Source organism: Psychrobacillus lasiicapitis, from assembly GCF_006861795.1.
In the GTDB taxonomy this organism is placed as follows: Bacteria; Bacillota; Bacilli; order Bacillales_A; family Planococcaceae; genus Psychrobacillus; species Psychrobacillus lasiicapitis.
This window is the reverse complement of sequence record NZ_VDGH01000003.1, coordinates 349,806-407,476: the sequence shown is the minus strand read 5'-3', so window position 1 is coordinate 407,476 and position 57,671 is coordinate 349,806. Positions and strand designations below refer to the sequence as shown.

The following is a 57,671-nucleotide window of genomic DNA, read 5'->3' as shown; positions in this document are numbered from 1 at the left end:
TTAGGAGCTAGGATATAACGTTTTTCTCCATCCACATAGTTAATCAATGCGATATTCGCAGTGCGGTTTGGATCATATTCAATAGTAGCTACACGGCCTTCAATACCATCTTTGTTTCGTTTGAAATCAATGATACGGTATTGGCGTTTGTGTCCACCACCATGATGACGAACAGTAATTTTACCTTGATTGTTACGGCCGCCTTTACGTGTCACAGGAGCAAGAAGTGATTTCTCAGGTTTGTCTGTTGTGATCTCAGCGTAATCTAACGATGTCATGTTACGACGTCCGTTTGTCGTTGGTTTATACTTTCTAATCGCCATTGTATTCCCTCCTTCTTGAGTATTGATTTGTTTTTATAAGATTTAGATCTCGAATAATTCGATTTCTTTGCTATCTAGAGTTAATGTAACAATCGCTTTACGACGTTTGTTTGTGTAACCACCAAATTTACCTACGCGTTTGAATTTTCCTTTGTAGTTCATGATGTTTACTTTTTCAACATCTACGCCAAAGATTTCTTCAACTGCATATTTAACTTGAGTTTTGTTAGCGCGAGTGTCCACTTCAAAAGTGTACTTTTTATCCGCCATAATTTCAGAAGAACGCTCGGTAATGACCGGACGTTTAATAATATCACGTGCTTCCATTATCCAAGCACCTCCTCAACTTTTTCTACTGCAGATTTAGTTAAGACTAATTTATCGTGTCCTACTAAATCTAATACGTTAATGCCTGTCGCAGACACAACTGTGATTCCAGGGATGTTACGTGCAGCTAATGCTACGTTTTCATCTAAATCAGCAGTTACGAATAACGCTTTTTTATCGATAGAAAGGTTAGATAACACTTTCACGAATTCTTTTGTTTTTGGTGCATCAAAAGCTAAACCTTCTAGTACTACGATGCTTTCTTCACGCACTTTAGATGAAAGAGCTGAAAGAAGAGCTAAGCGACGTACTTTTTTAGGTAATTTATAGCTATAGCTACGTGGAGTTGGACCAAATACAACACCACCGCCACGCCATTGTGGAGAGCGAATCGACCCTTGACGAGCACGACCTGTTCCTTTTTGACGCCATGGTTTACGACCACCACCAGCTACTTCAGAACGGTTTTTCACTTTGTGATTACCTTGACGAAGTGATGCACGTTGAGCAATGATAGCTTCAAACAGAACTGCTTCGTTTGGTTCAATACCGAAAACTTTGTCGTTTAACTCGATTTCACCAACAGAAGATCCTGCTTGATTCAATAAAGATACTTTTGCCATTCCTGTTTCCTCCTTTCTTTAAGAGATTATTTCGATTTAATAGCAGCTTTAACAACTACTAATGATTTACGAGAACCAGGAACATTACCTTTTACAAGTAGTAGGTTACGTTCAGCGTCCACTCTTACGATATGTAAGTTTTGGATCGTCACTACATGCCCACCCATTTGACCAGGTAATTTCTTTTGTTTAAATACACGGTTCGGAGCAACTGGCCCCATTGAACCTGGACGACGGTGGTAACGAGATCCGTGAGCCATTGGTCCACGAGATTGTCCGTGGCGTTTAATAACACCTTGGAAACCTTTACCTTTAGTAACACCTGTTACATCAATTACATCGCCTTCTGCAAAACTTTCTACGTTGACTTCTTGACCAACTTCGTAATTAGCTGTATCCAAGCCGCGGAATTCGCGGATGAAGCGCTTAGGAGCAGTGCTTGCTTTTGCTACGTGCCCTTTAGCAGGTTTGTTAGAAAGCTTTTCGCGCTTATCTTCAAATCCTAACTGAATAGCTTCGTAACCGTCTGTTTCAACCGTTTTCTTTTGAAGTACTACGTTTGGAGTAGCTTCAATTACAGTTACAGGGATTAAGTCACCGTTCTCAGCAAATACTTGCGTCATACCGATTTTTCTACCTAAGATTCCTTTGGTCATCCGTCACACCTCCTATAATAATTTGTTGTTTTATTTTTTTACCATTAAAGTTTGATTTCAATATCAACGCCAGATGGTAAATCAAGCTTCATTAACGCATCAACAGTTTGTGGTGTTGGGTTAACGATATCGATCAGACGTTTATGCGTACGCATTTCGAATTGTTCACGAGAATCTTTGTACTTGTGAACAGCACGAAGAATTGTGTACGTCGACTTCTCAGTTGGAAGTGGAATCGGACCTGATACACTTGCACCTGAACGTTTAGCAGTTTCCACAATTTTCTCAGCAGATTGATCAAGGATTCTGTGATCATACGCTTTCAAACGGATACGAATTTTTTGTTTTGCCATTATTTTCCCTCCTTCTCGCCTATTTTCTAGACATTCTCCACGAAAATTTTCCGATCACTCGCCATGGCAAAGCGGCCGGGTGTGTCGGTAACCTCTCGCTTCATCGCAGTCAAAGACCAACTACAACATTATAAACAATAAAAAAAGATTTCGCAAGTGTTTTAGCGAAATTCTTTTAAATTGTTTTAACAGCACTACTTTTCTATTTTACATTTGTTTTCGAAGCCGATGTCTAGTATATAAAATTCTACTGAGAATGGCAACTGATAAGGCTAAAGAAATTTTTGGAATATGTCCTTCCCTCTAATACATAAAAGGACATCTCTTCTATAGAGACGCCCTTCCAATAATTATTATAGAACAAATACAATCGCTATCCATCCAAAGAGGACGAGGGGAATGTTGTAACATAGAAATGTCGGGACACAGGTATCCCAAATATGATTATGCTGACCGTCTACATTTAACCCTGCGGTGGGTCCGAGTGTCGAGTCGGAAGCTGGTGAACCAGCATCACCTAAAGCACCCGCAGTACCTATTAAAGCAATTGTCGCTAGAGGACTTAGTCCAAGTTCCATTGCAAGGGGTACAAAGATAGCAGCGATAATTGGAATGGTTGCAAAAGATGATCCTATTCCCATCGTCACAACTAAACCAATAACTAGCATGATTAATACTGCTATACTCACATTACCCGCCAACAGTTTTGAAGAAGCTTCCACCAAGCTCTCGACGTGTCCTGTTTCATTGATAACTGACGCAAAGCCATTTGCTGTAATCATCACGAATCCCACAAAAGCCATCATACGCATACCTTCCGTTAATAGGACATCTGCTTCTTTCCTTCTTAGTGTCCCACTAATATAAAGAACCACGATACCAGCAAGTGCACCAGCAATCATAGAGTCTGTATTCACTTGAACAAACAGTGCCGCTAATAAAGAGATAACGGTAAAGATAATACTACTCCTTTTAACTTCTACTTCTAATTCACTTACTTCTATTTCCTCTTGTTTATAGTTCCTAGCCTTACGGAATAAAACAAAGGCGGATATCAATCCAAATACCATTCCCAGTGCAGGAAAAGCCATAGCTTTGGGAATATCACTTAATGATACCTCCAGACCAGAAAGCCCTATCTGAGTAGCAACGATATCTTGATAAATCGCACCAAACCCATATGGAAGGAACATATATGGGGTTATTAAACCAAACGCAAGTATACAGGCAATCAATCTTCGGTCCACCCTTAACATGTTCAATACTTTTAAGATAGGCGGAACTAACAAAGGTATAAATGCAATATGAATTGGGATTAAGTTTTGTGAAAATACAGCCATCAATAATAGCAATAAGAAGACTAGCACTTTTACAAAACCTGTTTTATTTGATTCTCCCTTGCTTTTAACTAGCTTTAAAATTGCTATTACCAATAAGTCCGGTATCCCCGTTTTAGAGATAGCAACTGCAAACCCTCCTAGCAATCCATAACTTAAAGCTATAGTTGCTCCAGCACCTAACCCACCTGTAAATGCCTCAATCGTTTCTGGCAAGGTTAACCCTGCTGTAAGCCCTCCTACCAAGGCACCTATTATTAAAGAGAATACAACATTTATGCGTAGTAAACTCAAAACTAACATCACTATTACTGCAATTAAGACAGCATTCATAAAAACACTCACTTTCGCGTACTAGATTACTAATAAGTGAAAGTTTAATTCTTCTTCGCCTAAATGTCAATGGAAAATGCCCCCTTGCTTTCAAAACAAAGGGGCATTTTCTTCAATTGATCATTATAGTGATTCATTCACTACTTTTCGATAGTATCCAATAGAGAGAAATGCAAAGATCGAATACAAAATTACATAAACCCCCATCGTAATTAGCAAGGGTGCTACCAGTTCCGTGCCAAATAGCATCCATCCCGATTTGACCGCAAAATAGCTATGTGCTAAACCAATAACTAGAGGAACACCGAAGTTAAACAATTGCTTTTTATAAATTCCTTTCATCAACTCATTCGTCGTGAAACCAATTTTTCTAAGCACTGTGTAGGAAGCCTTCTCTTCTTCCGCTTCCGTCATTTGTTTAAAGTAAAGAATACTACCAGTAGTCATTAAAAATGCTAAACCTAAGAACCCTGTTACAAAGATCACTAATCCAAACATATCTAGCATAGACAATCTATATGCTTCTTGCGTATCCATGTTCACACTGTCAATCGTGCCGTCATCTTTAGTCACTTCAAAATGCCCATTATTCGTTGTTTCTTCGTATATCGCTTGTACTTCTTTTAACTGCGCACTCTCCGCTAAATCAATACCAATTTGTTTGCTCCATATAGTTTGCTCGCTGATCATAGCGTCTGCTTTCAGTTTATCAAATTGTTCATCCGTTACGACTATCGACATGCCAGCACCTGTCACATAATAGACGAGCAATGAATCGGATCTTATTTCTTTAATGGTAATAGATTCTTCTCCATTCGATGTTGTTAGCTCTACTGGTTTATTTTCTTCCAGTTTCACTATTTCTGACATCATACTACTATATCCTGTGATATACCCTTCTCCTTCTTTTAAGGAGAGCCCTGGCATTTCTTTTTGCATATCACTTAGCTTTGTAATAATCATGGGACCTTTAGTTACCATATTTAATCCCGCAGGCATATCATTCGCATATATAGCCGACGTATCGACTTCTACATTTAACAATTCGATATCTGTTTGTGTGTATTCTATTTTCTTCTCGTTTAACAGCTCTATAAAACCTTCGCCTTGGTCATTCATGATAATATAATCAAACGGTATGTTTAGTTTTGCCGTGGAACCTGCTGAATAATAGGAGATATACGACAAACAAAGAATACCTAAAGCGGTTGCGGAGATAACCGTAATGGTTGTTAACGACATAGCATTTGATTTCATTCGATGCATAATTGGCGTTAAAGACAATACATCCTGTATAGACAAATGCCCTCTTTTCTGTTTTCGAATTAAATTTAATATAAATGCTACTGAAAAACGAAATACAAAAAATGTTCCTCCAATTGTTGAAACTAAAATTGCGATCATTTTATAAAAAAGCACATTTGGATTGTCACTTTCTAGTTCGAACAAGGTAGTAGATAAATAATACCCATAACCAATTAATAATAGACCGATGAAGCCAAGAAACATTTGAAGTCCACTAAATCGCTTCACTTTTACATCTGCTGTTGCATTTGCCGTAAACAATGCAAGTAATGACACTCGTCGAATACCAATTGCAGTCTGGATCAATACTACGATCAATAACACTAGAAATACGAAAATCGTCATTTGCAGTGCTTCAACTGAAAATATTAACTGAACCAATACATCTTTTTCTAAAATACGCAGTAAAACCATTCCAAAAACTCTAGAAGTTAAAAAACCAAGTCCGACACCTATCGCCAGTGCACTAACCCAAAGAATTGTATTCTCAAGCACTAATAACCTTGTAACAAGCCCTTTAGACATTCCTATTAGCTGATAGAGCCCAATTTCCTTACTTCTTCTTTTCATAAACAACAGATTCGCATACAGAACAAAAAATACTACTACAAATAACAATATATACGATGCGGCCTTTAAACCAGCAGCAACCTTTACCCCTTGCGATACATCTACTACACTAGGATTGTATTGCAAAGTAACAAAAGAAAAGTAAAGCGTTACACTGAATATAAGGGCAAAGAAATATAAATAGTAATGCTTAATATTTTTCTTCATACTCCGAAGAACTAATTGACTAAGCGTCATAGCCATCACCACCAAGCACACTTTGTGTACTCATAATCTCTTGATAAAAACGCAGCCGATCTTTCTCGCCTTTATACAGTTCCGTATATAATTGCCCATCCTTTAGAAATAACACACGCGAACAAAAGCTTGCGGCAACGGCATCATGCGTAACCATCATAATTGTGACTTTTTTATCTCTATTTATTTTCTCTAAATTGCTGAGTAAGGCAGTAGCTGCCTTAGAATCTAGAGCCCCTGTTGGTTCATCGGCAAACACGACGGAAGGATTACTGATCAATGCACGTGCAGCCGATGTTCTTTGTTTTTGTCCTCCCGATACTTCGTTTGGATATTTATTTGCGAGATCATCAATCCCTAATGTTTTAGTAATTTCTTTGAAACGGGCTTCCGCTTCTTTTTTGGATATATTACTAATAGAAAGTGGTAACAGTATATTTTCCTTCACCGTTAATGTATCTAAGAGATTGTAGTCTTGGAAGATGAAACCTAATTGTTCCCGACGGAAATTGGATAACTCTCGTTCTTTCATCGTCCGTAGATCGTGACCGCTGATTTCGATGACACCCTCAGTCGCTTTATCAATCGAAGCAAGAACATTTAATAACGTTGTCTTTCCGGAACCGGATGGTCCCATTATGCCAACAAATTCTCCTTCTTGTACTTCCATATCTATACCTTTCAACACTTCTTGCGCAGTTGATTTTTTTCCATAAACTTTTCTTATTTTACGTCCACTCAAAATAGTCATGTATGTACCTCCTACATAGTATTAACTCTATTGTAAGACTTTTTATACGTTTAATCGTTCGATTTACATGACAAACAAACAAAGTAGATGACAATTTTGTCACCTACTCGTTATTTTGCTTATTTCATTTTTTAAAGGAAATTGTAATGAAAATGAAGAGCCTTCATCGATTTTAGAGTTTACTATTATTCGTATTCCCAATTTATCAGCGACTTTTTTCGTTAAATACAGTCCCATTCCAGTTGAAGCAGCGGTATTTCTACCCGTTGTACCGGTAAATGACTTTTCAAATATACGTGGCAGATCTGCCTTCGTTATCCCACTTCCAAAGTCTTTTACAGTTAAAATGGTATGACCTGCTTCGTCTTTTTTAGAAAAAACGTGAATTTCTTTATCTGAATCACTATACTTCACTGCATTTGTCAACAACTGACGAAGGATAAATGCTAACCATTTTTGATCGGTCAGGACTTCCTCTTGTAGTAGTTCAATTTCAAAACCAATTCCCTTTTGCATGCACCATGCTTGTAGTTCAATGATTTCTTTATGTAATAATTTTTGAAGTGGAACAGATTCTACTAAATAGTCCTTTTCCAAAGAAGGTAGTCTTGTATGGTGAAGCTGCTGATCTAATAACAAATGAATTCTTAACCACTCGACCTCCAGTTTCTCCTGTAATGGTTGTTCTTGTACCGCATCCATTAGGAGCTTCATCCCAGTCAATGGAGTTTTAACTTCATGAATCCAAGATAAAATACGATCATTCTCTTCTAGATGCACTACCTTTAATTGATTCAATTCCTCGTTATTTACTAATATTAATTCTTCCATAATACTTGTAATTTTCTTTTCAAAACTAGACTCACCTTTCGGGAGAGAATCAAACGTTGCACTTTCTTCCAATTCTTTATAATAAGCAGTCTCTTTCCTATACCTCCACCAAATAAAAAGTAGGAAAGCTATCATGTACACTAGGTTAATATAAAGAATTGCAACTTCTTGGAAAGCGATATCTAAAGTTAAAAGGATGTTCAACCAAATTTGCAAACCAATAAAAAAGAGAATCCATGCTTTTCTTTCTTTCATGTACATTATGAACAAATAACTTTACCCCTCTTTCGTAATTGCCATGTAGCCTAACCCTTTTTTTGTTAGAATAACTTCTTGTAAACCAATTTCCTCTAATTTTAACCGCAATCTATTCACATTAACAGATAACGTATTATCGTTTACAAAACGTTCATCATCCCAGAGCTGCCGCATTAACTCATCACGCGAAACGATTGTATCCACAGATTTTAGTAGGATACGTAATATGAAAAGTTCATTTTTCGTAAGCTCGATGGATCTATCTTGCTTCTTCACTTCACTTTTTGCAAAGTCAATGATTGCACCATTCCAATTACTAATATCCAGTTTTTCTTCCCGGTAATCATATGTTCGCCGTAGTAGTGCTTGTACTTTGGCAAGCAGTACATCCATATTAAATGGTTTTTGTACAAAATCATCTGCACCCATTTGCATCGCCATAATCATATCCATCGGATGATCTCGGGAAGATAAAAAAATTATCGGTACTTTAGAGATATGACGAATTTCTCTACACCAATGAAAGCCATCATAGGACGGCAATTGTATATCAATAATAACTAATTGTGGCTTTTGTTCAATAAAATCTGGCATTACTTTTTGAAAGTCATCGGGACGAATTACATTAAACGACCACTGGATAAATCGTTCTTTAATCATTTCATATATTAGTTGATCATCTTCAATCAATAAGATTTGTGCATTCATCAGCTATCACCTCTTAATACTAGTCTACACTATTTATAAACACAAAAAAAATCCATCTCGTCGTCACGAGATGGATTTTAGCATTTAAATTATTAATTACTTAGTGATAGTAGCAACTACACCAGCGCCTACAGTACGTCCACCCTCACGGATAGAGAATTTAGTACCTTCTTCAAGAGCGATTGGAGAGATTAGAGAAACAGTCATTTCAATGTTATCTCCAGGCATAACCATTTCTACGCCTTCTGGTAAGTTACAAACGCCTGTTACGTCAGTTGTACGGAAGTAGAACTGTGGGCGGTAGTTAGAGAAGAATGGAGTATGACGTCCACCCTCTTCTTTTGAAAGAACATAAACTTCAGCTTTGAAGTCTGTGTGTGGAGTGATTGAGCCTGGTTTAGCTAATACTTGTCCACGTTGGATTTCTTCACGAGCAACCCCACGAAGAAGTGCACCGATGTTGTCTCCAGCTTCAGCATAGTCTAATAGTTTACGGAACATTTCAACACCTGTTACAGTAGTTGATTTTGCTTCTTCAGTAATACCGATGATGTCTACAACGTCTCCAACTTTAACTTGACCACGTTCAACACGTCCAGTTGCAACTGTACCACGACCAGTGATTGAGAATACATCCTCAACTGGCATCATGAAAGGTTTGTCAGTTTGACGTTCTGGAGTTGGGATATAGCTATCTACAGCGTCCATTAATTCAACGATTTTTTCTTCCCATTCTGCTTCACCTTCAAGAGCTTTAAGAGCAGAACCTTTAATTACTGGAATATCGTCTCCTGGGAATTCATATTCAGAAAGAAGATCACGAATTTCCATTTCAACTAATTCAAGAAGTTCTTCATCGTCAACCATATCACATTTGTTCATGAATACAACTAGGTATGGTACACCTACTTGACGTGAAAGAAGGATATGTTCGCGAGTTTGTGGCATTGGGCCATCAGCAGCAGATACTACTAAGATACCGCCGTCCATTTGAGCTGCACCTGTGATCATGTTTTTAACATAGTCAGCATGTCCTGGGCAGTCTACGTGAGCATAGTGACGAGAAGCTGTTTCGTACTCAACGTGTGAAGTATTGATTGTGATACCACGCTCTTTTTCTTCAGGTGCGTTATCGATATCAGCGTATGATCTAGCAGTACCACCCATTTTTTTAGAAAGAACTGTTGCGATAGCAGCAGTTAAAGTTGTTTTACCATGGTCAACGTGTCCGATTGTACCAATATTAGCATGCGTTTTTGAACGGTCAAATTTTTCTTTAGCCATTTGAGAGATCCTCCTCAGTAATTGTATGATTTTTTATGATAAAAGGTAGAGGGCGTACGTCCCTCCATCTTTTATACTCTATAAAATAGTTATACTTTAATTTTGGTGAAATATCAATTATTCACCTTTATGTTTTTTAATAATTTCTTCCGAAATCGATTTTGGAACATCTTCATAGTGATCAAACACCATTGAGAATACTCCGCGTCCTTGCGTGTTAGAACGTAAAGACGTTGCATATCCGAACATTTCAGCAAGTGGAACCATTGCACGTACTACTTGTGCGTTACCACGAGCGTCCATACCTTCAACGCGACCACGACGAGACGTGATATCACCCATGATGTCTCCTAAATATTCTTCAGGAATAACAACTTCTACCTTCATGATTGGCTCAAGAAGTGCTGGATTTACTTTAGATACAGCATTTTTCAATGCCATAGATGCTGCAATTTTAAATGCCATCTCATTCGAGTCAACATCATGGTAAGATCCGTCGAATAATCTAGCTTTAATATCGATTAATGGGAATCCTGCAATTACCCCATTGTCAAGTGCGTCACGAAGACCCGCTTCAACAGCTGGAATATATTCACGTGGTACTACCCCACCAACGATTGCGTTTTCAAACTCAAAACCTTTTCCTTCTTCGTTTGGAGAGAATTCAATCCAAACGTGTCCGAATTGTCCACGTCCACCAGATTGGCGTACGAATTTACCTTCAACTTCAGCTGAAGAGCGGAAAGTTTCACGATAAGATACTTGTGGAGCACCTACGTTAGCTTCTACTTTAAACTCACGACGCATACGGTCAACTAGGATATCAAGGTGAAGTTCACCCATACCAGCGATGATTACTTGACCAGTTTCTTGGTCAGTATGTACGCGGAATGTTGGATCTTCTTCAGAAAGTTTTTGTAAAGCTTGACCCATTTTATCTTGGTCTGCTTTTGTTTTTGGTTCAACTGATAGTGAGATAACTGGCTCTGGGAATTCCATAGATTCAAGAATTACTAAAGCTTTCTCATCACAAAGTGTATCACCAGTTGTAGTATCTTTTAAACCTACAGCCGCTGCGATATCTCCAGAGTGCACTTCTGAGATTTCTTCACGAGAGTTAGCATGCATTTGTAGGATACGTCCTACGCGCTCACGCTTACCTTTTGTAGAGTTTTGTACATACGAACCTGATTGTAATGTACCAGAATATACGCGGAAGAATGTTAACTTACCAACATAAGGGTCTGTCATTACTTTGAACGCTAATGCAGAGAATGGTTCTGAATCGTCTGAGTGACGTTCTACTTCTTCATCTGTGTTAGGATCAATACCTTTCATAGCAGCAATATCTAATGGAGATGGAAGGTATGCAACAACTGCGTCAAGAACTTTTTGAACGCCTTTGTTTTTAAATGCAGTACCACATACTACTGGATAGAATTCTACGTTCAAAGTACCTTTACGGATACCAGCAACTAATTCTTCGTTCGTAATTTCTTCTCCACCAAGATATTTTTCCATTAGCTCTTCGTCAAGCTCAGCTACCGCTTCAACTAGTTTTTCACGGTATTCTTCAGCTTGCGCTTTGTATTCTTCAGGAATTTCTACTTCTTGGATGTCTGTTCCTAAGTCATTACCATATATAGTAGCTTTCATCGTTACTAGGTCGATAATTCCAGAGAACTGATCTTCAGAACCGATTGGTAACTGAATTGGATGAGCATTAGCTTGTAAACGGTCATGAAGTGTTCCTACAGAATATAGGAAATCTGCGCCCGTTTTATCCATTTTGTTAACGAAAACAATACGTGGTACACCGTAAGTTGTAGCTTGGCGCCATACTGTTTCAGTTTGTGGTTCAACACCAGATTGAGCATCTAGAACTGTAACCGCACCATCAAGTACACGAAGTGAACGTTCAACTTCAACAGTGAAGTCTACGTGTCCAGGTGTATCGATGATATTTACACGGTGGTTATCCCAAGAAGCTGTTGTAGCAGCAGAAGTGATAGTAATACCACGTTCTTGCTCTTGCTCCATCCAGTCCATTTGAGAGGCACCTTCATGAGTTTCCCCAATCTTGTGGATTTTACCAGTGTAATAAAGAATACGCTCCGTAGTAGTCGTTTTACCAGCATCAATGTGAGCCATGATCCCGATATTACGTGTTTTTTCTAAGGAGAACTCTCTAGCCATATTGTATTTCTCCTTCCAATTTCAGATTAGGTATCATTTTAAAGTAAATCTTACCAACGATAGTGTGCGAATGCTTTGTTAGCTTCCGCCATTTTGTGCATATCTTCACGTTTTTTAACTGAAGCACCAGTGTTGTTAGATGCATCAAGAATTTCGTTAGCTAAACGTTCTTCCATTGTTTTTTCTCCACGAAGACGTGAATAGTTTACTAAATAGCGAAGACCTAAAGTTGAACGGCGATCAGGACGTACTTCAACTGGTACTTGGTAGTTTGCACCACCAACACGACGAGCACGAACTTCTAAAACTGGCATTACATTGTTTAATGCAGCTTCGAATACTTCTAATGCATCTTTACCAGAACGTTCTTTTACAAGATCAAACGCTCCGTATAGGATTTTTTGAGAAGTACCTCTTTTACCATCAACCATCATTTTATTGATTAAACGAGTTACTAGTTTCGAATTATAAATTGGATCTGGTAACACGTCACGTTTGGAAACAGGACCTTTACGAGGCATGTGTTTTCCTCCTTTCGACGAATGTCTAATTATAGATTAAATTATTTCTTTTCTTTCGGGCGTTTTGCACCGTAAAGTGAACGGCTTTGCATACGACCATTAACTGCTGCTGTGTCAAGAGCACCACGTACGATATGATAACGTACCCCTGGTAAATCTTTTACACGTCCTCCGCGAAGAAGAACAACACTGTGTTCTTGAAGGTTGTGACCTTCACCCGGGATATACGCGTTTACCTCTAACGTATTTGTTAAACGTACACGTGCATATTTACGAAGTGCAGAGTTTGGTTTTTTCGGCGTCATAGTACCAACACGAGTACAAACTCCACGCTTTTGAGGTGAGTTCAAGTTCGTAGCTGATTTTTTAAAGCTGTTATAGCCTTTTCCTAACGCTGGTGATTTAGATTTCGTGCTTTTGGATTGACGAGGCTTACGGACCAATTGGTTAACTGTAGGCATCGATTATTCCTCCCTTCATTTCATCTTGTTAATACCACACATCCAGGTGGTTCATTTTTTGGGTAAAAACAAAGCTTTTGTGATTTACACAAAAACTGTTACACAGTAATAGCTACTACTGACGCGCTAACGCGCAGTCCACAAGCTTTACCAAGATCTACTTTAGACTCAACATAGTGAATTAACACATTGTTTTCTTGTGCTGTTAACCGTACAAGTTCAATGATTTTTTCTTCTACATCAAGCGCAATATAAACTTCTTTGACAAGCCCTTTTTTCATTGCTTTTACTGCTTGCTTTGTACCAATGATTGTTTTTTTCGCTTGCTTGACTTTTTCATAAGACATTTTCATATCCTCCAAAGCTACAAGTCCGATAACTATCAACCTTAAGTATATTATCATTCCTTGAAAAAAGTGTCAACACTTATCATTAAAATTATTAGGGAGAATTATATCTCCCTAATAATAATTTCCTTACTCAGCCTTTACTGCTTCTTTTTCCGCATCTGCCTCATTAGGAGAGATTTCAATTTGACGATAACGTTGCATTCCTGTACCAGCAGGAACTAATTTACCGATAATAACATTCTCTTTCAATCCTAATAATTCATCACGTTTTCCTTTGATCGCCGCATCTGTTAGGACACGAGTTGTTTCTTGGAAGGATGCAGCAGATAAGAACGATTCTGTTTCAAGAGAAGCTTTTGTAATACCAAGGATAACTGGGCGACAAGTTGCTGGTATCTTACCTTGAAGAACAGCATCTTTATTTGCTTCAGCAAATTGATGGATATCAAGCAGTGAACCAGGAAGTAGGTCTGTTTCACCTGCTTCAATAATTCTTACTTTACGAAGCATTTGACGTACCATTACTTCGATGTGCTTATCTCCAATTTCTACCCCTTGCATACGATAAACTTTTTGTACTTCTTTTAGTAAGTACTCTTGAACCGTTGAAACGTCTTTTACTTTTAGTAATTCTTTAGGATCTACAGAACCCTCTGTTAATACTTGACCACGGTTAACAACATCGTTTAATTGAACTTTTAAACGAGCATTGTATGGTGCTAAGTATTTACGTGTTTCTACAGTACCTTGAATAGTAATTTCTTTTTGGCCTTCTCTTATTTCATCAATTTCCGTCACAATACCGGTAATTTCTGTAATAACAGCTTGCCCTTTTGGATTTCTTGCTTCGAAAATCTCTTGGATACGTGGAAGACCTTGAGTGATATCGTCTCCCGCAACCCCACCTGTATGGAATGTACGCATCGTTAACTGAGTACCTGGTTCACCGATTGATTGAGCGGCAATAATACCTACTGCTTCACCAACTTCTACCGTATCACCAGTCGCTAAGTTTAGACCGTAACATTTTTTACATACACCGTGTTTTGTATTACAAGTGAATGCAGAACGAATTGTTAATTCTTCAATTCCTGCTTCTTCGATCACGCGAGCAACGTCTTGTGTAATTAGTCCGTCTTTTTCTAAGATGACTTCATTTGTAGTTGGATGGAAAATTGTTTTCTTCGTATGGCGACCAACAATACGTTCACCAAACTCTTCAATTACTTCCGTTCCTTCCATAAGCGAGCCAATTAGTAAGCCACGATCTGTTCCACAATCGTCTTCACGAACGATTACATCTTGAGCAACATCTACTAGACGACGAGTTAAGTAACCTGAATCGGCTGTTTTCAGCGCTGTATCGGCAAGACCTTTACGAGCACCATGTGTAGAAATGAAGTACTCGAGTACCGTTAACCCTTCACGGAACGATGATTTGATCGGAAGTTCGATAATACGTCCTGCCGGGTTGGCCATCAGTCCACGCATACCTGCAAGTTGAGTAAAGTTAGATGCGTTACCACGGGCACCTGAGTCACTCATCATGAAGATTGGGTTCATGTTATCAAGAGTTTTCATCAGCTTATCTTGAATTACTTCTTTCGCTTTACTCCAATGTCCGATAACGCTCGCATAACGCTCGTCTTCCGTGATCAAACCACGGCGGAATTGTTTCATAACTTTATCTACTTTACTTTGTGCCTCTTCTAAAATTTCACCTTTATCAGGAAGTACGACGATATCAGAAATACCAATTGTAATACCTGCTTTAGTAGAATATTTAAATCCAAGTGCCTTCATGCGGTCAAGCATTTTTGAAGTTTCCGTGATATGGAAGTTCTTAAATACTTCTGCAATGATATTACCAAGGATTTTTTTCTTAAATGGCTGTACAAGATCTGTAGATTCAATATGTTTCTTCACATCAGTAGTTGTAGAAACAAAGTATTTTTCCGGAGTTTCAATTTGTAAGTTGAAGTCCGTTGGCTCATTAATATACGGGAACGTTTCTGGTAGTATTTCATTGAAAATTACTTTACCTACAGTTGTTAGTAGTAACATCTTGTTTTGTTCTTCCGTAAATGTTTGGTTTTTTAAGGACGATGCTGCAATAGCGATACGCGTATGCAAATGTACATGCCCTGTATTATAAGCAATTAGCACTTCTTCTGGACCGAAGAACGTAGTACCTTCTCCTGTTGCCCCTTTACGCTCAAGCGTTAAGTAATAGTTTCCTAAAACCATATCTTGAGAAGGTGTAACAACTGGTTTTCCGTCTTTCGGGTTTAGAATGTTTTGTGCTGCAAGCATTAATAGACGTGCCTCTGCTTGTGCCTCTGCAGATAGAGGAACGTGAACAGCCATTTGGTCACCATCGAAGTCAGCGTTATAAGCTGTACATACTAATGGATGAAGTCGAATTGCACGACCTTCTACTAATGTTGGTTCGAATGCTTGAATACCTAAGCGGTGAAGAGTAGGTGCGCGGTTTAGTAAAACCGGATGCTCCTTAATAACATCTTCTAATACATCCCAAACCTCTGCATGCATACGTTCAATTTTACGTTTTGCACTCTTAATGTTATGAGCTAGCCCACGTTCAACAAGTTCTTTCATCACAAATGGCTTAAATAATTCGATAGCCATCTCTTTAGGAAGACCACATTGATACATTTTTAAGTTTGGTCCTACTACGATAACCGAACGACCAGAGTAGTCTACACGTTTACCAAGTAAGTTTTGACGGAAACGACCTTGTTTCCCTTTCAACATATGTGAAAGTGATTTTAATGGACGGTTACCTGGACCAGTAACTGGACGACCACGACGACCATTATCTATTAAAGCATCTACAGCTTCTTGTAACATACGTTTTTCATTTTGAACAATGATGCTTGGAGCACCAAGATCTAATAAACGTTTTAAACGGTTGTTACGGTTAATAACACGACGATACAAATCGTTTAAATCGGATGTAGCAAAACGTCCACCATCTAATTGAACCATTGGACGTAATTCTGGTGGAATTACCGGAAGTACATCTAGGATCATCCAGTCTGGTTTGTTTCCTGAGTTACGGAATGATTCTACTACTTCTAAACGTTTAATCGCACGTGTACGACGTTGGCCTTGTGCTGTTTTTAACTCTTCTTTTAAGCTTTCTGTTTCACTTTCTAAATCAATCTCTTGAAGTAGACGTTTAATAGCCTCTGCACCCATAGCCGCTTGGAATTTAGTTCCAAACTTATCACGGTATGCACGGTATTCTTTTTCAGAAAGTAATTGTTTCTTTTCAAGTGGTGTATCTGCCGGCTCGATTACTACATAAGAAGCAAAATAAATGACTTCTTCTAGTGATCTTGGAGACATATCTAAAAGTAGACCCATACGACTTGGAATACCTTTGAAATACCAGATATGTGATACCGGTGCAGCTAATTCGATGTGTCCCATACGTTCACGACGAACTTTCGCACGTGTAACTTCTACTCCACAGCGATCACATACAACACCTTTATAACGAACTCGCTTGTATTTACCACAGTGACATTCCCAGTCTTTTGTCGGACCGAAAATACGCTCACAGAATAAACCATCTTTTTCAGGTTTTAAAGTACGATAGTTAATCGTTTCAGGTTTTTTTACTTCTCCATAAGACCATGAACGGATTTTATCAGGTGAAGCTAAACCAATTTTCATATACTCAAAATTATTAACGTCTATCAAGGAGCCTACCTCCCTTTAGTCTTGTGTCTTTTAAAAAGACTTTCCAAGTAGCTCTGCATTATGCAATTTTATACGGAAATACGGACAGGTATCACCTGTCCGATTTTTATTTGTTTCTTATTCCCCTACTTCAACAGGTTCCTCTTCATTTGCTTGTGGCAAAATTCCAAGTGCGTCAGCTGCAGGAATATCGTCATCTTCATCTAAATCGCGAAGTTCAATTTCTTCTTCGTCGATTGTTAACATCTTAACGTCCATACCTAAACTTTGTAGTTCTTTGATCAATACTTTAAATGATTCTGGAACACCTGGTTCAGGAACGCTTTCTCCTTTAACAATTGCTTCATACGTTTTTACACGTCCCACAACGTCATCGGATTTAACCGTTAGGATTTCTTGTAATGTATAAGCAGCACCATATGCTTCCAGTGCCCATACTTCCATCTCTCCGAAACGTTGTCCACCAAATTGTGCTTTCCCTCCAAGAGGTTGTTGCGTAACTAGTGAGTACGGTCCAGTAGAGCGTGCGTGCAACTTATCATCTACCATGTGGGCAAGTTTAATCATATACATAATTCCGACAGAAACGCGATTATCAAATGGTTCGCCTGAACGTCCGTCGTATAATGTTGTTTTACCGTCTCGGTTTAGACCTGCTTCTTCCATTGTCGTCCACACGTCTTCTTCGTTGGCACCATCAAATACTGGTGAAGCCATATGAACTCCAAGTAGTCTAGAAGCCATACCTAAGTGTAGCTCTAATACTTGCCCGATGTTCATACGAGAAGGTACACCAAGTGGGTTTAACATGATGTCAACTGGTGTTCCATCTGGAAGGAACGGCATATCTTCTTCCGGAAGGATACGCGAGATAACCCCTTTGTTACCATGACGTCCGGCCATTTTATCCCCAACGGAGATTTTACGTTTTTGAACGATATAAGCACGAACTAATTGGTTAACGCCTGGAGATAATTCATCGCCATCTTCACGATTAAAGACTTTTACATCTAATACAATCCCGCCAGCACCATGAGGTACACGTAGAGATGTATCACGAACTTCACGGGCTTTTTCACCAAAAATAGCATGTAGTAGACGTTCCTCGGCAGTCAGTTCTGTAACTCCCTTAGGTGTTACTTTACCAACTAAAATATCGCCATCACGTACTTCTGCACCAACACGGATAATTCCACGGTCATCTAAGTTGCGTAGTGCATCTTCTCCGACGTTTGGAATATCTCTTGTGATTTCTTCTGGTCCAAGCTTCGTGTCTCGTGATTCCGATTCATATTCTTCAATATGCACAGAAGTATATACATCATCTTTCACAAGGCGTTCGCTCATAATAACAGCATCCTCGTAGTTGTATCCATCCCATGTCATGAAGGCTACTAGCACGTTACGTCCTAGAGCAAGCTCTCCTTGTTCCATAGAAGGACCATCTGCTAGAATATCAAGTGGTTTTACTCGATCCCCCACTTTAACAATTGGACGTTGGTTGATAGATGTCCCGTGGTTAGATCGTTCAAATTTATGGACTTTATACGAAGTTAAATCACCTTTAACTTCTTTTCCATCTACTTCTTCAATGCGTCGAACGCGAATTTCTTTTGCTTCAACATGCTCTACAATTCCGTGATACTTCGCAATTACAGCAGCTCCAGAATCACGTGCATTCACATGTTCCATACCAGTTCCAACAAATGGAGCTTCTGGATTTAATAATGGAACAGCTTGACGTTGCATGTTCGCACCCATTAATGCACGGTTCGAGTCATCGTTTTCTAAGAATGGGATACATGCTGTCGCCGCAGAAACAACTTGTTTTGGAGAAACATCCATGTAATCCACTTGTTCTCTTCTGAATACCGTGTTATCGCCTCGGAAACGCCCAACTACTTCTTCATTTAAGAACGCACCTTCATCTGATAATAAAGAGTTTGCTTGTGCTACTACGTAGTTATCCTCTTCATCTGCAGTTAAATAATCAATGCGCATCGTTACTAAGCCAGTCTCTGGGTCAACTCGACGATATGGTGTTTCAATAAAACCAAATTTATTCACTTTTGCAAAGCTTGAAAGTGAGTTAATAAGTCCGATATTCGGACCCTCTGGTGTTTCAATCGGACACATACGACCATAGTGAGAATAGTGAACGTCACGTACTTCGAAACCAGCACGCTCACGTGTTAAACCACCTGGTCCAAGTGCTGATAGACGACGTTTGTGCGTAAGTTCAGCAAGTGGGTTTGTTTGGTCCATGAATTGAGATAATTGCGAGCTACCAAAGAATTCTTTAATAGATGCAATAACTGGTCGAATATTAATAAGTTGTTGAGGCACGATAGATTGTGTGTCGTTAATAGACATACGTTCACGTACCACACGTTCCATACGAGAAAGACCAATACGGAATTGGTTTTGTAGTAATTCACCTACTGAACGTAAACGTCGGTTACCAAGATGATCAATATCATCCGTGTTTCCAACATTGAATAACAAATTGAAGAAATAACCGATAGAAGAAACGATATCAGCAGGCGTAATGTTTTTTACTTCATTTTCTACATACGCATTACTAATAACATTGATTTCTTTTTGTTCTTCATCGTTTGGAGCAAATATCTTAATAGATTGAATTGTAATGTCGTCTTCTAAAACACCACCAACTTGCGATAATGTTTTGAAGCCAATTCCATTTTCTAAATGAGGAATCAGTTTATCTAGTACACGACGATCGATAAGTGTACCAGCTTCTACTAGAATCTCACCCGTTTCTGGATCCACTAACGTTTCTGCTACCGTTTGATTGAATAAACGATTTTTTATATGCAGTTTTTTATTCATTTTATAACGACCAACATTTGCTAGATCATAGCGTTTTGGGTCAAAGAAGCGAGAATATAACAAGCTCTTTGCACTTTCCACTGTTGGTGGTTCACCAGGACGTAAACGCTCATAAATTTCAAGTAACGCTTTTTCAGACGTTTCTGTGTTGTCTTTTTCCAGCGTATTACGTAAATATTCGTTGTCACCGATTAAATCGATGATTTCTTGATCGGATCCAAAGCCTAAAGCGCGAAGTAAAACAGTCACTGGTAATTTACGCGTGCGATCGATACGAACGTATACTACGTCTTTTGCATCAATTTCATATTCTAGCCATGCACCGCGGTTTGGGATTACTGTTGCCCCAAAGCCTTTTTTACCATTTTTGTCTGTTTTATCATGGAAGTAAACACTTGGTGAACGGACTAACTGAGATACGATAACGCGCTCAGCACCATTAATTACGAAAGTACCTGTTTCTGTCATAAGCGGGAAATCACCCATGAAGACATCTTGTTCTTTCACTTCGTCCGTTTCTTTGTTGTGGAGACGCACTTTTACGCGCAGTGGTGCCGCATATGTTGCGTCACGTTCTTTCGATTCGTCGACGGAATATTTCGGTTCATTTAAACTATAGTCGACAAATTCAAGTGATAGATTGCCTGTAAAATCCTCGATTGGTGAAATATCTTTAAACATTTCACGCAAACCTTCTTCAAGGAACCATTCGTAAGATGCTGTTTGAATTTCGATTAGATTCGGAAGTTCAAGCACCTCACTAATACGCGCAAAGCTTCTGCGTTGGCGGTGTTGTCCGTACTGAACTAGTTGACCTGTCAACTCATTCACCCCTCAATAAAGCGATAATAGGTCTTTTCGTTATACACATTTTGGTGTATGATAACGAAAGACAAAAAGAAAACGAGTTCTTAATAAGAGCTCATTTTTCGATTAACCAAACTTTTTCTCGGCCAGTATACCCAATTTTATAAGTTTTATTCAAAAGGGCACACGTCCTCAAAATAATATTTTTGCATTTTATTATAATATCATAGCGATTTTGTCAAGTCAATCTTTTGTAGCTTTTATAATCCAATAGCCTTTTTCTTTCTCTACAACTTCTACTTGACCAAAAATCTCTTCTAAATAACTAAAAGTAGATGGTGCCCCTTGTTTCTTTTGAATCACAACCCACAATTCTCCCTTTGAAACCAACTTCTCATAGGACTCTTTGTAAAAACGAAAAATAGTTTCTTTTCCAGCGCGAATCGGTGGATTAGTTATAATAGCCGCAAAGTTTGCAGTAGTAACTGCTGACAACCCATCACTTTCATAGATTCGTACATTTTGTACCCCGTTAGCAGCAGCATTTTTTTCTGCAAGTTGGATTGCACGTGTGTTTACATCTACTAAATGAACTGTTCTCTCTTCATTTGCTTTTGCAATAGAAAGACCTATAGGTCCGTATCCACACCCTACATCTAAAAAGTCTCCTTCTTGATCAGGCACTTTAAAAGCATCGATTAATACACGGGAGCCAAAATCTACTTCGCTCTTACTAAATACACCAGTATCTGTTTCAAATCGAAAATTGTGACCGAGTAATGTAAAATTCCAATGACGTGGTTTACTTTCCGTTTGAGGTTTTCTAGAATAATAATGATCAGACACCGAATAACCCTCCACAATACATACGAAGAAAAGCCCGTCGTTTACTGACGAGCTTTTTTCTTCGGAGTGTACAAAAATTACTTAACTTCTACGCCTGCGCCAACTTCTTCAAGTTGAGCTTTGAAAGCTTCTGCCTCATCTTTAGAAACGCCTTCTTTAAGTGCTTTTGGAGCGTTGTCAACTAATTCTTTAGCTTCTTTTAATCCAAGACCAGTGATTTCACGAACCACTTTGATTACTTTGATTTTTTGATCTCCAGCAGATGCAAGGATTACGTCAAAATCAGTTTTTTCTTCTTCAGCAGCAGCTCCGCCACCTGCAGCAACTGCTACTGGTGCAGCAGCTGTTACACCGAATTCTTCTTCAATTGCTTTTACTAAGTCGTTTAACTCAAGAACTGTCATTGATTTGATAGCTTCTAAGATTTGCTCGTTGTTCATTATAATTTCCTCCTATAATTGGATAATTTTTAGGCTATTCGCCGTTTTTTTCTTATCAAGCCGCGTAATGAATTATGCGCCTTGTTCTTCTTTTTGTTCTGCAACAGCTTTTGTTGCAAGTGCGAAGTTGCGCACTGGAGCTTGAAGTACTGAAAGAAGCATAGAAAGAAGTCCTTCGCGTGATGGAAGTTCTGCTAATGCTTTCACATCTTCAGCAGATGCTACAGTTCCTTCGATGATACCAGCTTTAATCTCAAGCTGATCGTTCTTTTTAGCAAAATCATTAATGATTTTTGCAGGTGCGATTACATCTTCGTTTGAAAATGCAACTGCGTTTGGACCAACAAGATGTTCATTAATCCCGTCAACTCCAACTACTTCAGTAGCACGGCGTGTAAGTGAGTTTTTGTAAACTTTGAATTCCACACCAGCTTCACGAAGTTGTTTACGTAATTCTGTTACTTGCGCAACGTTTAAACCACGGTAATCAACTACTACTACAGAAGCGGCAGCTTTAAACTTTTCTGCAATGTCTTGAACTTGCACTTTTTTTGTTTCAATTGCTTTGCTCATCTTGGCACCTCCTATAAGAATTGGCCATTTATACCGAAAAAAGAAAAGCCTCTGATCTACGGATAGACACAGAGGCAGAAAGTCATCATCTAGTAAGAATCTGAATTTGCTTGTCCTCGGTAGGATATTAAGTGACGAATCACTCCTACTGTCTTCGGTACAAATGTATATTTCACAACAAAAGTCATCTTAACAGATTTCCTTTACGTTGTCAATTATTATTTAATCGATTGAGCATCAACTTTTACAGCTGGCCCCATAGTAGTTGTAACATTTACCGACTTCATGTAAACGCCTTTTGATGCAGCTGGTTTAGCTTTTTGAATTACTTCAAATACTGCCATGAAGTTTTCTACTAATTTATCGTCTTCGAAAGAAACTTTACCGATTGGAGCGTGGATAATCCCAGCTTTATCAGCGCGGTATTCAACTTTACCTGCTTTAATTTCTTCGATTGCTTTTGTAACGTCAAATGTAACAGTACCTGTTTTCGGGTTTGGCATTAAACCTTTTGGCCCAAGAACACGACCGATTTTACCAACTTCACCCATCATGTCAGGAGTAGCTACGATTACATCGAAGTCAAACCATCCTTGTTGGATTTTGTTGATGTATTCTGCATCGCCTACGTAGTCTGCACCAGCAGCTTCAGCTTCTTTAAGCTTTTCACCTTTAGCGAATACTAATACGCGTTGTGTTTTACCAGTACCGTTTGGAAGTACAACCGCCCCACGGATTTGTTGATCGTTTTTACGAGTGTCAATTCCTAAACGGAATGCAACTTCTACTGTTGCATCGAAATTAACTGTGCTTGTTTTTTTCGCAAGCTCGATTGCTTCTTTAGCTGAGTATAATGTGCTGTTATCAACTAATTTAGCTGCTTCTTGTAACTTTTTACCTTTGTTAGCCATTTAAAATGTCCTCCTTGATAGTGGTTTTAGCGGAATTAAACCTCCCACGTGTAAAGGTTGCAGTTATCCATATGAACAACTACAACCTTTCAAAAAAACAAATGCGTCATATCAAAAATGCACTTTAGATATTAGTCTTCGATCGTAATACCCATGCTGCGTGCAGTACCTTCTACCATCAACATAGCTGCTTCAACAGATGCTGCATTTAAATCTGGCATTTTTTGTTCAGCGATTTCGCGAACTTTTTCACGTTTCACTGTCGCCACTTTTACGCGGTTCGGTTCACCTGATCCAGATTGAATACCTGCTGCTACTTTAAGTAACACTGCTGCCGGCGGAGTTTTTGTAATGAAAGTAAATGAACGATCTTCAAATACAGAAATTTCAACCGGAATGATTAGACCTGCTTGATCTGCAGTACGTGCGTTGAACTCCTTACAGAATCCCATGATGTTAACACCTGCTTGTCCTAATGCAGGACCAACTGGCGGTGCTGGGTTTGCTTTTCCAGCAGGAATTTGTAATTTAACAACTTTAATCACTTTTTTAGCCACGAGACACACCTCCTTAAGTCCGTGATGTGGTAATTGGGTTGCCCCTCCCACTCAAATATCTGTCTCTCAGCTCTGCGCTGATAACATTAGAAAATTAATGCAGACGTATTTTCAGTCTGACCTTTGAAATGATACCATTTTTTTGTTACTTCTGCAAGTATCTATGCATAATTATATTTTAATCACTTGATCAAAATCTAATTCCATGTTTGTTTCTCGTCCGAACATATCTACAGAAACCGTAACTTTAGCTTTTTCTAAGTCAATTGTTTCTACTTTCCCTTGGAAGTGAGCAAACGGTCCTTCTAAAACTTCTACTAATTCACCTATTGTGAAATCAACTTCTACTATGCGATCATCTGTACCCATTTGTTTCAGCATAGATTGCACTTCTTCTGGCGCTAATGGAGTTGGTTTTGTACCTCCACCTGAAGAACCAAGAAAACCTGTTACTCCTGGCGTATTTCGAACAACATACCAAGCATCGTCGGTCATAATTAGTTCTACAAATACATAGCCCGGGAAAGTTTTTCTTAAAACTGCGCGTTTTTTTCCATCTTTAAAATCGATTTCTTCTTGTTCAGGGATATACACTCGAAAAATTTTATCTGACATCCCCATCGTTTCTACACGTTTTTCTAAATTTGCTTTTACTTTATTTTCATACCCAGAGTAAGTATGAACTACATACCAATTTTTCTCCATACATGTTAGGACCTAACGTCCTTTCCCTCCTTTTCTTTAGACAAATGAAAAAACCCGTTCGTTTTCTAAGACGGGCTATTTCAAAAAATATTTACATGCTACTTTTTATCATCCTAAATACCAGCGGAATAATTCTGAGATCCCTAAGTCTACTATAGCAAAAAACACAGTCATTAATACAACCGTAGCAAGAACAATTATTGTATAGCGAGTTAGTTCTTTGCGTTTTGGCCAACTTACTTTTCTCATTTCAGACATTACATTTTTAAAAAATCCACCTACATTAGCCATTCTAGCTAAACCTCCACATGGAAAATCTATCTTACTTTCAAACTTACAGCGTTTGTTTATGAAGTGTATGTGCGTTACAATGCGCACAGTGTTTTTTTCTTTCTGTACGTATAGATGCACTCTCTTTCGACGCCGGAACTGTATAATTCCGATGTCCACATTGCACACAACTTAAGACAATTTTCTTTGTCAATTTATCACCTTTTTACGCGTATAATTCTTTTTCAAGATTATCATTTTACAGAAACAGTGTCAACCAAACATTAGCATTTATACATAATTACTGTCAATCTCCATATAGCGTTCTAGTTTTCTTTTAACGCGCTGTAATGCATTGTCAATTGACTTCACATGACGATTTAGCTCTTCTGAAATTTCCTGATAAGATTGTCCATCCAAATATAGTGCGAGTACTTGTTGCTCTAACTCACTTAAGATCTCAGCCATCTTACCTTCCATGTAATCATAATCTTCTCGATTAATAATTAACTCTTCTGGATCATCTACGACAGAGCCAGCAATCATATCCATTAGCGTTCGATCTGATTCTTCATCGTAAATAGGCTTGTCCAAAGAGACATAAGAATTTAGCGGGATATGCTTTTGACGGGTAGCTGTTTTAATAGCAGTAATAATTTGTCTCGTAATACATAGTTCTGCAAAAGCTCGAAAAGAAGCAAGTTTCTCTTCCTTGAAATCTCGTATTGCTTTATATAATCCAATCATTCCTTCTTGGAGAATATCTTCTTTGTCGGCACCTATTAAAAAATAGGATCTTCCTTTCATTCGAACGAACGAACGATACTTCGTTATTAAGAAATCTAGCGCTTCAGTGTTTCCTTGATGAACCAGCTCTACAAGTTCCTCATCTAGTAAACTATCCAATTGCTGTAGATTCTGTTCTGTCTTTTCCAATGAAGTCACCTCAGCTAAATTACTAATAGTTACCACAAGTATACAGGATGAAATTTTATAGCGTCAATGAATCATTTCATTCCTCTCCGCCATTTTTCAAAAATTTCTGCAACTTCCTCTGTTAAAGGAATGGTAGAAGTAGGTTTATTCTCTTGTATATGCTTCATTTTTTTCGTAATGTTTGAAGAAATAGCCAGCATTTCAATTTCAAATTCTCTTGCTGATTTTCTTAGCGCTCCTTGCCCAAATATTACTCTTTGTTCTGTCATATCAGAAGTTGCTACGTAAATCTGTACCCTTCTGCTACTTAGTTCTAACGTGAGCTTTTCTATACGCTCATCTGCTGTTTCATTTTTCCGCGTATAGATGATTTCCACATCGTATTCTTTCTTTTTGTGTTCAATACCTGGCACTAGATGCGCATCAAAAACAACAATCACTCGAATACCTGTAAATGCCTTATATTCTGCCATTAGCTCGATCAATCGGTCTCTAGCGTCTAGTAATTTATCATTTTTTAACTTCCGTAACTCGCTCCATGCGCCGATGATGTTATAACCATCGACAAGTAGAATTTGCATACTATTATCCTTGAAGCGGATTTCGGACGCGTAATACTTCGTATAAAAGTATTGACGCAGCTACTGACGCATTCAAACTAGTTACATGACCGACCATTGGCAAATGATAAAGAAAATCACATTTTTCTTTCAACAAACGACTCATCCCTTTACCTTCGCTACCGATGATTAGTGCAAGGGGAAGTGTTGCATCCATGTTACGATAATCTGTTGACTTTTGAGCATCTGTTCCAGCAATCCACACACCGCGTTCCTTCAACTCGTCTACCGTTTGAGACAAATTGCCAGCTCGATATACCGGGATATGTTCAATTGCCCCCGTAGATGCTTTTGCAACGACTGCCGTCAGTCCAACAGCACGTCTTTTTGGAATGATAATGCCATGAGCACCTACTGCATCTGCCGTTCGCATAATGGAACCAAGGTTATGCGGATCCTCTATTTCATCTAAAATAATAAAAAGCGGATCCTCCTGCTTACTTGCCGCTAAAGCAAATAAATCGTCTAGTTCTGCATAGCGATAGGCGGCAACGGATGCTACAATTCCTTGGTGATTAGCATCTGTCAAACCGTCCAATTTCTTTTTTGGTACAAATTGAACAATGATTCCTGCTTCTTTTGCTAGTTGCATGATTTCAGAAACTCCACTTTTTTGGATTCCTTCTGCAAGCCAGACCTTATTCATATCTCTACCTGAGCGTAAAGCTTCCACTACAGGGTTTTTTCCTGCAATAATCTCTCCTGTTTGCTCTGTTTGTTCTGCCATTTACTTTTTCTCCCCTTTCTGTTCATCTATAAAGTCGATTGAAAATTGTAGTACCTCTTGTAGACGTGCTTCTTGTTCACTTAAGTATAGACTTCCTACAACAGCTTCAAACGCAGTACTATAATGATAAGTTTGGACATCTGTATTTTTCGGAACTGTACCAGACTTCGCATTACGGCCTCTTCGGAGGACAGCTTCCTCATCTTCTGTTAGAAACCCGATATTTAGCATCTCTCGTACAATTGTCGCTTGTGCTTTGGCGGATACATACTTTGTCGCTTCTTTATGCAAAGTATTGGGCTTAACGCGCCCAGAAAAGATGAGATGCTTTCGAACTACTTGTTCGAATACAGCATCTCCCATATACGCTAAGGCTAAAGCATTTAGTTGTTTGACATCGGATAATTTAAAGTTTCCCACAAGTTTATCCTCGTTTCCATCGGATACCTTGTGCAGTATCTTCCAAAATAATATTCATCTCTTTTAATTGGTCTCTTATTTCATCTGCTCGTGCGAAATTGCGATCTTTTCTTGCTTGGTTACGCTCTTCAATTAATGCATCAATTTCCTCATCAAGCACTTCGCTTTCTTTTTGCAACGTTAAGCCTAATACTGCCGTTAATTTATCGAAAACCGCTATAAACTGTTGCAATACTTTTTCTTCCGTTTGTTTTTCTAGCAAGTACGTATTAGCAAGCTTGGATAATTCAAAGATTGCGGCAATGCCATTTGCAGTATTAAAATCATCATCCATCGCAGTTTCAAATTGTGTTTGTACTTCTGTGATTTTATGCAGCCAAATATCATGTTGGTCCCCTAAGTCAGCAGTTGCATTCAATCGATGCAACACATTTGCATATGCGGTGCGAATACGATCTAGACCCGCTTCCGCTTGCTCTACTAGCTCGACTGAGTAGTTGATCGGATGACGATAATGTACACTTAACATGAATAGACGTAGTACTTGCGGATCAATTTGCTTACGAATGTCATTCACTAGTACAAAGTTGCCAAGCGATTTAGACATTTTTTCATTATCAATATTAATATACCCATTATGCATCCAATATCGCGCAAATGTTTTACCTGTTCTAGCTTCCGACTGCGCAATTTCATTTTCATGGTGTGGGAAGGTTAAATCTTGGCCACCTGCATGAATATCAATCGTATCTCCTAGTATTTCTCTTGCCATTACAGAACATTCGATATGCCAGCCAGGACGCCCTTTCCCCCAAGGACTTTCCCAGAAAATCTCACCCGGTTTCGCTGCTTTCCATAGAGCAAAATCTAGTGCATCTTCTTTCTTTTCCCCAGTTTCTATCCGTGCTCCAACTTTCAAATCATCTACCGATTGATGAGATAGCTTACCATAGCCGTCAAACTTTCTCGTACGGTAGTATACATCACCTTGTGACTCGTAAGCATAGCCTTTTTCTTCTAACACTCGAATAAATTCTATAATTTCATCCATATGATCTGTTACGCGAGGATGTGAATCTGCTCTACTGCAGCCAAGCGCTTCCACATCAGCAAAATATGCTTTAATAAAACGAGCAGTTAACTCTGATACGTCTTCTCCTAGCTCATTTGCCGCTTTAATAATTTTGTCGTCGACATCTGTAAAGTTCGATACAAACGTCACATCGTATCCACGGTATTGCAAATACTTTCTTACCGTATCGTACACAATAACAGGGCGTGCATTTCCAATATGAATGTAGTTGTAGACCGTTGGACCACAAACGTACATTTTTACTTTTCCCTCTTCCATTGGCACAAATGGTTCTTTCTCACGCTTTAAAGTATTAAAAATTTGGATTGTCATAATAAATGTTTCTCCTTTTCCTTTGCAAGTCGTCTAATTTCCTCTTGAAGTGCCGCTATTTCTTCTTCCATCCTTTTGCAACGATCAGCAATTGGATCCGGCAAGTCTTGATGATCTAAGTCCCGTTTCAGTTTTACTCCGTCTTGAATAACTACAACTCCTGGTATTCCAACAACCGTCGAGTTCATTGGTACATCTTTCAGAACAACGGAACCTGCACCCACTTTACTATTTTCCCCAATAGTTATTGATCCTAATACTTTCGCACCGGTTGCAACGAGTACATTGTCTGCAAGAGTGGGGTGCCTCTTCCCTTTTTCTTTTCCCGTTCCACCTAGAGTGACACCTTGATAAATCGTACAATCATTCCCGATTTCACAAGTCTCTCCAATTACGACTCCTGAACCATGATCTATAAAAAAACGTCTACCAATGGTAGCTCCGGGATGTATTTCGATACCAGTGAAAAAGCGGCTTATTTGAGAGATTGCTCGTGCAAGGAAAAAAAACTGTTTTTTGTATAAAGCATGCGCTATTCGATGACTCCAAACAGCATGTAAACCTGCGTATGTTAATATTACTTCTAACTTGCTTGTCGCTGCAGGATCTTGTTCAAAAACAACAGCTATGTCTTCTTTCATACGTTCCAACACTTTGGTTCCTCCTCCTTGTTTTTTTGGCACAAAAAAACGCCTCTGCCTACTAATAGACAGAGACGCAAAAGCGCGGTTCCACTCTGATTGGAAAAATTTTCTCTTTTTCCCACTCGACATCTTTAACGCAGATGATACGTCCAGCCTACTAGACATGTTCGGCGTGGCGCTCTGAGGTGCATTTCGGTAACCCACTCGTTCAGACCACTTTCAGCCGGTGATGGTCCTCTCTAAAGAACATGCGTTACTTACTTCTCCTCTTCTTCGCTTTCTATTTTTTCGTTCTCGTATTTGTACAATCATTTTCACACCTTAGGAGCGGAAAGTCAATCTTATTGTTTTGCGTACTTAGCAACGCGTTCAATTACTTTTTCTTTTCCTATTAAGCTGATGGCATCCGCTAATTCAGGACCATGTGTTTGACCAGTCGTTACGACACGAATTGGCATAAATAAGTTTTTTCCTTTATGTCCCGTTTCTTTTTGTACAGCTTTAATCGTTGCTTTAATCTCTGCTGCTTCAAAAGTTTCTAGGCTCTCTAATTGTACTTTAAATGCAGCCATTACTTCTGGAACTTGTTCTCCCGCTAATACTTCTGTCGCTTCTTCATTATATGCAAGTTCATCGTTAAAGAACAAAGAAGATAATTCTACAATCTCTGCCCCATAACTCATTTGGTCTTGGTAAAGTGCGATTAAGTTATTTGCCCAGACACGTTGTTCTTCTGATAGTTCAGCCGGAAGAAGATCCGCTTTTTGTAAATGTGGTAGTGCGAGTTCTATAACTTTTTCTAATGGCAACTGTTTAATGTATTGATTGTTCATCCATGTTAGTTTTTGTTTATCGAACATAGATGGTGATTTAGATAAGCGGTTTACATCAAATATTTTAATAAGCTCTTCCTTAGAGAAAATTTCTTCTTCCCCTTCTGGAGACCAACCTAGTAATGCAAAGAAGTTGAACATTGCTTCTGGTAAGTAGCCAAGGTCTTTATATTGAGCAACGAATTGAATAATCGATTCGTCACGTTTAGATAGTTTTTTACGGCTTTCATTAATGATCAATGTCATATGGCCATACTTCGGATATCCCCATCCGAACACATCGAATACCATCAATTGTTTAGGTGTATTGGATAAATGCTCTTCTCCGCGAAATACATGGGAAATTTTCATAAAATGATCATCTAATACAACTGCGTAGTTATAAGTTGGAATGCCATTTGCTTTCACAAGAACCCAATCACCAACATCTTTTGATTCGAATGTAACGGACCCTCGTACTAAATCTTCAAAAGTATAAGTCACATTTTCCGGGACGCGCATGCGAATAGTATAAGGAAGACCTTCTGCTTCTTTTGCTTGTACTTCATCAGCTGATAAATGACGGCATTTACCATTATACATAGGAGCAGCTACCCCATTTGCTTTTTGTACTTCACGGTCAGCTTCTAATTCTTCTGATGTACAGAAGCATTTATAAGCATGGCCTTTTTCTACCATTTCTTTTGCATGTTTTGTATAAACATCTAGTCGCTCCATTTGGCGATAAGGTGCATAAGGTCCTCCGATATCAACAGACTCATCATACTCGATACCTAACCATTTTAAGTTATCCAGTTGTGATAATTCGCCACCTTCGATATTACGTTCGATATCCGTGTCCTCTATACGAACGATAAATTTTCCGTTATGATGACGTGCATATAAATAGTTAAATAATGCAGTACGTGCTCCTCCAATATGTAAGTTCCCTGTTGGACTTGGCGCGTAGCGTACGCGAACTTCTTGTGTCATTTGAATTTCCTCCTAATTTTCGTGCATCTAAACTTTTTATATTTTACCACTGCTAACCTGTTTTTAAAAGTTAGTCTTTCTTTAGAAGCAATATAGTTGCCATGGAAGCAATTCCTTCTTCACGTCCTGTAAAACCTAATTTTTCAGTTGTTGTTGCTTTCACATTTATCTGACTAACGTCTGCCTGTAGAAGTTCTGCGACACGTGCCCGAATTGTTTCTATATGTGGTGCCATTTTTGGTTTTTGGGCAATGATCGTACAATCGATATTCCCTAGTTTGTATCCTCTTTCATCTACTAGTTTCCAAATATGCTCTAAAAGTTTTGCTGAATCTGCATCTTTAAAATCAGGATCAGTGTCTGGGAAATGCCGTCCAATATCTCCTTCTCCAATTGCTCCAAGAGCTGCGTCGGTAATTGTGTGAAGCAGTACGTCTGCATCTGAATGCCCGATAAGACCTCTTTCGTAAGGAATTGTTACCCCACCTATTATTAACGGACGATTGTCCGCAAATTCATGCACATCAAATCCTTGACCAATTCGCATCATTCTATTGTTCCTCCTGCTCTCGTTTAGTTAAAATTACTTCTCCAAAAAGAAGATCTTCTTGCGTTGTCATCTTCAGGTTATCATAAGTACTTTCTACAATATGAACCTGCTCTCCTTGTCGTTCTACAAGCATCGCTTCGTCTGTACCTAAAAAACCTTCTTTTTCCGCCATTCTTTCTGCTTTTTCCAGTACATCATACCGGAATGCTTGCGGTGTTTGAATAATCCAGAGGCTTTCTCGATCGACTGTTTCTTGGATTATACCATTTTCTACTTTTTTCACCGTGTCCTTTGCACGAACCGCCGCTACCGCTGCCCCAAACTCTTCTGCGGTTTGTACTAACCGATGGATAACCTCTTGTCTAATGAACGGTCTTGCAGCATCATGTACAAGCACAATACCATTCGTTGGGGAAGCCTTTAAACAAGCATATACACTATGCTGCCGTTCTGCTCCTCCTTCGGTGATGGCGGCAACCTTGGAAATCCGATGTTTTACTAGCAACTCTTCGATAAAAGCTTGTTCCTCTTTTTTCACTGCTAATACTATTTGATGACACTTCGGATCTTGTTCAAAAGCGCGTAAAGTATGTATTAAAATTGGAATCTTTCTTAATTCTAAAAAAAGTTTATTTTGGCCTGCTCCCATCCTTTTACCACTTCCAGCAGCAGGTAACAATACCGTATACAACAATAGCATACCCTCCTACACTACATAGAAAAAGGGCTTTTCCTAATAAAATAGGAAATAACCCCTCCCCTTATTTAGATTCTTGTGGTTTCGCAAAAATCATCCGACCTGCGGAAGTTTGCAATACACTTGTTACTTCCACGTTTATCGCCTGACCGATATACGCTTTTCCACCTTCCACAACAATCATCGTACCATCATCTAAGTAAGCAACACCTTGATTATGTTCTTTTCCATCTTTAATGACAACTACATGCATTATTTCCCCAGGAATAACGACTGGCTTTACTGCATTTGCTAAGTCATTAATATTCAAAACACGAACTTGATGTAGGTCACATACTTTGTTCAAGTTAAAATCATTTGTTACAACGATTCCATTCATCTTTTTAGCTAGTCGCACTAGCTTTAAATCTACTTCTTGTATATCTTCAAAGTCATCCTCTACTATTAAGACTGCAGAAGCACGTTCGGTTTGCAGTTTTTTCAGTACATCTAATCCACGCCGTCCTCTTGTTCTTTTAAGCGTGTCAGAAGAATCAGCTATATGTTGCAGCTCTGTTAGCACGAACTGTGGAACCACCAATACTCCCTCGATAAACCCTGTTTCTGATATATCCGTAATACGTCCATCGATAATCACACTGGTATCTAGCAACTTATATGTTCCCAGACCTAAACCTTGTGCACCTTCTTCATCTGCAGCTTTCTTTTTGCTAGTTTGTTGCTTAGTAGAAGTAAAAACATGAATTAATTCATCTCGTTTTTTAAACCCTACCTGGAAACCTAAGTATCCAAGTACGATTGATAATAATACCGGTACAATAGAGTCAATGCCCAAAAAGGCAATATTATTAATAGCTGATCCAAGTAAAAATGCAACGATTAATCCAATAACTAAACCAAGTGTACCGAAAAGTAAATCTCCAATCGGCGCCCGCAACAACCGTTCTTCCATCCACTTAATAAAGTTTATTAAGTAATCCGTTAAAAACAAGGCTGCAACGTAAAGTAATATTGCTCCAATTAAAATTGATACGTAAGGATTGTGGATCCAAGGGTTATTGGATAAATTAATTAATTCGTATAAATGCGGTAATAATATTAAACCCAATGTACCACCAATTAAAACAAATGCGATTTGTATAATCCATTTCAACAAAATGCCACCTCCATTAATTATTTATTATACTTCTTGCGGTCTTACTACGTCTATTAAGACCACAAGGAGTATGTCTTTAAGTCTTAAACTTAAGAAAATGCTTCTTTCATTGCTTCATTTACAGATTCTATACCTATAACCTGAATTCCTTTTGGATAATCCCATCCACCTATATTAGACGCCGGAACTATCGCTCGTTTGAACCCTAACTTCGCCGCTTCCTGTACACGTTGTTCAATTCTAGAGACTCTTCGGACTTCTCCTGTTAACCCAACTTCTCCTATAAAACAATCGGTAGGAGTTACACCTGTATCCCGAAAACTGGATACAATACTTACTAGGACGGCTAAATCGATCGCAGGTTCGTCTAGTTTTACTCCACCCGCAACTTTTATATATGCATCTTGTGTTTGAAGCAACAATCCCATACGTTTTTCTAGCACCGCCATAAGTAATGACACGCGGTTCTGATCAATTCCGGTTGCCATTCGTTTCGGGTAGTTAAAACTGGATTGTGTTACAAGCGCTTGTATCTCAACTAAAATCGGCCTTGTCCCTTCCATCGAAGCAACAATTGCCGAACCTGCAGCACCATGCGAACGTTCTTGTAGGAATAATTCAGAGGGATTTAACACTTCTTTTAATCCTTGCTGCACCATTTCGAAGATTGCTATTTCGTTAGTGGAACCGAAGCGATTTTTTTGAGACCTTAAAATTCTATACGTATGATGGCGTTCTCCTTCAAAATATAAAACGGTATCTACCATATGTTCAAGTATACGGGGACCTGCAATTTGTCCTTCTTTCGTTACATGTCCAACTAAAAAGATAGCGACGTTTTTTGTCTTGGCAATACGCATTAGTTCAGCTGTACATTCTCGTACCTGAGAGACACTTCCTGGAGCGCTTGTTACTTCCGGGTGGTGCACCGTCTGAATAGAATCCACGATCACAAACTTGGGTTCTACACTATCGATTGTTTCGTTGATCAATTCTAAATTGGTTTCCGAATAAATATATAGTTCCGCCGAGGTAACCCCTAAACGTTCTGCACGAAGTTTTGTTTGGCGGATAGATTCTTCACCAGAGATATATAAAACTCGCTCTCCTTTATTCGCAAGTAAGGCTGAAACTTGCAAAAGAAGTGTCGACTTCCCAATACCCGGATCTCCACCTATTAACACAAGCGAACCAGGTACTATCCCTCCACCAAGCACACGATTTAACTCACCAAAGTCGGTTACTACTCGTGGTTCCTCCACAGTTTCCACTGCAATAATGGGGGTTGCTTTTTGCGTTACGCCTGTAGAATGCTGAAAAGTGCGTTTAGGACCTTTCGATACGATCTCTACCTCTTCCACCATCGTATTCCATTCACCACATCCTGGACATCTTCCCATCCATTTAGCGGCCTCATATCCGCAAGCATTACACATAAATTTCGTTTTTTTCTTCGCCATGGTACCTCCTATGTAAAAAGCAAAAGCGCCTAGTTGTCTCCGACAGGTAAATGAGAATGTGATAGGTCTGCAAAATACGCCATATCCTGGAGCAAAGCGCTGGCGCTAGATTGATACTGAGTAAAAAAAGGGCATTCCGTCCTTAGGGTTGGAATGCCCGCAATATTATTTTTCTGCTGCTACCGCCGCTTTTGTACGTACAACAAATTCATCATTTTCTACATCAAACACGACATGTTGCCCTGCTAAGACTTCCCCTTTTAATAACTCTTCAGAAAGTCGGTCTTCTACGTGTTTTTGTAGTGCTCTACGCAATGGACGTGCACCGTAAGCCGGATCGAATCCTTCTGTTGTAATTTTCTCTTGAGCTGCTTCTGTAAGCTCGAGTTCTATTCCTTGTTCTTTTAAGCGTTTAGCTAATTGTTCCGTCATTAGTGAAACAATTTGTTTTAAATGTTCTTTTTCTAGTGAGTGGAAGACAATCATTTCATCTAAACGGTTTAAGAATTCAGGACGGAATGCTTTTTTCAATTCTTCTAGCATTTTGCCCTTCATGTCTTTATAATCCGTTTTTCCAGCTTCTTGTAGGTTAAATCCAACATGTTTATTGTATTTAAGTGCATCCGCTCCTACGTTAGAGGTCATAATGACAACTGTGTTGCGGAAGTCTACTGTACGTCCTTTAGAATCAGTTAGTCGACCATCTTCTAAAACTTGCAAGAGAATATTAAACACATCTGGATGTGCTTTCTCTATTTCATCTAACAAGATAACTGAATAAGGTTTACGACGTACTTTTTCTGTTAACTGTCCGCCATCATCAAATCCAACATAACCTGGAGGAGACCCTACTAGACGTGAAGTCGAGTGTTTTTCCATATACTCGGACATATCTACACGGATCATCGCGTCTTCATCGCCAAACATTACTTCAGCAAGCGCACGTGCAAGTTCTGTTTTACCTACACCAGTAGGTCCAAGAAAAATAAAGGAACCAATTGGTCGTTTAGGGTCTTTTAAACCTGCACGAGCTCGGCGAATTGCTCGAGAAATCGCATCTACAGCTTCCGCTTGACCGATTACTCGTTCATGCAGCTTTTCTTCAAGCTTTAATAACTTTTCAGATTCAGTTTGCGCTAGCTTAGAAACAGGTACTCCCGTCCACATAGAAACAACTGCCGCAATATCTTCTACCGTTACTTCTGACTCTTCTTTTCCTTGTTTTTCTTTCCAGTCATTCTTCATTTTTTCTAGCTCGTCTTTAAGCTTTTGTTCTTTGTCGCGGAAAGATGCAGCTTTTTCAAATTCTTGACTTTGAACAGCAGCGTTTTTCTCTGAACGAATTGCTTCTAGCTTTGCCTCCAATTCTTTTAAATTAGGAGGTGTTGTGTAAGAACGTAGTCTTACTTTTGAGCCTGCCTCATCGATTAAATCGATTGCTTTATCTGGTAAGAAACGATCCGAGATATAACGATCGGACATTTTAACTGCCGCTTCTACCGCTTCGTCTGTAATTTTCACACGGTGATGGGCTTCATAACGATCACGTAAGCCGTATATAATTTGAATCGCTTCAGCGACTGATGGTTCATCCACTTGGATCGGTTGGAAACGACGCTCTAACGCAGCGTCTTTCTCAATGTATTTTCGATATTCATCTAATGTTGTCGCACCAATACATTGAATTTCCCCACGTGCAAGTGCTGGTTTTAAAATGTTCGATGCATCTATTGCACCTTCTGCTCCACCTGCTCCTATTAACGTATGAAGCTCATCTATGAACAGAATAACATTTCCAGCCTGGCGAATTTCATCCATTACTTTTTTCAAACGGTCCTCAAATTCACCGCGATATTTCGTCCCAGCAACCACTGTTCCCATATCTAGTGTCATTACTCGTTTATCACGCAATATTTCTGGGACTTCATTTTGGATAATTTGCTGAGCAAGACCTTCTGCGATCGCTGTTTTACCAACACCAGGTTCCCCTATCAAAACAGGGTTATTTTTTGTTCGGCGCGCTAAGATCTCAATTACACGTGTAATTTCTTTACTGCGTCCCACAACTGGATCTAGTGTACCTTCTCTAGCAATTTGAGTTAAATCACGTGCTAATCCGTCGAGCGTAGGAGTACTTGCCGGAGCAGCACTATTATTCGAATTCCCATGAGATTGATCATTACTGCCTAGTAATTGTAGAACTTGTTGGCGAGCTTTGTTTAGGCTAACACCTGCGTTATTTAAAACTCTTGCCGCTACTCCTTCTCCTTCTCGGATCAATGCTAGTAATAGATGCTCTGTACCTATATAGGAGTGTCCAAGTTTGCGAGACTCGTCTACGGAGAGCTCAATTACTTTTTTCGCACGTGGTGTGTAGTTGACGATTGGGCCAACTTCTTCGGCTCCAGTTCCAACTAGCTCTTCAATTCCCACTTCAATAACTTTGGTATCAACTTCGATCGCTTCTAATGCTTTTGCAGCTATACCACTACCTTCACGGATTAAACCAAGCAATATATGTTCTGTTCCGATAGATTCGTGCTTTAAGCGAATTGCTTCTTCTTGCGCTAATTGTAAAACTTTTTGCGACCTTTGTGTGAATCGATTAAACATCATATGAGTTCTCTCCTTTTGTTTTCGTTTTTTCTCCCTTTTGCAACCTTTCCCTTAGCAACTTCGCTCGAAACAAATCTCTTTCAGAAGTATTTAAAGTCGTTCCGGCATATTGTTGTAAAAATCCTGGTTGCATAAAGACCATACATTCATTCAAAATAGTCTCATCTACATCTTCAATAAGTCCCATATCTATTCCTAAACGCACATCGGACAGACACTTTGCCGCCTCTTCTGTAGTCATAATACGCGCGTACGACAAGGTTCCTAATGAACGATATAACCGATCCTCTAGTGTATTGGCTGAATGCTTTAAAAGTGCATTTCTAGCTTCTCTTTCTTTTTGAATAATTTGTTCGGCAATGCTTTGAAGATCGGCAATTATGTCTTCCTCTGTTTTACCAAGAGTTGTTTGGTTGGATACTTGGTATACATTCCCGAGCGCTTCACTACCTTCCCCGTAAATACCCCTTACAACCATTCCTAATCTAGAGATAATTGTTACGATTCGGTTCATTTGTTTGGTTATCGTTAGCGCTGGTAAATGCATCATAACGGATGCACGTAAACCAGTACCGGTATTAGTAGGACAGCTTGTTAAATAACCGAATTGTTCATCAAACGCATAAGATAGCTCTTTTTCTAAAACTCGATCAATCGTGTCTGCTTGCTTGTATGCTTCTTGAATTTGGAGACCTGGAAATAAGCATTGAATACGAATATGGTCTTCCTCATTGACCATTACGCTAACAGCCTCATCATCAGATATGAGGGCAGAACCAGTCATCGGCGAATTTGCTAGCTTAGGACTGATTAAATGCTTTTCTACAAGCACTTGACGACTCAATTCAGACAAATCCTTTATTTGAATGGAGGAAAAATTCATCTCCAGATCCTCATTCGCATCTAATAACGTAGCCGAGACGGATTGGTCAATTTTATGCGCTTCGTCTTCTGTAAATGCAAGAGGAAATCGATATCCGTTTAAGTTTCTTGCTAGTCGAATTCTTGTACTCATGACAATATCTGAATGCTCTCCATCTCCTGCCATCCAACTAGAAATCGAGTTATCTAAAAAACGTTCAATCGACATGCGTTTCTTCACCTCCAGCGGCAAGTTTATCTTCCAGTTCCCTTACCTCATCTCTTAGCAGTGCGGCTTCTTCGAATTTTTCTGTTTCAATCGCTTCTTTCATTTGCAATCTTATTTCTTCAATTCGTTTTTTCACCGCTAATTTTTCACCGAAAGCGCCAGGCGCTTTCCCTACATGTGTCACGTTTCCGTTATGTAAACGTTTAAATACAGTAGGTAATTGTTCGCGAAAACTATTGTAACAAGAGGCACAACCAAATTTTCCTTCGTCTAAAAATCGTTGAATAGACCAACCACATGCTTCACATTCTAATGGAACTTTTTTCTGCACTTGTTGCATTGGTTGCTGCTCTGTATGATTGAACCAATTTGTTAATAGTTGATGGAGAGATAATGGATCATGTTTATATTCCACGTAAAACGGGTGGAGACTATTTGCACAGACCTCACAATAATGTCTTTCAAAGTGTTCACCGTTATGCACTTGCGTAACTGTTACTTTTGCAGGTCTTTGCTTACAATTTTCACAAATCACTTTCCAACACCCCGTTCATCTTCACTTTTTTTCATATTTTAATGTAAGTAGCATTGCACACAGTATACGCGCTCTTAGCTCATCTCTTGCTGGTAGTGGAATAGCAAGTGTGGTTCGATTAAGGGCAGCTAAGATAAGTTTTGCTTCTCGATTCGATATAACTTCTTCATCGATCAATCGGAACACAATATCTTCTGTTACTGTTTCAGATGCCCCTTTTTCTAGTCCTTGTATTATATGCTCAATCAAATCAGCTTTCGTATGCGCCCGCACGCGGAGGATTCGAATATATCCACCGCCACCACGTTTACTTTCCACTAAGTATCCGCGATCTTGGGTAAATCGAGTATTTATCACATAATTTATCTGAGATGGGACACACTGAAATTTTTCAGCAATTTCACTTCTTTTTATTTCAATTTGTCCCTTACTCTCTTCTTCTATAATGGACTTCAAATACCCTTCAATAATGTCAGATATATTTTTCACCTTCTCACCTCTTCTCGCAAACTGACTTTGACTAACTTTGACTATATTATAACGAGAAAATTATGTATGTGCAATTGATACGATTCTTCCATCAGTGTTCCCGAATTTCTGAATAAAAAAACATACATCACCTCTAAATATGTCTTGTTTTTTCGACAGCTCTTTGTCGTATAGTATAGGGAAACTGCGCGGTAGTGAATTGAAGGAAGAGTCCTCTAAGATTTCCGCTGCAGGACGTACGCTTTCCGCCGGCTTGGCTTCAGCCGCTTCCTTCGCTACGCTCAGTCCAGGGTCTTCACCATTTTAGGAACAAAGGCTAAGAGCGCCACATTGTGTGGCAACGCCTTCGAGGCCAACATCGTGTTGGCCTCGGCTGGAGTCGACGCCCTTCCGCTACAATACACACTGGGAACGTGACAAACCGAGTGAGCGGGTAATTTTGGTAAAACAATACTAGTTAATGCTCTATTATTATTGCCGTCTCAATTCGAGTTAACTTGTTTTAGGAAAATTGGTTCCTCTCAGACTACAACTGCTTACTTTCGACAACTGTTTGGTCTCCGATAGCCACTTATTGGATTTGCATGGTCAAAAACTGTGGATGATTTTCTTTAGTAAGTCGATCATAAATAACCAGTGAATCAGAATCCATTTATAGCTCTTATAACCACCGAGCTAAATAGCAAGAAGTCTCCATTGATTGAAGCGGAAGGAGACGACTCCTGCGGGAATCAAGCGGGACAGGTGAGACCCCGCAGTGGAGCGACAGCGACCGAGGAGGCTCACCGCCCGCCCCGCGGAAAGCGTCCTCGTGAAGCGAAAATCCTAGCGGTTACCTAATAAATTTCTTACTGCGCAGTTTCCCTAAACAACCACCTAACAGCTATTTCATATTTCCCTAAAAGATAAAAAAACTACTAATCAAATGAATTAGTAGTCAGGTAAATCTTCTATTATTCGTTGCATTGTTTATTTTTTCTTTTTGTAATTACTTCTTTGGGTTTTCGTAATTTGTTTCCACTTATCTCGTTCTACTTTTCGAGCAGCCACATCATTTTTTCGTTCAATGTGGGCAAGTTCTCTCATTAATTTTACATAACTTTTATATCGCTCTTCTTTAAGGGTGCCTGTGTATATAGCTTCTTGTATTGCACATCCTGGTTCTTTTTCATGCTTGCAATCTCGGAAACGACATCCTTCTGCTAGTTCCTCAATGTCTTTGAAACTTGCGCTTACGCCCTCACTTGTTTCCCAAAGTTGAAATTCTCGCATCCCTGGGGTATCGATTAGTAACCCTCCACCTGGTAATAGGGTTAGCTCTCTATGCGTCGTTGTATGCCGGCCTTTGCTATCATCTTCTCGAATACCGTTTACAGCCATTACTTCTTCCCCAGACAATGCATTGATCAAAGAAGACTTCCCTACTCCTGAAGATCCTAGAAGTGCACCTGTTTTACCTGCCGACAAAAGATTTGCCAAGCTATCGATTCCTTCTCCTGTTACACTACTGACCGCGAATATATCAACACCAAAAGCAATAGATTCTACTTCACTTATATAGTATGCCAAGTCTTCACATGCATCTTTTTTTGTCAGAACAACTACAGGTGTTGCTCCAGAATCCCATGCCGCTAACAAATAGCGCTCCAGCCTGCGTACATTAAAGTCATTATTAAGGGACATGACAAGAAAGACGTAATCGACATTTACAGCGACTAACTGAATTTCAATTGTTGAGCCGGCCACTTTTCTTGAGAACTGTGAGCTACGAGGAAGCACCTCATGGATAATTCCTTTTTCCTCTCCCGGCATTTGTTCCAGTTCAACCCAATCTCCAACTGCAGGAAATGCCTCCCGCCCATGATCAAATTTGAACTTTCCAGAAAGAGAACATAACCATTCTCCTTCGTTTGTTATTACTCTATATAAATGTTTATGTTCTAGTAGGACGCGCCCTACGATACCACTACCTTGCTTTTTTTCTTCCCATTTATCATTCCAACCATATTGTTCGATTAAATTCAAATTTACTTCCTCCTAATTTTAGACAATAAAAAACCATGATTGCACGAATCAGCAATCATGGTTTCCCGGTCATTAGAAAGAAGCATATCAAATAGAAAAGTATAAAACACTATACTTTTTTAGATATATCTAGAGTGGGACATCATGATCTTACTGATTCGTGTACTAAAAATTAAATTTGCCATAATGCCTCACTCCTTTTCTTTTAGTTATTTTCAGAATACAATAAATTCTGCTATATGTCAATTATACAAATGACATGCAACAAAATGTCCTGTCGCTTGTTCTTTCCATACAGGCTTTTTTTCTGCACAAATGGACATGGCGTGTTCACAGCGTGTTCTAAAAACACAGCCGGAAGGTGGATTGATCGGACTAGGTAACTCACCATGCAATAGAATACGCTCCCGTGATTCCTCGATATCTGGATCTGGAATTGGAATAGCCGATAATAACGCCTGTGTGTATGGATGTAATGGTTCCTCATATAACTGATTACTTGTTGTAAGCTCCACCATATGTCCTAAATACATTACTCCGATACGGTCAGAGATGTATTTCACCATTGATAAATCATGTGCGATGAATAAATACGTTAGTCCTTTTTCTTTTTGCAATCGTTGCAAAAGCTTTACTACTTGCGCTTGAACGGAGACATCTAAAGCCGAGATTGGCTCATCCGCTATGATGAATTCAGGATCTAACGCCAGTGCACGAGCAATTCCTATGCGCTGTCTTTGCCCACCTGAAAATTCGTGAGGGTAGCGGTTAGCGTGATCTCTGTTGAGACCCACATCCTCCAATAACTCGTAGACTCTATTTTTCAACGCCTCTTTGGATTTATATAGTTTATGTACTTCCATTGGTTCCGCAATTATTTCGAGCACAGTTGAACGTGGGTTTAGGGATGCATACGGATCTTGGAAAATCATTTGCATCTTTTTCAGATATTCTTTTCGCTCTTTATCATTCATTTCATGTACATTTTTATCTTCAAACATAACGTTTCCTTGTGTTCTATTATACAAGCCTAAAATCGTTCGACCTGCAGTAGACTTCCCACAACCAGACTCTCCAACTAGACCAAATGTTTCCCCTTTTACTATGTCAAAACTGATGCCATCCACAGCTTTCAACGTTTCGCCGTGCCCCAGTTCAAAATGTCGTCTTAAATCTTGTACCGATAAAAGAACTTTTTCTGCCATGTAAATCCCCCCTAAACGGCATATCTTCTTACTGCACAGATTTCTTTCTCAAGCTTAGAACCATCTAACTCCATAATTTCAATTGTTTTTCCGGTAGAAGGCGAATGCAATAGTTGTCCATTTCCATAATAGAAGCCAACATGGCGAACCCGACCTGTCCCCTCATCATTGGCGAAAAATAGTAAATCCCCTTTTTTCCAAGAGGCCATATCATGTATTGAAATTTCTTCACCGCTTATCGCCTGGTCACTTGCATCACGAGGGATCAAATATCCACATGCCTTCAGCATATTGTATGAAAATCCAGAACAATCATAGCCATACGGAGACATTCCACCCCACAAATAAGGGAGATCTAAATACCTTTCTCCTAAAACTATGACCTCTTCTGCTGATCTCTTTGCAAATTGTTCCATAGACATAGCAACATCTGCATATTTTTTTTGTAACAATGCTTCTCCATGGGGAGTTTGAACATAAAAGTAAGATGCATCTTCTGAGATAACAGGAAGTGTTGTATTAAAAGGAACGATAAGTAACGGCTTCTCTTTTTTATCCCATAATTGGGCTTTCACAGCTGATACACGCACAATGCCTATTGGATTCAGACATTTTGACTTCTTTAATTGTTTTACAGGAACCCAGCCAGGATATCCCCGAGAATCCTTTTTAGAAGGTTGCCATACAGCAATAATTTTCGCCCAATCTCCTTCTATTTTTTCTACCAGTACTGGTTCTCCGTAAAGAAGCTGGGTTTGTACTCGATTTTCATCACATAGAGCAAGTCGCTCCTTATACGTCAGTGCCTCCAGCCACTCAGCTAATAACACTGGGTTGGAAATTCCAGGCACATCCAGCTCTCTCGCTGAAGCCGGTTCCGTCCAAACAGTTGCTACTTTTACACAACAAACCCACTCATGTACTCCTGTTGACATTTATAGACCCCCTATACGATCTCCAATCGTGAAATACCAAGTCCATGCTCTTTTGAAAACGTCATCTTACTTCTTTCGTAACAAACCCCACCAATAACTAGGTCCTTTGCAAGCATAAGCGGTGCATCAAAATCAAAGAATTGAATATTCGGTTGACTAGCAGCGAAGTGAGCCGCCGCAGAGATTCCTATCTTTGTTTCAATCATACTTCCCACCATGCACGCCACTCCATTTGCTTCAGCAAGCGCATTTATCTTTTTAGCATGATGAATACCCCCGGACTTCATTAACTTAATATTAATCAAATCTGCAGCCCGCATTTCCAAAACCCTTTTAGCATCTATAACCGAAAATACACTTTCATCCGCCATAATTGGTGTATCTGTACGCTCTGTAACATATTTTAAGCCTTCTAGATCATGAGCAGGAACAGGTTGCTCGACAAACTCAATCCCTAGCCCAGCATCTTCCATTGTTCGAATTGCTTTAACTGCTTCTTTTGCATTCCAGCCTTGGTTTGCATCTAGTCTTAGCTTCGGCCTGTTTCCAACTCGTTCTCTGATAGCCTGAATACGTTCAATATCGTCTTGCATATCACCTATACCAACTTTTACTTTTAGGACATGAAACCCATTCTTCACGTACCGCTCCGCGTCCTCAGCCATTTCATCTGGTGCATTCACACTTACCGTAAAATCGGTTTCCAATGTATCGCGATATCCTCCCAAGTATTGATATAGAGGAAGTCCTACTTGACGAGCGATTAGATCATATATGGCCATATCGACTGCCGCTTTAGCACTTGTGTTTCTTACAAGCGATGCATTTATCTTTTGAAAAATGTGTTCACTATTGGAAAGGTTAAGCCCGATTAACTGCGGTGCTATTATCTCGTTAATCGCATACCGAATGCTAGCCATTGAGTCTCCTGTAATTACATGAGTCGGAGGAGCTTCCCCATACCCTACTACTCCTTCACTACTCGTTATTTTTACATAAACGGAGTAAGCAGTATTAACTGTCCTGAGGGCCGTTTTAAAAGGCTTAGTAAGTGGAATAGCTACGTCAAACGTTTCAATCGATTGAATATTCAATTGGTAAACCTCCCTTATTCAACTCCCGGCAAGATCGTAAGTGTTAAGTTATCTGCATCGAGTACTGCTTCTGTTCCAAGCGGAACCGCAAAATGTGGTTCACAATGCCCTATTTTGAAGCCTTTCACAGCAGGTTTACCTAATTGACCTATATAATGATGGAGCACTTCATCTAACGACAATGAAATTGGGCGTTTCTTTGGTTCTGCGTCTTTGAAATCCCCAATGACAAAACCAACTGCTTCTTCTAGTTTTCCCGCTTGTCTTAGCTGGTTAAGCATTCCATCTACTCGGTAAGGTTCTTCACCAATGTCTTCTATTAATAACAACTTACCTTTCGTGTCTACTTCATATCTCGTTCCAATCCCACTAGCTAGAAGAGATAGATTCCCTCCCGTTAACTCGCCTCTCGCCACTCCTGTCGAAAGACTTTCTAAAGGGGAAATCGCTGCCGTATAGTGAAGTTCCATTGGTTCAAATAACTGCTGAAACATTTTCTTCGATAGATCAGAAAAAGTATCTTTTCCAACATCAGATGCCAGCATTGGTCCGTGGAAAGTAACGATTTCTGAGTAAATGTTCATGCTTGTATGTAAAAAAGTAATATCGGAATAGCCCCAAAAAATCTTCGGGCATTCATTCATTAATTGAAAATCTATTTTATCTGTGTACCTAGCAGAACCATATCCTCCGCCTGCGCAAATAATCCCTGCTATATCGGGGTCTGCAAACATTTCATGCAAGTCTTCTAAACGTTCTTCATCCGTGCCTGCTAGATAGCCATATACATTTTCTACACTTTTCCCTATTTTATAAGACAATCCTAACTCATCTAAAAAGGTTAAAGAACGCTTTAACTGCTCTAAGTTTGGTGGACTAGAGGGAGCAATAATTCCGATTGTGTCTCCTTGTCTTAATCGTTTAGGACGAATTTTCATAGTTGTTTTCTCCTTTTTAATAAACAAAAGGTGCGGCGCCTAAAAAGGCACCGCTTCTTTTTTAGTTTTTATCAGCCCATTTTAAATCTAAGTAGCCTACTGGATGTCTTACAATGTCCGATACAGACGGCTTCTCTAATGTCACTTGGTTATAATAGTGAATTGGGAATACTGGCATCTCTTCCATTAACAATGCATCTGCCTCTATTAACATTTCCCAACGTTTTGATTGGTCGGTTTCGTTTTTAATATCTGTTATTAATTTATCATACTCTGCATTTGACCAAGTTGTACGGTTCATCGATGAACCAGTAATGAAACTTTCAAGTGCATTTACTGGATCTGCGTAGTCAAATAAGAAAGAAGAACGTGACAACTGGTACTTAAATTCTTTTTGCTCTGTCGCAAATACACTTGCTTCTACATTTTGAAGTGCTACATCTACATCTAATACTTCTTTAAATTTACTTTGTAGTGCTTCCGCAATTTTCTTGTGAGTGTCACTTGTCGAATAAGTTAATGTTACTTCAGGTAATACCGTATACCCCTCTTCTTTCATACCTTCTGCTAACAATGCTTTTGCTTTATCTGCATCAAAACCAACAAGCTTTCCAGCAGTTTCTCTAAATTCTTTTCCATCCGGACCAATGAATCCATAAGGAACAAAGCCTTCTCCTGGTTTCTCACCATTTTTCGTTACGAAATCAACCATTTCCTGCTGGTTAACAGCATATGCAAAAGCTTGACGAATTTTTTTGTTTGTAAATGGTTCCATAGAAACGTTGAATCGATAGAAATATAAACCCGCTTGGTCTTCATTCTTTAGTTCTGGGCTGTTCATTAAGCTTTCAGCAAGTTCAGATGGCACTGCCGAGGTGTCTAACTCGCCTGTTTGATACATTTGATATTCTGTATTGGAGTCATTGATCATCGCCCACTCTACTTTGTCTAGCTTTACAGTTGACGCATCCCAATAATTCTCATTTTTTGCAAACGTAAAACTTACATCATGTTTCCAGTCAACTAATTTAAATGGACCATTTCCTACGAAAGTTTCTGCATCTGCAAACCAAGTAGGATTTTCTGTTGCTACTTTTTCATTAACCGGGAAGAAACTTGGATTCGTAATAATGCTTAAAAATGCTTCGGTTGGTGTATTTAGTTTCACTTCAAAAACTCTATCTTGAACCGCTTTAATCGCTACAGCATCAGCTGCACCTGTTCCACTATTATATGCTTCTGCTCCTTCAATGAAATATGCTAGAAATGCTGCTGGAGATGCCGTTTCAGGATTTAACATGTGTAGCCATCCATACACAAAATCACTTGCTAATACTGGGTCTCCATTAGACCATTTTGCATCATCACGAATAGTAAAGGTATACGTTAATCCATCATCGGATACATCTACCTTCTCCGCTGTTGCCGGCTCTGCTAAATGATCTTTTGAAAGTCTCACTAACCCTTCCATCAGATTGTTCAATGCATTCCAGGATACAGCATCAAATCCTACGGATGGATCGAATGAGGTTGGTTCGTTCCCATTATTTAAATATAGGACTTTTTCTGTTGGTGTAGCTTCTGTTTCTGTTCCAGCTTCCTCTTTTTCTCCTTCTTTTTCTGTGCTCGGTGCTTCTCCCGCATCTTTTGTAGCTGTACAAGCACTTAACACAAGTACAAATAACGCGACTACAAATAATGATAACCACTTCTTCATCTCAGTTCCCCCTTTGTATTATCTATGTGAATGCACTATCGCGCGCTCATCCAACCCTATCGCTATTCTTGATTACTTTCGCACGCTCATCTTGTAGCCAGCAGTCTACTCTATGAGCTTCAGATAACTTATTTGTAAATGGGTATACATGATCGCAAACTTCCATCGCATAATCACAGCGTGCTGTGAATGGACAGCCTTTCGGAGGGGAAAATAAATCCGGTGGAGTTCCCTCGATTGGTTGCAATTCCTCGTCCTCTAAGTCTAGGCGAGGAACAGAGTTTAATAGTCCCCGTGTATATGGATGCTCTGGCGTATAAAAGATTTCTCGCTTATTGCCAATCTCTACAATTTTCCCCGCATACATTACTGCAATGCGGTCTGCAATTTTTGCCACCACTCCAAGATCATGCGTGATTAATATAATTGATATCTTTTTCTTACGTTGTATTTCTTCAAACAACTCCAAAATTTGCGCTTGAATTGTTACATCCAGTGCGGTTGTCGGTTCATCCGCTATAAGTAACTCTGGATCACAAATAAGCGCTATCGCTATTACAATACGTTGACGCATACCTCCGGAAAATTGATGAGGAAACTGTTTTAAACGCTCCTCAGGGTTGGGAATTCCTACAAGCTTTAACATGTCGATAGCTCGTTTCTTTGCCTCCTGCTTCCCTATTTTTTTGTGAGTACGGAGACCTTCCGTTAACTGCTCCCCGATTGTTAATGTAGGATTCAACGCAGTCATTGGATCTTGAAAGATCATGGAAATATCCACCCCTTGGATTTTGCGCAGCTCTCCCTTTGTCAATTTTGTTAAATCTTTTCCTTTAAATAGAATATGACCATTTTTTATAATTCCAGGAGGTTGAGGAATCAGTCCCATAATCGCATTTGAAGTCACACTTTTACCGCAACCCGATTCTCCAACGATGGCAAGTGTTTCCCCTTTATACAAGTCAAAGTTAACACCTCTAACAGCTTCGACTTCTCCTCCGTATGTTCGAAAGGAGACTTGTAAGTTATTAACTTGCAATACTTTCTCATCTGATACTATTTTCTTCTCTTTTTTCTTACGTTCATTCACCTATTCTCACCTCCTAAGCTTCGGATCCAGTGCATCTTGTAGTCCATCTCCTAGTACGTTAAAAGCAAACATTGTTAAGGAAATAAAAAATGCTGGGAAGAATAATCGCCACCAGTGGCCAGAGAGGATAACTGGTAAGGCATCGTTTGTCATCACACCCCAACTTGCAAATGGTGCTGCAACTCCTAAACCTAAAAAGCTAAGAAATGCTTCTGCAAAAATTGCACCCGGTACAGTTAGTGTCATCTGGACAATAATAGGTCCCATCGTATTAGGAAGTAAATTTTTCCCGATAATTCGCGATGTTTTTGCACCAAATGATTTGGAAGCTGTGACAAACTCATAGTTCTTTATTTGTAAGACCTGCCCCCGAACAATTCGCGCCATTCCGACCCACCCAGTTACGGTTAGTGCCACAATTATCGTGGTTAAGCTTGGTCCCATTACAACCATTAGTAATATAACTACTAACAAATGTGGCAATCCATATAACACTTCGATGATGCGCATCATTATGGCATCTGTTCTGCCACCCTTATACCCACTAAAGCCGCCGTAAACAATCCCTATAAAAAAGTCAATAAGCGCTGCCATCACACCTACAAACAAGGAAATTCGAGCACCATACCATGTTCTAGTAAATACATCTCTTCCGGCTTCATCTGTACCGAACCAATGGGCTAAAGAAGGTGCTTTGTTTTGGTTTGGATAATCTGTTGCTGTAACGGAATAGGGAGACAATATAGGTCCGAAAATAGCCATAAACAATAGGAAAATAAGGAAAGCTAGTCCAACCATTGCCAGCTTATTTTTTCTTAGCCTCCTCCAAGCATCTTTCCAGTAGGACAAAGAAGGTCTGACAACGGATTCTGCTCTTCCTTGTTCTTTTTGTTTAGGGCGAAACCATTCGTCTTTTACATTTTGCGGGGATACTATTTTAGTTGTAGTTGAATTAGTCATTACGCATCCCCTTCTTTTCGATGTAGTTTTATACGTGGATCTAAGAAACCGTATACGATATCCACAAGGAACAACATAAATACTAAAAATGCACTATAAAAAACGGTCGATCCCATTATGACTGGATAATCACGGTTATTGATGCTCTCTACGAAATATTTTCCCATTCCCGGGATAGCAAAAATTCGTTCAATAACAAATGTTCCTGTTAAAATACCTGCAAGCATAGTTCCCATAATGGTAACTACAGGCATAAGCGCATTTCTTAATGCATGCCTAACAACAATTCTTACCGGTGAAAGTCCTTTTGCACGAGCCATTTTAATATAATCCTGCGTTAACACCTCCAGCATACTTGACCTTGTTAATCGCGCAATAATAGCGGTTGGTCCAGTTGCAAGAGCAAGGGTAGGTAATATCATATGTAATGGACTACTCCACGTTGCAGGAGGAAGCCATTCTAAATTTACTGCAATTTGTTGAATAAGCAAGGTCGCCAGAACAAAGTTAGGGACAGATATCCCAACAACAGCGAAAGTCATTGCTGTATAATCTATAATTCCGTTATGCCTCAAGGCCGCGAAAGTCCCTAAAGTAACTCCCGACAACAAAGCGACTAAAATGGTGACCATTCCAAGCTCAAAGGAAATTGGAAATCCTCTTGCCAGTAATTCATTGACAGATTCGTTCGGCTTTTTAATGGAAGGTCCAAAATCAAAAGTAACGATAGACTTCAAATAATATAAATATTGGATATGCATAGGTTCATCTAATTTATAAAATTTTTCTAAATTTGCTTGAATAGTAGGATTAGAAGTACGCTCATCATCGAATGGAGAACCTGGAATGGTATGCATCAATGCGAAAGTTAACGTAGCAATGATCAGAATCGTTGCTATCATCATGAAAAAGCGTTTAATAATATACTTCGCCATAAGCAAACTTCCCCCTTAACAAAATTTCGTTTGCATTGCTAGCTCTACCATTACGAGCATTGCACGGTAGGCCTCTAATATATCTTTCGCCTCGAACTTTACGATTGTTGTTCCTTCTATAATTTCACAACCGGGCATAAGAGCTGCCCATTCTGCCTGTCCATAGTTGGCAAACTCAATTCTTAATGTAGGAGTTTGTGGTGGAACGAGAGGTTTTATTTGATCACTTTTACTAATGGCTTCTGCCACCTTTTCTTTCAATAATGCATGTGCTTTTTGCGGATGCAATGTTTTAACGGCAGATCGAGAGATTGATTCTTTCACAACTGCAGTGACCACTCCCGGAATCAGGGCCTCTGCTTCCCTACACGCTCCATCATCTCCAGCAACCATAATAACGGGTACACCAAAGTGCCCTGCTACATATGCATTTAATCCCAATTCACCAATTTCCACATCATTTATATACATATTTCTTACTCCGAATATCATAGAGTGACTCATAACCCCTGGTTGTCCCGCTCTTGAATGGTAGCCAGCAAATACTGCACCTATGTACGATTCATCTAATGATTGCACCATTGAAAACGGTTTCACGTCACCTGTTATTAATGTCGCTTCTGGATGCAATTCCTCTATTAAAATATTATTCATCTTCGAATGACTATCATTCACTAGAACTTCTTTTACTCCACTTGTTAAAGCTCCCTCCACGATCGCATTTGCTTCTTGCGTCATTATACGTCGCGCACGTTCATAATTATGTTTACCTGAGTCAACAAATGTATGATCTGGCAAGCCTGTAATTCCTTCCATATCAATCGAGAGAAATATTTTCATGTCCCATCCTCCACCCCTTTACTTTTGCATACAAATTCCAAATCTAGAATAAGTTCTACTTTATCAAAAAATATAGAATATTACAATATGTTTTAAAATTCGAAATATGATAGATTTTATACAACCTAAAAAGCAAATGCGCTTTAATATAAAGGCATTTGCTCATCTAAACTAAAAATCTTTCCTTCCGTTATCTCGGTTGACCTGGGAAAAATTGTTGTTGACCCATTTGTTGGCCGAATTGTTGGCCCATTGGTTGACCGAATTGTTGCCCAAAAGGCTGTTGGAATCCGCCTTGTTGCATCGGGAAAGCTTGCTGAGGTGGATTAACTACTACATTTCGATTTGTTTCAGTCCAGAAATGTTGTGGGACATTGACGATATGCTCTCTGTTCACATTTACAATTGGGTGAATCACCGGTTGCATTCTTGGTAAAAATGAATCCCGCACTCGATATTGTGGAGGACATACTATCGGCTGAGCAGCTGGTTGTTGCCACGGCGATACTTGCCCGCAACCACATTGGTTCCCCCACTGTGGCATTTGTCCGCATGAACTACATGAATGACGATTTTGGTTCATGATTAAATCACCTCCTTCTTGCACTTATAGTAGTAAATGCAAAAGCCCCCTCGATAAACTAGACAAACATCTCAGTTCCATGCAAATAAAAAAACTTCCTTTTTAAGGAGAGTTTTCACAGTATAGGGATACTGCGAGGTAGTGAGTTGAATGAAGCGTCCGCTGGGATTTCCGCTACAGGGTGGACGCTTTCCGCGGGCACGGCTTCAATCTCCTCGGAGCTCCCGCTCCTGCGGGGCTTTCAGCTCGTACTGTTCCCGCCGGAGTCGCCACCCCTCCGCTACAATCCAATAGAGTTTGCTATTTATTCTGTAATGATAAACTAAATCTAGTACTATGTTGTATTTTCTATGGGTGAAAACCCTTGATTAGTCAGCAAGTTCTATTGATTGAAGCGCAGGGCGGCGACTCCTGTGGGATTAGCGAGACAGGTGAGACCCCGCACGTAGCGTTAACGGAGGAGGAGGCTCACCGCTCGCCCCACGGAAAGCGTCCGCCTGGAGCGGAAATCATGGCGGACATCTTAGTATCTTACCGTGCAGTTTCCCTATAAGGTGAATTATTTTGATGTTTAGTATCTAGTAAACAGCAAGGGCTATCAATCAGTTAGAGAAAGCAACCAGTACGATGACTGTAACGATTAAATTTAAATTGTGCTTAATGATAGAAAAAAGAACGCCTCCGAAGAATACGCTCTTTTTAATACTTCCCATATTTATGTGTGTGGTGTTTGTCTTGCCATTTGTCGCTTTCTTTCCCAAAAAATCAAATGAGACCTTCAGGAAAGAAAGCAATTTATATTTACTCGTTTCAGCCTATACAAATGGGTAATTGGCATACGACGAGGTGTTACCTTTTGTTATTTCCAGATTTCTTTTGAGATGTCTACAATGTATTTTAGTTTTTCCCACTGTTGCTCTTCAGTAAGTTTGTTGCCATGATGGGTAGAAGCAAAACCACATTGTGGGCTAATACTTAGTTGATCTAGTGGCACATATTCAGATGCTTCTTTTACACGTGCGATAATATTTTCTTTGTCTTCTAGTTCACCTGTTTTTGAAGTGAAAACGCCTAAAACTACTTTTGCTCCTCCTTTCGGAATATGTGCAAGTGGCTCGAAATCGCCTGAACGATCATCATCATATTCTAAGAAAAATCCATCTACTTTTTCTTTAGCGAAAAAGGTTGGAGCGATTAGTGCGTAACTTCCTCCGAATGCCCATGTCGATCGGTAATTTCCACGGCATAAATGAGTCGTCACAACTAAATCTTCTGGTTTGTTTTCCAATACTCCATTCATAACACGAAGTGCAAGGTCAATTAAAAACTCTCTTTCTCCCTCTTTATAAGGAATATCTGGCGAAGAAAGGCCGGCAATGTACACATCATCGATTTGTAAATACCTTACCCCTTCATGATAAAATGCTTGAATTGCATCTTGATATGCTTTAATAATGTCTTTTGCAAAGTCTTCTACATCCGGATAAGTATTTTCGTCTCGTATACCAGGATGGAATAGCTGATTTGGGCTTGGAATTGTTTGTTTTGCAACTGCTCTTCCGTCTACAATTTTATTGAACTCAATAAAGTCTTGGATAAATGGATGATCTGGGTTAAAAGAAATCTTACCAATGTTCCGAACCTCATATTTGTCTGTTTCTAATCCTTCAAATTGATATCCCTTTTCAGGAATATATCCTTCAAATCCATTTAGATGTTCTAAAAAGTCTAGATGCCACCAGTCACGTCTAAATTCCCCATCCGTCACAAGCTCTAAGCCGACTTCTAGTTGTTTGTCTACAATACGTCTAACTTCTTTTGTTTCTATTTCTTTTAGTTGCTCTCTCGTGAAGGTTCCTGCTTTAAAATCCTTTCTCGCTTGAAGTAAATTTTCTGGTCTCAATAAACTCCCTACATGATCCGCTCTAAATGGTGCTGTAATTACTGTTTTTACTGTCATAATGATTTCTTCCTCCTTAAATTTGAATTGGAAATCAAATAAAACCCCTTCTTAAAACAAGAAGAGGTTTACACGTCAGAGTAATTATTCTCTTCTTATCTTCAAGCATGAAACGCTTCTGGAATTAGCACAGTACTAAAAGCCTGTTGCTGAGGTATCGTAGGGCCAGTCCCTCCACCTCTCTTGATAAGAAAGTTGTTCTATTTGATTGATTAATAGACTACACGCTATTGATTATTCTGTCAATACTGAATTTTAAATAATTTTATTCTGCTGCTTCTATTTGTTTGAAATCTTTAAATTTTGGGTAAAACTCTGAAGAAACGGAACCCTTGATATCATTTGATTTCACAGTGCTTTATTAGTATAGTTAAACATTTAAATTATCCATTTCACGAGGGGGAAGTATGAAGAAACTATCAAAAACATTTTATATCACAATAGGCTTAATCATTTTAGCCGCTGGGTATGGAGCTCTTCAGCCCGAAAGTTTTGAAACAGTTACCACCACCATTAAAAGCTTTGTTGCATCTTCTTTTGGTTGGTACTACATGCTACTGATGACATTCATGTTGATACTTAGTATATTTTTTATCTTTAGTCCTTACGGAAAAATCCGCTTAGGAAAAGATACGGATCGTCCACAATTTTCAACGATAACATGGATTTCTATGTTATTTTCTGCTGGTATGGGTATTGGGCTCGTTTTTTATGGTGCCGCCGAACCTTTATCACATTATGCAATCGATCCGGCAACAGCAGAACCTAATACAGCTACAGCTTTTAAAGAATCTCTTCGTCAGTCTTTCTTCCACTGGGGGTTTCACGTGTGGGCTATGTATGGAGTTGTAGCTTTATCCCTTGCATTCTTTCAGTTCCGGAAAGACGAACCTGCGTTAATATCCGCAACATTGAAGCCGATTTTCGGTAGAAAGATGGAAGGGCCATGGGGAATACTAGTTGATGTCCTTGCTGTTTTTGCAACAGCATTTGGTGTGTCTACTTCACTAGGCTTTGGGGCCGTTCAAATCAACGCGGGTTTAAACTATCTTTTCGGTGTTACGATTGGAATTGTACCTCAAGTTATTATTATCGCTATCGTAACGGTTCTATTCCTTGCTTCTGCATGGTCGGGTTTAAGTAAAGGAATAAAGTATCTATCAAATACAAACCTAATCCTAGCACTTGCATTACTTGGTTTTGTTGTCCTATTAGGTCCAACATTGCTCATTTTTGATATGTTCACCGACTCTTTTGGAGGATATTTAGCCAATATCGTTCAAATGAGTTTACGAACAGCACCACTTAACACAACTAATCGTGAGTGGCTTGAAACTTGGACAATTTTTTACTGGGCTTGGTGGATTTCATGGGCACCATTTGTCAGTATGTTTATAGCTCGAGTATCGAGAGGCAGAACGATTAAAGAGTTTATAACGGCTGTATTGGTTGCACCTACTTTACTGGGAGCAATTTGGTTTTCTGCTTTCGGATCAACTGCTATCGATATACAAAAAAGAGGTATTGCCGATTTAGCGCAAGCCTCTACAGAGTTGACTATATTTGAGATGTTCCATTCGATGCCCTTACCGACGATTATATCCATTATTGCAGTGATATTGATTGCTTGCTTTTTCATCACATCGGCTGATTCAGCAACTTTTGTTCTCGGTATGCTATCAACAAACGGATCCATGACACCGCCAAATAAAGTAAAACTTGTTTGGGGGATTACTCTGTCAGTCATCGCCATAATTTTGTTATCCGTTAATGGACTCACAGCTTTGCAGAATACGATAATTATTGCGGCCTTACCATTTTCTTTCGTGATACTTCTCATGATTGGCTCTTTACTAATGGGACTAAAAAAAGAAGTAAAACAGACGAAAACCAAAAAGTAAAAAAGTAAAATGCCAAGGACTAGCAAGATTTCCTTGGCATTTTACTTTTATTTATGAATAATTACGGAATGATTTTGAATACATAGAGTGAATTATGAGATAATGAAGGCTGCAAGGGGGTTTTAGTATGATTCGAACAATTGGAAGAACGTCCAACCAAGAAATAATCAACGATTTTCAGTTGGAGGATATAAAGGAGAAAATGTTTGAATGGTATTGGGTTGATATTGGTGAACCTACAAAAGAAGAGGAAATATTACTTAGCTCCTTCTTTCATTTTCATCCACTTGCAATTGAGGACTGTTTGTTTCGACTTCAACGGCCAAAAGTGGATCATTACGATGGACATTCTTTTTTTGTGTTGCATACATTTAACGAAGAAACACTGGAAGCAGAAGAACTAAATTTGTTTGTTGGAGAAAACTTTGTAGTTACTTTCCATTTTCCTCCTATGCATGAGTTAGATCAAGCACGCGAACGTATTGTAGAAAATACAAAATGGTGGAACCGCGGAGCGATGCATACAGCTTATCATATTGTTGATAAAGTGGTGGATGCATATTTTCCGATTGTCTATAAAATTGAAGATTATTTAAACGATATAGAAGATAAGCTATCCTCCGATGTATACCATTTATCCTTAGATCAAGTGTTTGACCTACGAAGTGATTTACTGCGATTGCGACGAACAATTCTTCCAATGCGAGATTTAATCTACAGGGTATTGAATTCTGAGCGTGTCAATTTGCAACAAACGGAAAAAGCCTACTTTGGGGACATTTACGATCACCTATTAAAGCTTGGCGATATGGTGGAATCGAACAGAGAGCTAACAGCTGATATTCGAGATAGTCAAATGTCCATCAACTCGAGCCAGATGAACCGAATTATGATGATTTTAACAACTGTTTCCACCGTTTTCATCCCTTTAACATTTATCGCTGGAGTATATGGGATGAATTTCACGAATATGCCAGAACTTGAATGGCGTTACAGCTATTTTATTGTACTTGGTATTATGTTAATTATTGCAGTATCGATGCTTGCTTGGTTTAAATATAAGGGCTGGTTTAACTTGTTTAAAAACTAACTTAATGAGGTGAAATGTTGATAGAAATAGAAGGAACATTTAATCGTGCACTTGTTTTTACAAATACAATTGAGGAAACGGCAAAGCGTCAGGTTGAGGAGCTTTGTAGTCTTCCCTTTTTACAAGACACGAAAAT

Annotated in this window: 55 protein-coding genes, 1 riboswitch and 2 other annotated features (2 of these 58 cut by a window edge); of the genes, 3 read left to right on the top strand and 52 right to left on the bottom strand. The window is 39.2% G+C overall.

Features of this window, described 5'->3' with window-relative positions:
- The 52 genes from rplB to FG382_RS06780 all read right to left on the bottom strand — a co-directional run.
- Positions 1 to 323, bottom strand: partial view of a 50S ribosomal protein L2 gene (gene rplB / locus FG382_RS07035; RefSeq protein WP_142538193.1) — the 5' portion only. The gene continues 508 nt to the left of window position 1, outside the view; 323 of the gene's 831 nt are visible here — the first part of the coding sequence; the start codon lies at positions 321 to 323; its stop codon lies beyond the left edge, outside the window.
- A 42-nt stretch (positions 324 to 365) separates the two neighbouring features.
- The gene (gene rplW / locus FG382_RS07030) at positions 366 to 650 is read right to left on the bottom strand and encodes a 50S ribosomal protein L23 (protein WP_142538192.1); all 285 of its coding nucleotides are present in this window, start codon (positions 648 to 650) and stop codon (positions 366 to 368) included.
- A complete protein-coding gene (rplD, locus tag FG382_RS07025; RefSeq protein WP_142538191.1) occupies positions 650 to 1,273 on the bottom strand; it encodes a 50S ribosomal protein L4 in 624 nt (207 codons plus the stop codon). Before rplD ends, rplW begins: the two co-directional genes overlap by 1 nt.
- A 26-nt stretch (positions 1,274 to 1,299) precedes the next feature.
- A complete protein-coding gene (rplC, locus tag FG382_RS07020) occupies positions 1,300 to 1,929 on the bottom strand; it encodes a 50S ribosomal protein L3 (protein ID WP_142538190.1) in 630 nt (209 codons plus the stop codon).
- Positions 1,930 to 1,973: 44 nt separating this feature from the next.
- On the bottom strand, positions 1,974 to 2,282 hold the full coding sequence (gene rpsJ / locus FG382_RS07015; protein ID WP_093274779.1) for a 30S ribosomal protein S10: 309 nt from the start codon (positions 2,280 to 2,282) through the stop codon (positions 1,974 to 1,976).
- A gap of 353 nt (positions 2,283 to 2,635) precedes the next feature.
- Positions 2,636 to 3,952, bottom strand: a complete 1,317-nt coding sequence (locus tag FG382_RS07010; protein ID WP_142538189.1) for a Na+/H+ antiporter family protein — start codon at positions 3,950 to 3,952, stop codon at positions 2,636 to 2,638.
- 123 nt (positions 3,953 to 4,075) lie between these two features.
- The gene (locus FG382_RS07005; protein ID WP_244950523.1) at positions 4,076 to 6,034 is read right to left on the bottom strand and encodes an FtsX-like permease family protein; all 1,959 of its coding nucleotides are present in this window, start codon (positions 6,032 to 6,034) and stop codon (positions 4,076 to 4,078) included.
- A 19-nt stretch (positions 6,035 to 6,053) separates the two neighbouring features.
- The gene (locus FG382_RS07000) at positions 6,054 to 6,815 is read right to left on the bottom strand and encodes an ABC transporter ATP-binding protein (protein ID WP_142538187.1); all 762 of its coding nucleotides are present in this window, start codon (positions 6,813 to 6,815) and stop codon (positions 6,054 to 6,056) included.
- A 99-nt stretch (positions 6,816 to 6,914) separates the two neighbouring features.
- Entirely contained in the window at positions 6,915 to 7,901 is a 987-nt protein-coding gene (locus FG382_RS06995) for a sensor histidine kinase (protein ID WP_244950522.1), read from the bottom strand.
- Positions 7,902 to 7,922: 21 nt separating this feature from the next.
- Positions 7,923 to 8,612: a response regulator transcription factor gene (locus FG382_RS06990; RefSeq protein ID WP_142538185.1), complete on the bottom strand. Its 690-nt coding sequence runs from the start codon at positions 8,610 to 8,612 to the stop codon at positions 7,923 to 7,925.
- 96 nt (positions 8,613 to 8,708) lie between these two features.
- Entirely contained in the window at positions 8,709 to 9,896 is a 1,188-nt protein-coding gene (tuf, locus tag FG382_RS06985; protein ID WP_142538184.1) for an elongation factor Tu, read from the bottom strand.
- 117 nt (positions 9,897 to 10,013) lie between these two features.
- Positions 10,014 to 12,092, bottom strand: coding sequence for an elongation factor G (fusA, locus tag FG382_RS06980; protein WP_142538183.1), 2,079 nt, complete (start codon positions 12,090 to 12,092; stop codon positions 10,014 to 10,016).
- A 50-nt stretch (positions 12,093 to 12,142) separates the two neighbouring features.
- On the bottom strand, positions 12,143 to 12,613 hold the full coding sequence (gene rpsG, locus FG382_RS06975) for a 30S ribosomal protein S7 (protein ID WP_142538182.1): 471 nt from the start codon (positions 12,611 to 12,613) through the stop codon (positions 12,143 to 12,145).
- A 41-nt stretch (positions 12,614 to 12,654) separates the two neighbouring features.
- Positions 12,655 to 13,074 (bottom strand): 30S ribosomal protein S12, encoded by a 420-nt coding sequence (gene rpsL, locus FG382_RS06970; RefSeq protein ID WP_093274835.1) that lies wholly within the window; start codon positions 13,072 to 13,074, stop codon positions 12,655 to 12,657.
- A gap of 98 nt (positions 13,075 to 13,172) precedes the next feature.
- Entirely contained in the window at positions 13,173 to 13,421 is a 249-nt protein-coding gene (locus tag FG382_RS06965) for a ribosomal L7Ae/L30e/S12e/Gadd45 family protein (RefSeq protein WP_142538181.1), read from the bottom strand.
- Positions 13,422 to 13,550: 129 nt separating this feature from the next.
- Complete coding sequence (gene rpoC, locus FG382_RS06960; protein ID WP_142538180.1) at positions 13,551 to 17,153, bottom strand: DNA-directed RNA polymerase subunit beta'; 3,603 nt, start codon at positions 17,151 to 17,153, stop codon at positions 13,551 to 13,553.
- Positions 17,154 to 17,270: 117 nt separating this feature from the next.
- The gene (rpoB, locus tag FG382_RS06955) at positions 17,271 to 20,825 is read right to left on the bottom strand and encodes a DNA-directed RNA polymerase subunit beta (RefSeq protein ID WP_142538179.1); all 3,555 of its coding nucleotides are present in this window, start codon (positions 20,823 to 20,825) and stop codon (positions 17,271 to 17,273) included.
- Positions 20,826 to 21,053: 228 nt separating this feature from the next.
- On the bottom strand, positions 21,054 to 21,656 hold the full coding sequence (locus tag FG382_RS06950; RefSeq protein ID WP_142538178.1) for a class I SAM-dependent methyltransferase: 603 nt from the start codon (positions 21,654 to 21,656) through the stop codon (positions 21,054 to 21,056).
- A 77-nt stretch (positions 21,657 to 21,733) separates the two neighbouring features.
- A complete protein-coding gene (gene rplL, locus FG382_RS06945; protein WP_142538177.1) occupies positions 21,734 to 22,096 on the bottom strand; it encodes a 50S ribosomal protein L7/L12 in 363 nt (120 codons plus the stop codon).
- Positions 22,097 to 22,168: 72 nt separating this feature from the next.
- Positions 22,169 to 22,669, bottom strand: coding sequence for a 50S ribosomal protein L10 (rplJ, locus tag FG382_RS06940; protein WP_142538176.1), 501 nt, complete (start codon positions 22,667 to 22,669; stop codon positions 22,169 to 22,171).
- Positions 22,670 to 22,701: 32 nt separating this feature from the next.
- Positions 22,702 to 22,845 (bottom strand) — a sequence feature (ribosomal protein L10 leader region).
- A gap of 42 nt (positions 22,846 to 22,887) precedes the next feature.
- Positions 22,888 to 23,580, bottom strand: a complete 693-nt coding sequence (gene rplA / locus FG382_RS06935; protein WP_142538175.1) for a 50S ribosomal protein L1 — start codon at positions 23,578 to 23,580, stop codon at positions 22,888 to 22,890.
- A gap of 131 nt (positions 23,581 to 23,711) precedes the next feature.
- A complete protein-coding gene (rplK, locus tag FG382_RS06930) occupies positions 23,712 to 24,137 on the bottom strand; it encodes a 50S ribosomal protein L11 (protein WP_139176005.1) in 426 nt (141 codons plus the stop codon).
- Between the two features lie 171 nt (positions 24,138 to 24,308).
- Positions 24,309 to 24,842 (bottom strand): transcription termination/antitermination protein NusG, encoded by a 534-nt coding sequence (gene nusG, locus FG382_RS06925; RefSeq protein ID WP_142538174.1) that lies wholly within the window; start codon positions 24,840 to 24,842, stop codon positions 24,309 to 24,311.
- Positions 24,843 to 24,950: 108 nt separating this feature from the next.
- Entirely contained in the window at positions 24,951 to 25,133 is a 183-nt protein-coding gene (secE, locus tag FG382_RS06920) for a preprotein translocase subunit SecE (protein WP_142538173.1), read from the bottom strand.
- A gap of 43 nt (positions 25,134 to 25,176) precedes the next feature.
- Positions 25,177 to 25,326 (bottom strand): 50S ribosomal protein L33, encoded by a 150-nt coding sequence (gene rpmG, locus FG382_RS06915; RefSeq protein WP_142538172.1) that lies wholly within the window; start codon positions 25,324 to 25,326, stop codon positions 25,177 to 25,179.
- A 77-nt stretch (positions 25,327 to 25,403) separates the two neighbouring features.
- Positions 25,404 to 26,048, bottom strand: coding sequence for an RNA polymerase sporulation sigma factor SigH (gene sigH, locus FG382_RS06910; RefSeq protein ID WP_142538171.1), 645 nt, complete (start codon positions 26,046 to 26,048; stop codon positions 25,404 to 25,406).
- Positions 26,049 to 26,119: 71 nt separating this feature from the next.
- Positions 26,120 to 26,629, bottom strand: a complete 510-nt coding sequence (locus tag FG382_RS06905; RefSeq protein WP_142538170.1) for an NYN domain-containing protein — start codon at positions 26,627 to 26,629, stop codon at positions 26,120 to 26,122.
- Positions 26,630 to 26,633: 4 nt separating this feature from the next.
- Complete coding sequence (rlmB, locus tag FG382_RS06900; protein ID WP_142538169.1) at positions 26,634 to 27,395, bottom strand: 23S rRNA (guanosine(2251)-2'-O)-methyltransferase RlmB; 762 nt, start codon at positions 27,393 to 27,395, stop codon at positions 26,634 to 26,636.
- Positions 27,396 to 27,815, bottom strand: a complete 420-nt coding sequence (locus tag FG382_RS06895) for a Mini-ribonuclease 3 (protein WP_373287646.1) — start codon at positions 27,813 to 27,815, stop codon at positions 27,396 to 27,398.
- A 4-nt stretch (positions 27,816 to 27,819) separates the two neighbouring features.
- Entirely contained in the window at positions 27,820 to 29,220 is a 1,401-nt protein-coding gene (gene cysS, locus FG382_RS06890) for a cysteine--tRNA ligase (protein WP_142538168.1), read from the bottom strand.
- Entirely contained in the window at positions 29,217 to 29,861 is a 645-nt protein-coding gene (gene cysE / locus FG382_RS06885; protein ID WP_373287653.1) for a serine O-acetyltransferase, read from the bottom strand. Before cysE ends, cysS begins: the two co-directional genes overlap by 4 nt.
- Positions 29,862 to 29,928: 67 nt before the next feature.
- Positions 29,929 to 30,147, bottom strand: a binding site (T-box leader).
- 58 nt (positions 30,148 to 30,205) lie between these two features.
- Complete coding sequence (gene gltX / locus FG382_RS06880; protein WP_142538166.1) at positions 30,206 to 31,669, bottom strand: glutamate--tRNA ligase; 1,464 nt, start codon at positions 31,667 to 31,669, stop codon at positions 30,206 to 30,208.
- Positions 31,670 to 31,739: 70 nt separating this feature from the next.
- A complete protein-coding gene (gene ispF, locus FG382_RS06875; protein WP_142538165.1) occupies positions 31,740 to 32,219 on the bottom strand; it encodes a 2-C-methyl-D-erythritol 2,4-cyclodiphosphate synthase in 480 nt (159 codons plus the stop codon).
- 1 nt (position 32,220) lies between these two features.
- Positions 32,221 to 32,913 (bottom strand): 2-C-methyl-D-erythritol 4-phosphate cytidylyltransferase, encoded by a 693-nt coding sequence (ispD, locus tag FG382_RS06870; RefSeq protein ID WP_142538164.1) that lies wholly within the window; start codon positions 32,911 to 32,913, stop codon positions 32,221 to 32,223.
- Positions 32,914 to 32,980: 67 nt separating this feature from the next.
- Positions 32,981 to 34,072, bottom strand: a complete 1,092-nt coding sequence (locus tag FG382_RS06865) for a PIN/TRAM domain-containing protein (protein ID WP_142538163.1) — start codon at positions 34,070 to 34,072, stop codon at positions 32,981 to 32,983.
- An 89-nt stretch (positions 34,073 to 34,161) separates the two neighbouring features.
- On the bottom strand, positions 34,162 to 35,532 hold the full coding sequence (gene radA, locus FG382_RS06860) for a DNA repair protein RadA (protein ID WP_142538162.1): 1,371 nt from the start codon (positions 35,530 to 35,532) through the stop codon (positions 34,162 to 34,164).
- A gap of 165 nt (positions 35,533 to 35,697) precedes the next feature.
- Positions 35,698 to 38,148 carry an ATP-dependent Clp protease ATP-binding subunit gene (locus FG382_RS06855; protein ID WP_142538161.1) on the bottom strand — a complete coding sequence of 817 codons (2,451 nt, stop codon included), beginning with the start codon at positions 38,146 to 38,148 and terminating at the stop codon, positions 35,698 to 35,700.
- On the bottom strand, positions 38,138 to 39,238 hold the full coding sequence (gene mcsB, locus FG382_RS06850; protein ID WP_142538160.1) for a protein-arginine kinase McsB: 1,101 nt from the start codon (positions 39,236 to 39,238) through the stop codon (positions 38,138 to 38,140). Before mcsB ends, FG382_RS06855 begins: the two co-directional genes overlap by 11 nt.
- Positions 39,228 to 39,773, bottom strand: a complete 546-nt coding sequence (locus FG382_RS06845; protein WP_142538159.1) for a UvrB/UvrC motif-containing protein — start codon at positions 39,771 to 39,773, stop codon at positions 39,228 to 39,230. Before FG382_RS06845 ends, mcsB begins: the two co-directional genes overlap by 11 nt.
- 21 nt (positions 39,774 to 39,794) lie before the next feature.
- Positions 39,795 to 40,262, bottom strand: coding sequence for a CtsR family transcriptional regulator (locus FG382_RS06840; protein WP_142538158.1), 468 nt, complete (start codon positions 40,260 to 40,262; stop codon positions 39,795 to 39,797).
- A gap of 969 nt (positions 40,263 to 41,231) precedes the next feature.
- A complete protein-coding gene (rsgA, locus tag FG382_RS06835; protein WP_142538157.1) occupies positions 41,232 to 42,287 on the bottom strand; it encodes a ribosome small subunit-dependent GTPase A in 1,056 nt (351 codons plus the stop codon).
- Positions 42,288 to 42,529: 242 nt separating this feature from the next.
- Complete coding sequence (locus tag FG382_RS06830; protein ID WP_142538156.1) at positions 42,530 to 43,492, bottom strand: ABC transporter ATP-binding protein; 963 nt, start codon at positions 43,490 to 43,492, stop codon at positions 42,530 to 42,532.
- 11 nt (positions 43,493 to 43,503) lie between these two features.
- Positions 43,504 to 44,427: a C40 family peptidase gene (locus FG382_RS06825; RefSeq protein ID WP_142538155.1), complete on the bottom strand. Its 924-nt coding sequence runs from the start codon at positions 44,425 to 44,427 to the stop codon at positions 43,504 to 43,506.
- A gap of 11 nt (positions 44,428 to 44,438) precedes the next feature.
- A complete protein-coding gene (locus FG382_RS06820) occupies positions 44,439 to 45,521 on the bottom strand; it encodes a mandelate racemase/muconate lactonizing enzyme family protein (RefSeq protein WP_142538154.1) in 1,083 nt (360 codons plus the stop codon).
- A gap of 14 nt (positions 45,522 to 45,535) precedes the next feature.
- Positions 45,536 to 46,459: a S66 peptidase family protein gene (locus tag FG382_RS06815; RefSeq protein ID WP_142538153.1), complete on the bottom strand. Its 924-nt coding sequence runs from the start codon at positions 46,457 to 46,459 to the stop codon at positions 45,536 to 45,538.
- 61 nt (positions 46,460 to 46,520) lie between these two features.
- On the bottom strand, positions 46,521 to 48,176 hold the full coding sequence (locus FG382_RS06810; protein ID WP_142538152.1) for a peptide ABC transporter substrate-binding protein: 1,656 nt from the start codon (positions 48,174 to 48,176) through the stop codon (positions 46,521 to 46,523).
- Between the two features lie 46 nt (positions 48,177 to 48,222).
- Entirely contained in the window at positions 48,223 to 49,266 is a 1,044-nt protein-coding gene (locus FG382_RS06805) for an ABC transporter ATP-binding protein (protein WP_280525883.1), read from the bottom strand.
- A gap of 6 nt (positions 49,267 to 49,272) precedes the next feature.
- On the bottom strand, positions 49,273 to 50,226 hold the full coding sequence (locus FG382_RS06800) for an ABC transporter permease (RefSeq protein ID WP_142538151.1): 954 nt from the start codon (positions 50,224 to 50,226) through the stop codon (positions 49,273 to 49,275).
- The gene (locus tag FG382_RS06795; RefSeq protein WP_142538150.1) at positions 50,226 to 51,161 is read right to left on the bottom strand and encodes an ABC transporter permease; all 936 of its coding nucleotides are present in this window, start codon (positions 51,159 to 51,161) and stop codon (positions 50,226 to 50,228) included. The genes FG382_RS06800 and FG382_RS06795 overlap by 1 nt, the downstream gene beginning before the upstream one ends.
- A gap of 15 nt (positions 51,162 to 51,176) precedes the next feature.
- Complete coding sequence (locus tag FG382_RS06790; protein ID WP_142538149.1) at positions 51,177 to 52,001, bottom strand: M55 family metallopeptidase; 825 nt, start codon at positions 51,999 to 52,001, stop codon at positions 51,177 to 51,179.
- 190 nt (positions 52,002 to 52,191) lie between these two features.
- Entirely contained in the window at positions 52,192 to 52,584 is a 393-nt protein-coding gene (locus FG382_RS22920) for a hypothetical protein (protein ID WP_211356373.1), read from the bottom strand.
- An 859-nt stretch (positions 52,585 to 53,443) separates the two neighbouring features.
- The gene (locus tag FG382_RS06780) at positions 53,444 to 54,544 is read right to left on the bottom strand and encodes a 5-methyltetrahydropteroyltriglutamate--homocysteine S-methyltransferase (RefSeq protein WP_142538148.1); all 1,101 of its coding nucleotides are present in this window, start codon (positions 54,542 to 54,544) and stop codon (positions 53,444 to 53,446) included.
- A gap of 92 nt (positions 54,545 to 54,636) precedes the next feature.
- Positions 54,637 to 54,737, bottom strand: a riboswitch (SAM riboswitch).
- 214 nt (positions 54,738 to 54,951) lie between these two features.
- On the opposite strand from FG382_RS06780, the gene FG382_RS06775 reads away from it, so the two are divergent.
- The 3 genes from FG382_RS06775 to FG382_RS06765 all read left to right on the top strand — a co-directional run.
- Positions 54,952 to 56,445, top strand: a complete 1,494-nt coding sequence (locus tag FG382_RS06775) for a BCCT family transporter (RefSeq protein ID WP_142538147.1) — start codon at positions 54,952 to 54,954, stop codon at positions 56,443 to 56,445.
- A 127-nt stretch (positions 56,446 to 56,572) separates the two neighbouring features.
- The gene (gene corA / locus FG382_RS06770) at positions 56,573 to 57,535 is read left to right on the top strand and encodes a magnesium/cobalt transporter CorA (RefSeq protein ID WP_142538146.1); all 963 of its coding nucleotides are present in this window, start codon (positions 56,573 to 56,575) and stop codon (positions 57,533 to 57,535) included.
- A gap of 17 nt (positions 57,536 to 57,552) precedes the next feature.
- Positions 57,553 to 57,671, top strand: partial view of an RtcB family protein gene (locus FG382_RS06765; RefSeq protein WP_188713357.1) — the 5' portion only. Its footprint extends 976 nt past the window's final position; the window shows 119 of its 1,095 coding nt (coding positions 1–119); it begins with the start codon at positions 57,553 to 57,555; its stop codon lies off the right edge, out of view.

Excerpts from the sequence above, each read along its gene's own strand:
- FG382_RS06830 (WP_142538156.1), bottom strand. The coding sequence starts at position 43,492 with ATGGCAGAAAAAGTTCTTTTATCGGTACAAGATTTAAGACGACATTTT.
- rpsJ (WP_093274779.1), bottom strand. The coding sequence starts at position 2,282 with ATGGCAAAACAAAAAATTCGTATCCGTTTGAAAGCGTATGATCACAGA.
- FG382_RS07010 (WP_142538189.1), bottom strand. The coding sequence starts at position 3,952 with ATGAATGCTGTCTTAATTGCAGTAATAGTGATGTTAGTTTTGAGTTTA.
- FG382_RS06800 (WP_142538151.1), bottom strand. The coding sequence starts at position 50,226 with ATGACTAATTCAACTACAACTAAAATAGTATCCCCGCAAAATGTAAAA.
- FG382_RS06775 (WP_142538147.1), top strand. The coding sequence starts at position 54,952 with ATGAAGAAACTATCAAAAACATTTTATATCACAATAGGCTTAATCATT.
- FG382_RS06995 (WP_244950522.1), bottom strand. The coding sequence starts at position 7,901 with ATGAAAGAAAGAAAAGCATGGATTCTCTTTTTTATTGGTTTGCAAATT.
- FG382_RS06795 (WP_142538150.1), bottom strand. The coding sequence starts at position 51,161 with ATGGCGAAGTATATTATTAAACGCTTTTTCATGATGATAGCAACGATT.
- rplC (WP_142538190.1), bottom strand. The coding sequence starts at position 1,929 with ATGACCAAAGGAATCTTAGGTAGAAAAATCGGTATGACGCAAGTATTT.
- fusA (WP_142538183.1), bottom strand. The coding sequence starts at position 12,092 with ATGGCTAGAGAGTTCTCCTTAGAAAAAACACGTAATATCGGGATCATG.
- rplW (WP_142538192.1), bottom strand. The coding sequence starts at position 650 with ATGGAAGCACGTGATATTATTAAACGTCCGGTCATTACCGAGCGTTCT.
- cysS (WP_142538168.1), bottom strand. The coding sequence starts at position 29,220 with ATGACAATCCAAATTTTTAATACTTTAAAGCGTGAGAAAGAACCATTT.
- corA (WP_142538146.1), top strand. The coding sequence starts at position 56,573 with ATGATTCGAACAATTGGAAGAACGTCCAACCAAGAAATAATCAACGAT.
- FG382_RS06810 (WP_142538152.1), bottom strand. The coding sequence starts at position 48,176 with ATGAAGAAGTGGTTATCATTATTTGTAGTCGCGTTATTTGTACTTGTG.
- FG382_RS22920 (WP_211356373.1), bottom strand. The coding sequence starts at position 52,584 with ATGAACCAAAATCGTCATTCATGTAGTTCATGCGGACAAATGCCACAG.
- rplL (WP_142538177.1), bottom strand. The coding sequence starts at position 22,096 with ATGAACAACGAGCAAATCTTAGAAGCTATCAAATCAATGACAGTTCTT.
- gltX (WP_142538166.1), bottom strand. The coding sequence starts at position 31,669 with ATGACACAAGAAGTTCGCGTACGCTACGCGCCAAGTCCAACAGGGAAC.
- FG382_RS06855 (WP_142538161.1), bottom strand. The coding sequence starts at position 38,148 with ATGATGTTTAATCGATTCACACAAAGGTCGCAAAAAGTTTTACAATTA.
- mcsB (WP_142538160.1), bottom strand. The coding sequence starts at position 39,238 with ATGTCGATTGAACGTTTTTTAGATAACTCGATTTCTAGTTGGATGGCA.
- FG382_RS06780 (WP_142538148.1), bottom strand. The coding sequence starts at position 54,544 with ATGACAGTAAAAACAGTAATTACAGCACCATTTAGAGCGGATCATGTA.
- FG382_RS06905 (WP_142538170.1), bottom strand. The coding sequence starts at position 26,629 with ATGCAAATTCTACTTGTCGATGGTTATAACATCATCGGCGCATGGAGC.
- secE (WP_142538173.1), bottom strand. The coding sequence starts at position 25,133 with ATGGCTAATGTAGGTGGATTTTTTAAAAATGTAATGTCTGAAATGAGA.
- cysE (WP_373287653.1), bottom strand. The coding sequence starts at position 29,861 with ATGAAAGAAGACATAGCTGTTGTTTTTGAACAAGATCCTGCAGCGACA.
- rlmB (WP_142538169.1), bottom strand. The coding sequence starts at position 27,395 with ATGGCAGAACAAACAGAGCAAACAGGAGAGATTATTGCAGGAAAAAAC.
- FG382_RS07005 (WP_244950523.1), bottom strand. The coding sequence starts at position 6,034 with ATGAAGAAAAATATTAAGCATTACTATTTATATTTCTTTGCCCTTATA.
- tuf (WP_142538184.1), bottom strand. The coding sequence starts at position 9,896 with ATGGCTAAAGAAAAATTTGACCGTTCAAAAACGCATGCTAATATTGGT.
- rplA (WP_142538175.1), bottom strand. The coding sequence starts at position 23,580 with ATGGCTAACAAAGGTAAAAAGTTACAAGAAGCAGCTAAATTAGTTGAT.
- rplJ (WP_142538176.1), bottom strand. The coding sequence starts at position 22,669 with ATGAGCAAAGCAATTGAAACAAAAAAAGTGCAAGTTCAAGACATTGCA.
- FG382_RS06990 (WP_142538185.1), bottom strand. The coding sequence starts at position 8,612 with ATGAATGCACAAATCTTATTGATTGAAGATGATCAACTAATATATGAA.
- rpsG (WP_142538182.1), bottom strand. The coding sequence starts at position 12,613 with ATGCCTCGTAAAGGTCCTGTTTCCAAACGTGACGTGTTACCAGATCCA.
- FG382_RS06790 (WP_142538149.1), bottom strand. The coding sequence starts at position 52,001 with ATGAAAATATTTCTCTCGATTGATATGGAAGGAATTACAGGCTTGCCA.
- rplD (WP_142538191.1), bottom strand. The coding sequence starts at position 1,273 with ATGGCAAAAGTATCTTTATTGAATCAAGCAGGATCTTCTGTTGGTGAA.
- ispF (WP_142538165.1), bottom strand. The coding sequence starts at position 32,219 with ATGATGCGAATTGGTCAAGGATTTGATGTGCATGAATTTGCGGACAAT.
- FG382_RS06815 (WP_142538153.1), bottom strand. The coding sequence starts at position 46,459 with ATGAAAATTCGTCCTAAACGATTAAGACAAGGAGACACAATCGGAATT.
- FG382_RS06965 (WP_142538181.1), bottom strand. The coding sequence starts at position 13,421 with ATGTCTTATGAAAAAGTCAAGCAAGCGAAAAAAACAATCATTGGTACA.
- FG382_RS06825 (WP_142538155.1), bottom strand. The coding sequence starts at position 44,427 with ATGTCAACAGGAGTACATGAGTGGGTTTGTTGTGTAAAAGTAGCAACT.
- FG382_RS07000 (WP_142538187.1), bottom strand. The coding sequence starts at position 6,815 with ATGACTATTTTGAGTGGACGTAAAATAAGAAAAGTTTATGGAAAAAAA.
- rpsL (WP_093274835.1), bottom strand. The coding sequence starts at position 13,074 with ATGCCTACAGTTAACCAATTGGTCCGTAAGCCTCGTCAATCCAAAAGC.
- radA (WP_142538162.1), bottom strand. The coding sequence starts at position 35,532 with ATGGCGAAGAAAAAAACGAAATTTATGTGTAATGCTTGCGGATATGAG.
- nusG (WP_142538174.1), bottom strand. The coding sequence starts at position 24,842 with ATGGAGAAAAATTGGTATGTAGTTCATACTTACTCTGGGTATGAAAAT.